Below are 56,389 nucleotides of genomic sequence, written 5' to 3'. Positions count from 1 at the left end.
GTGTTTGGCACCATGTCGTCGGTCTATTCAGAATGTTTCGACGCCTCGGTGCGCTATACCGGCATTTCGTTTGCCTACCAGATTTCCGGCGTCTTCGCCGGGGGCTTAACCCCGGTGCTGGCGACCCTGTTCTCTGAAGCGCTGGGCGGCGACCCGTGGTTAATCTGCGCCTACGTACTGATTATCGGCCTGATCAGCGCCGCCTGCGCGGTGTATCTGTGGCGACGCACCCACGGCGCGGGCCGTGTGGCGATGGCTCAATCTGTAATGATTAAGTGAGGATGCATGAAAGCACTTGTCTATACCCGCCCGCTGGGCGTTGAGATCCAGGAGCGGCCTTATCCGCAACTGCCGCAAGGCGGCGACCAGGTGGTGATCCGCATTGCCGCCGCCGGGATTTGCGGCTCGGATATGCACGCCTTTCACGGCAAAGATCCGCGTCGCCAGCCAGGGCTGGTGCTGGGGCATGAGCTGTCCGGCGTCATCGTCGAAAGCCAGTCGCCGCGCTTTACAGCGGGCCAGCGGGTCACCGCCAATCCGCTGATCACCTGCGGGCAATGCGATTATTGCCGGGAAGGGCGCGACAACCTGTGCAGTGACCGCCATATGATCGGCATGGACTGGCCGGGCGCGTTCGCCGAGTACATGGCGATCCCGGCGGCCTCAGTGGTGGCGCTGCCCGATGGGTTGTCATTGCAGGACGCGGCGATCACCGAGCCCGCCGCCACCGTGGTGCACGCCCTGCGCCTGACGCAGCGGGCAATGCCTACGCCGCTGGCGGATGCCAGGGTGCTGGTGATCGGCGGCGGGGCCATCGGCCTGCTGACAGTACTGGTGCTGCGGGCCTGGGGATGCCAGCAAATCACGCTGGCGGAAACCAATCCGCTACGCGCCAACACGGCGCAGCAGTATACCGGGTGCGAGTGCGTGAATCCCATCGAGCAGGCGATTGATGAATCCAGCCGTCAGGTGGTGATCGATGCGGTGGGCTCCGCCATCACCCGCAAGCTGGCGATCAAAACCGTGAAGCCGGGCGGCGCAGTGATGCATATCGGTTTGCAGGACTGGGACAGCGAAATTGATATGCGCAAAATCACCCTTGGGGAAATCACGCTGCTGGGAACCTACACCTACACCATGGAGGATTTCCACTTAACGCTATCGATGCTGGAGCAGGGCGCGTTTGGCACGCTGGGTTGGATAGAGCAGCGGGAACTGCTGGACGGGCAACGGGCGTTTGATGACCTGGAATTCCAGCGGGTGTCGTCCGCGAAAATCTTACTGATACCCTGAACAGATCCTGAACAGATAAAGAGAGCGGCAAAAATGCCGCTCTCTTTATACAGGGTTAACCTAACGCCGGATAATCGGTATATCCCGTTGCGCCTGGCGCATAGATAGTGGCGTTATTCAGCTCGTTAAACGGCCCGCGCTGGCTAAAACGCGCTACCAGGTCGGGATTCGCGATATACAGCTTGCCGAACGCGGCGGCATCCGCTTCGCCACGTTCAATCAGGGCTTCCGCTGACTGCTGGGTCAGCCCTTCATTGGCAATCCACGCGCCGTTGAATTTCTGCTTCACCTGCGGCCCCACGCGCCCGGGGAAATCCTGCGATTCGCGGGCGAAAATATACGCCACATTGCGCTGGCTAAGCTGTTCCGCCACGTAGCTGAACAGCGCCAGCGGGTTGCTGTCTGCCATGGAATAGGAGTTGGACATTAAATTCAGATGCACGCCCAGCCGGTCGGCGGGCCAGACGTTGAGCACCGCGTCCACGGCTTCCAGTAAAAAGCGGGCGCGATTTTCAATGCTGCCGCCGTAGCGGTCAGTACGCTTGTTGGAGCCGTCATGGAGAAATTGATCGAACAGGTAGCCGTTGGCGGCATGGATTTCCACGCCGTCGAACCCGGCGCGCTTGGCGTTTTCCGCCGCACGCACAAAATCCGCCACGATGGCCGGGATCTCGTCGGTTTCCAGCGCGCGCGGGGTTTCATAGGGGCGCTGCGGGCGCACCGTGGTGACATGGCCTTCCGGCGCGATGGCGCTGGGGGCGACCGGCAGTTCGCCGTCGAGGAAAATCGGATCGGAGACGCGGCCCACGTGCCAGAGCTGGCTGACGATTTTACCGCCCGCCGCATGTACCGCGTCGACGATCGCTTTCCACGCCTGCACCTGTTTTTCTGACCAGATACCCGGCGTATTGGGGTAGCCCACGCCTTGCGGCGTGACCGAGGTGGCTTCGGTAAAGATCAGCCCGGCGCTGGCGCGCTGGACGTAATACTCTTTGGTCAGCGGGCCGGGCGCACGTTCATCTACCGCGCGCATGCGGGTCAACGGGGCCATGACAATACGGTTTTTCAGCTCAAGCGCGCCGATTTTTACGGGGTCATACAGGGTTGGCATAGGTTTCTCCGGGTCTGAATGCGTGACCTCATTATGTACGCCCGGAGAAACGGCGGTTATCACTTTATGCGCTTAATTATTCCCGTCAGTGCTGAAAACCGGCGGCGTTACAGCGGCATGGATTTGCGGATTGACGCCAGCAGCAATTGCGCGCCCGCAGAGAGCGGTTTATCGACGCGGGTCAGGATGCCGATGGGTTCCCCCACGCCGGGGTTGGCGATGGGCAGGGCGGTCAGCGTGTTCTGGCGCAGATCCTCTTTCACCGCGCCGGACGGCACGAACCACACATAGTCGTAATCCACGGTAAGCTGGCGCGACAGCGATGCAGAGAGCGTTTCGATACAGGAATTGGGCAGCTTACAGTTCTGGCTTGCCAGCAGCGCATCGGCGTGTTGACGCGGCGCGGTGCCTTTCGGGGAGATCACCACCGGCCACTCCAGTACCCGGCTCAGGGTAATGGTATCGGATAACAGCGGGTGGTGAGGGCGCACCACCAGCTTCATCGACTCCAGAAACAGCAGTTCGTAATTAAGCCCGGTCATCATTTCCGGGTCTGACATCCGCCCGATGCCCAGGTCCAGTTCGCCCGATTTCAACCCCGACAGCAGCATCGGGTTATTCATGGTGGCGACCTGGAGAGTCAGGTTGGTTTGCTGTTTGTGAAACGGGCCAATCACCGCAGGCAGAATGCCCAGCGCGGCGGTAGGCAGCGCGCCGATGCGCACCACGTCTTTGGAGTGTTCTTCTTTGCGCGACAGCGCCTGTCCGGCGTGATTTAGCGCATCCAGCACTTTGATGGCATGAGTGAGAAACTGTTCGCCGACCAGCGTTAACTGCGCACCCAGGCGGCCACGGTCGAACAGGCGCTCGCCCGTTAGCTGCTCAAGTTCATTGAGAGTTTTTGATAATGCCGGCTGGCTTAAGTTAAGGGTTTCTGCCGCACGCCCCAGCGTTCCCTGTTGAGCGACGGCAACGAATGTATGTAAATGGCGCAAACGAATGCGCTGACTGAACAAACCGTTTTTTTCCATAGTCGATGTTAAAAACGAAACGTGATCCGTGACAAGAAAAGTTGTGTGATTTTGATAACTTGATAGCAAATAATAATTAACATTACGGCATTTAAGTTAACAAAACAACGCGGATATATTTTAAAAACTGGGGAATTGCCCAGGAGTTGTCTGAAGATCAAATCCAGCGATCGGCTTATAAAATCATCACCCTGGCCTGAGATCACAGATTCCACATTCTTCCCGTCAACGTATTCCGTCGTTTCCTACAATCTCAGCAATATTCACTGGAGAAATGACATCATGGCGAACAGCATCACGGCAGATGAGATTCGGGAACAATTTTCGCAGGCTATGTCAGCGATGTACCAGAAAGAGGTGCCTCAGTACGGCACGCTGCTTGAGCTGGTGGCGGATGTGAACCTGGCGGTGCTGGAAAATAATCCGCAACTGCATGAACAACTGGTCAACGCCGACGAACTGGCGCGCCTGAATGTGGAGCGCCACGGGGCGATCCGGGTCGGAACCGCGCAGGAGTTATCCACGCTGCGCCGGCTGTTCGCGGTGCTGGGCATGTATCCGGTGGGCTATTACGATCTTTCTCAGGCGGGGGTGCCGGTACACTCCACGGCGTTTCGCCCCGTCGACGATACTGCGCTACAACGCAACCCGTTTCGCGTGTTCACCTCGCTGCTGCGTCTCGAACTGATCGAGGATGAAAAGCTGCGCCAAAAGGCCGCCCGTATCCTCGCGGCGCGGGATATTTTCACGCCGCGCTGTCGTGAACTGCTGGATATCCATGATGAACAGGGCGGGCTGGATGACAGGCAGGCGAAAGAGTTTGTTCGCGAAGCGCTGGAAACCTTCCGCTGGCACAGCCATGCCACCGTCGATAGCGAAACCTATCAGGCGCTGAATAAGGCCCATCGCTTGATTGCCGATGTGGTGTCGTTTCGCGGCTGCCACATCAACCACCTGACGCCGCGCACCCTGGATATCGACCGCGTCCAGTCGCTGATGCCGGAATACGGCATCGAACCGAAGATGATTATCGAAGGGCCGCCGCGTCGGGAGATCCCGATCCTGTTGCGCCAGACCAGCTTTAAAGCGCTGGAAGAGCCGATTATGTTTAACGGCGAGCATCATGGCACGCATACCGCGCGCTTTGGCGAAATCGAACAGCGCGGCATTGCCCTCACGCCGAAAGGCCGGGCGCTGTATGACAAACTGCTGGGCGAAGCCGGCAGCGGCAGCGATAACCTGACCCATCAGCTCCATTTGCAGGAGGTATTCCAGGCATTTCCTGACAGCGCTATGCTGCTGCGCCATCAGGGGCTGGCCTATTTCCGCTATCGCCTGACGCCGGTAGGCGAAACCCACCGCAAGCAGATCACGCCCGGCGATGATCCGCAGGCGCTGATTGAGCGCGGTTGGATCACCGCTCAGCCGATTATTTATGAGGACTTTTTGCCGGTCAGCGCAGCGGGGATTTTCCAGTCTAATCTGGGGGATGAAGCGCGCGGACGCAGCCACGGCAACGCCAGCCGTGAGAATTTTGAACAGGCGCTGGGCTGCCCGGTGCAGGATGAGTTTGCGCTGTATCAGGAAGCGTCGGACCGCAGTAAACGCCGTTGCGGGCTGTTGTAAAACGCGCCATCAACTCAGTGCTGAGTCAGCAACTGCGCGACAAACGCCGCCATCAGCTCGCTCTCCTGCGGCGCGTCGCGCAGCACCAGACGGTAGCTGGCTCCGGTTTTCACGCTCTGGGGGAACGGACGGATCAGCCGGCCGGCGCGTAAATCCTCCGCCACTAACCGCTCATCGGCAATCGCCACGCCGAAGCCCTGGATCGCCGCGCTGATGGCTAAATCCATCGTATCGAAGTGTTGATTTTTACGCATAGCCGGGCGCGGCGACGCCTGCTGGGCCAGCCACAGCGACCAGTCGGTTTTATCCCGGGTGGGGTGCAAAAACGTCAACGGCGCCAGCGCGTCTAACGTGGCGGGAACCTCTGGCATCAGCGAAGGGCTCAGTACCGGGGTTAACGCCTCGTCAAACAGCAAAAAACCCTGGGTTTTATGTGCGCCGAAAATTATCGCCGCGTCGTAGGGCTCGGTTTTGAAATTCACGTCATGATCGGTGGTGGTGGTGAGCGTCACCTGGACATCGCTAAGCGTTTTTTCCAGTTGCATCAGCTTCGGCACCAGCCAGCGGATGGCGCAGGTCGGCGCTTTCAGGCGGATGACGTTATGCTGCTGGCGCGCCTGTTCGGCGGTAGTCATTAACTGATCCCAGGCGCTTTGCAGCTCCGGCAGCAGGGCGCTGCCTTGCGGCGTTAACCGCAACCCGCGCGCATGGCGCTCAAACAGCGCAAAGCCAAACCAGCTTTCCAGCGCGGCGATTTTGCGGCTCACCGCGCCCTGGGTCAGATACAGCGTGCGCGCCGCGTGGGTGAGATTGAGGTGGCGGGCGGTGACCAGAAACGCCTCAAGGGCATTTAAAGGAAGAGTGCGACGCGTCATAACGACTCCCTGAATTCATAAGCCATGCATTTTTTGCATGGCTATTATGACAACAAATCGGTTGTCGAGCCATCGCGCTGCGGTTTGAATAGTTATGCACTCAAAACGAGAAAGGAACCATTATGTCCCAACAGACACCGGTACAATTACGCTCCAAACTGCCCGATGTCGGCACCACAATTTTTACCGTGATTGGCCAGCTTTCCGCCCAGCACCAGGCGATTAATCTTTCTCAGGGTGCGCCTAATTTTCCGTGCGATCCGCAGTTGATTGCCGGGGTGACCCGGGCGATGGAAGCCAACCGCAATCAGTACGCGCCGATGACCGGACTGGTTACCCTCAAAATGCTGATTGCCGAAAAAGTCGCGGCGCTGTATGGCGCGAAATACGACGCCGACAGCGAAGTGCTGATCACCGCCAGCGCCAGCGAAGGGATTTATTGCGCCATCAGCGGGTTGGTGCATCCGGGGGATGAAGTTATCTATTTTGAACCGTCGTTCGACAGCTATGCGCCGATTGTCCGGTTGCAGGGCGCGACGCCGGTTGCCATCAAGCTAACGGTGCCGGATTTCGCCGTGGACTGGGATGAAGTGCAGGCCGCGATTACGCCGCGCACCCGGATGATTATCGTCAATACACCGCACAATCCGAGCGGCCAGGTGTTCAGCCGCGACGATCTGGAAAAGCTCGCCGCGATGACCCGCAACACCAATATCGTGATTTTATCGGATGAGGTGTATGAACATATCGTGTTCGACGGGCTGAAGCACCACGGTATGGCGACCCATCCGCAGCTTGCGGAGCGTAGCGTGATTATCTCTTCGTTCGGCAAAACTTTTCATGTGACCGGCTGGCGCGTGGGCTATTGCCTGGCGCCGGCGGCGTTGATGGATGAAGTGATTAAAGTGCATCAGTTCCTGATGTTTTCCGCCGATACGCCGATGCAATACGCTTTCGCCGACTATATGAGCGACCCGGCGCGCTACCTGTCGCTGGGCGAGTTCTACCAGCGCAAACGCGATTTGATGCAAACGCTGTTGGCGGAGTCGCCGTTCAAATTGCTGCCCAGCGCCGGATCGTTCTTCCTGCTGGCGAGTTATCAACATTTCAGCGATGAAAGCGACAGCGAGATGGTGAAACGGCTGATCGTGGATTATGGTGTAGCGACGATTCCGCTGTCGGCGTTCTATACCGACGGAACCGATAATAAATTGATTCGCCTCTCTTTTGCCAAAGATGAAGCGACGTTACGGGCCGGCGCAAACGCGTTGTGCCAGGTTAAGCCACGCTAAGAAGGGGATCACAATGAATAAAATGAAAATGCTGTGTCTGGCTCTGGGGATGGTTTCATCATTCTCTTCTCTGGCGGCAAGCGAGCTACGTTATGGAGTTGAGGCGGAATACCCGCCGTTTGAAAGCCGTAACGCGCAGGGCGAACTGGAAGGGTTTGATATCGAACTGGGCAATGCCATTTGCCAGGCCGCCAACCTGAAATGCAGTTGGGTTGAATCCTCGTTCGATACGTTGATCCCGGGCCTGACCGCGAAAAAATTCGACGCCATCAACTCGGCGATGAACATTACCGAACAACGCCGTAAGAGCATCGATTTCACCCAGCCGATCTACCGTATTCCGTCTCAACTGGTGGGTAAAGAAGGCAGTGGGCTGGACGCTACCGCAGAGGCCCTTAAGGGCAAAACCATCGGCGTGCTGGCGGGCTCTATCCAGGAGACGTATGCCAAAGAGCATTGGGAAAAGCACGGCGTGGAAGTGGTTTCCTATAAAGATCAGAACCTGGCGTGGGGCGATCTGGTGAATGGCCGTATCGACGCGACGCTGGTGATGTCGGCTGCCGGTCAGGGCGGTTTCCTGAGCAAACCGCAGGGTAAAGGCTTTGGCTTTATCGGCAAGCCGGTGGTTGACGATAAGATCCTCGGTAGCGGCATCGGATTTGGCCTGCGTAAAGGCGATGCGGAAACCAAAAAACAGCTGGATGCGGCGATTGATAAAGTGCGCGCCGACGGCACCATCACTAAACTGGCTGCGCAATACTTCCCGGGGATCGACGTTAGCGTTAAATAACTCTCCCCCTGAAAAGTAAAAACCCCGATTTCTTGCGAAACGGGGTTTTTTTATGCCGCTGGACGTTTGAAGAGAACCCGGCAACGCCGGGCCACCACAAGCTATCATCATTAATATAATTTGGTGTCCGCCCGGTATTTTTTATTGTGGTACCGGGCCCTCTCATTGAGAGGAATAAAGGCATATACGCACGGGAGAGGGTAAACCACCCCAGGCGTGACGCTGAAACTAACCTGTCTTTCATCACTTGGCAAGCCCGCCCGAAGATATTGTCGACACCCGTCTCTGATGGCAGATAACCGCACTGCCTGCGCTTTTTTGATTGCTCTTCTCCGGGCTCGGTTTTTGATGCTGATCAACTCAAGGGCACTTTTTTTTCATCGATTTTCACCCCCTCGCCAATAAACAGGCCACGCGTCACGCTGAATGTAGACGCGTTTTTCAACATTAACGTTGATCATTCAACAAATATTCAACGTTGTATGTCGGGTTTCTGCTGCTTACTCTCTCCGCGTTTCCAGAAGAATGTGATGTTCATCAGGAAACTCATAAAAATCTTCAAAGCCAATTGCACGCAGTTACGTTGAATAGATGAGAGTCAATGATGAAACAAACACTGATCGCCATTTTTATCGCTTCTTCATTCAGTGCAGGAGCCGTAACCCTGCCTGTCACGTTATCGTCATCGGCTAATCAGAACATCACGAATAACCTTTGGGGGGCGGCTTACCTGGACGCTAAAAATGGCGTCACTAACCCCATCGCTTACAACGTACCAACGCCAGTTGCGCCGACGCCTGTCACGCAGCAGACGCCGATGAAAATTCCGCCGCAGATCATCCCGACGGTACAACAGAAAACACCGGTACTTCAGGCCACCCCGACGGCGGTTCCACCGGTTCCGGCGGCACTGGCAAACCCGCAGACGCCACCCGCGCCGGCGGTACCGACGCCTGTCGCGCAACAGACGCCGATGAAAATTCCGCCGCAGATCATCCCGGCGGTACAACAGAAAACACCGGTGCTTCAGGCCACCCCGACCGCGGTTCCACCGGTTCCGGCGGCACTGGCAAACCCGCAGACTCCACCCGCGCCGGCAGTGCCGACGCCTGTCGCGCAACAGACGCCGATGAAAGTTCCGCCGCAGATCATCCCGACGGTACAACAGAAAACGCCGGTGCTTCAGGCAACCCCGACGGCGGTTCCGCCGGTTCCGGCAGCCCTGGCAAACCCGCAGACACCACCCGCGCCGGCGGTACCGACGCCCGTCGCGCAACAGACGCCGATGAAAATTCCGCCGCAGATCATCCCGGCGGTACAACAGAAAACGCCGGTGCTTCAGGCCACCCCGATGGCGGTTCCACCGGTTCCGGCGGCACTGGCAAACCCGCAGACACCACCCGCGCCGGCTGTTCCAACGCCCGTCGCGCAGCAGACGCCGATGAAAGTTCCGCCGAAACTACCGCAGGCAGTTCCAACTCCGCTGCCGCTGACCGCTGTCGTTAACGCGAAAGCGACACCCGCGCCGCAGCCCTCTGTGGTGGGTCAGTTCGTAGGCAGTACGCAGACCATTCAGGCTTACCCGACCACGACGGTTTTGCCTGAGCCAGCGACCAGTTATGCACAAACTCAGTATCAGGCGGCCCAGGCCGTCATCATGGCAAACCGTCAGGCGATTCAGGACACCAACCAGAAAGTCGCGGATAACACCGCGCGTCTGGCAGCTCAGGACCAGCGGATGAACAGCCTGGAGCAATCAACTAACCGCCGCTTTGGCGATCTGAAAAGCCAGGTTGATGACAACAAACGTGATGCCGATGGTGGTATTGCCGGCGTGGCGGCTATCGCCAGCATTCCGCAAGTGACCGACCATCAGCAGTTTAGCGTGGGCGCGGGGGTAGGGGCGCATGGCAACGAACAAGCCCTTGCGGTAGGTTTTTCTGCCCGGGTCTCAGACCACTGGGTCACGAAAGCGGCAGTATCGACGGATACCTATAGTGGGCTCACTGCCGGCGCTGGCGCGTCATATGGCTGGTAAGGGATAAGGTGGTATTTTTTTGCAAGGCTGCCGGGTTGGCGTTGCTTGTCGTAAAATGGTCAGATTTAGTCAATATCCATTTTACCCGCGCCCCAGGGAGCCATTGTGAAAGAAATAGACCGATTGATCTCTATACTGTCAGCATCCATGGATGCGTTGATAGCCACCCTTCCCGGGAATACCGAAATTGTATTGCATGATCTGACTCAACCAAAAACGTCGGTGGTTCGTATCATTAATGGGCATGTCAGCGGGCGAAAACAGGGTGATGGTCTGATGTCAGGCCCTGATGATGATCAGGCAATCCTGGGATTACTCGATACCTCACAGCGCGTACCGTTCCGCGTTTTTAAAAATTACACCACGGTCACCGTAACGGGAAAACCGCTTAACAGCGCCTCAACCATTTATTACAGCAAAGCAGGGACGCCGCTGGTGGGGTTTTGCATAAATGTGGATCTTGACGCCGTGAGCCGATTCAAACGCGATCTGGATTATTTAACGCAACCCTTTGCCCGTTATGAAAATAATGAGCAGCAGGCAGGCAAAATTCCTGAACAAACGCTTAACGATATTCTGATGCAATTCAGGCAAAACGGTTCCGAAAGCAAACTGGATTTCAGGAAACGGGTGGTAGCGGAAATACACGCAATGGGATTTTTTAAAATCAAGGGCAGTGTAAATCAGGTTGCTAAAGTGCTAAACGTGACGCGGTATACCGTATACAACTATCTGGAAAAAATTGATGGCAAATCAGACCAAAACAAAAATTCCCTTCTATCAGATTGATGCTTTTACAACCGAGGCTTTTGGCGGCAACCCCGCAGGGGTTTGTCGGCTTACTGAATGGCTGGATGATGATATTTTGCAGGCCATCGCCATCGAAAATAATCTTTCTGAGACCGCTTTTTATCTGCCCTGGAAAGAGGGCTATCATCTTCGTTGGTTTACACCGGGCTGCGAAGTTGACCTTTGCGGCCATGCGACGCTGGCTACCGCACACGTACTTTTCCAGAACGAATGCGTGGCGGATGATTCTATTAAGTTTTATACCCGTAGCGGTATTTTGACCGTCACGCGCGCTGGTGACGAATTGTGTATGGACTTCCCGGCAATCTGCGATCTGGCGCCTTGTCACATCGACGCAGGCATTCTGGAAGCGTTGGGCATTGATGCCTCGGCGGTGGTGCAAACGTGGCAGTCATTCGACTATGTCATTATGGTGAATGATCCCGATGTAATTGAGAACTTAACACCTGATTTTGCCAGGCTGTCTCACTACGCCACGCGGGGGTTCGTGGTGACCTCTCAACATCCTGATTATGATTTTGTCTCGCGCTGGTTTGGCCCGAATGTCGGCGTTAATGAAGACCCGGTTACCGGTTCCGCGCACACAATTCTTGCTCCGCTATGGACTAACTATCTGGGCAAAAAACCGTTAACTGCCCGGCAGGGGGGCGCGCGCAAAGGTGAACTGCGCTGCGTCATGCGTGAGGATGGCCGGGTTGAATTATATGGCTCCGCGCGCACCGTTATTACCGGCGTTTTTTGTCTCTGAACACATACCCGCCCTACAAGGCCCGTTTTCTCCAGACGGGCCATCACCCCGATTCAGATGATTCCGTTTATCCCCCTTCTCGAAACAGCAACCGATTTGTCAAAACGTGCAAACACCGAAAAGGTGAGGCGGCGAAACGACCAAATAACAACAGTTTATTTTTTCTGATTATTGACCTTTCTTTACATGACACAAAACAACGCGTTTTTCGTTGCGACAAGCGTGATGGCGGACGTGGAAAGCTGTTGGCTTCAAAATGAATTTTGACTAGAGTGAGCGGTCGTAACAAATACAATAAATTGCCGCTGTTGACGCCGCGCGTCACAGTACACTTTGACTCCAAAAGGACGCGTTCTCAGGCATGAATCGCAGACGTTTTATTAAAGCCTCAATGGCACTTGCCGCCGCTTGCGGTACTCCGGGTCTGATGACCCTGTTTTCCAACACAGCATGGGCGCAAGAGTCGGATATCGCCGACGGTCTGTCGCGCGCATTTGATTTTAACGTTCTGCAATCCATGGCGGGCGATTTAGCCAAAAAGCCCTGGGGTGGCGCGCCGCGTCCGCTGCCGGACACCCTGGCGACCCTGACCCCGCAGGCCTACAACAGCATTCAGTACGATGCGGAACATTCGTTGTGGAACAATATCCCTGGCCGCGAGCTGGACGTGCAGTTCTTCCACGTCGGCATGGGGTTCCGCCGCCGCGTGCGCATGTTCTCCCTCGATCCGTCTTCGCATCAGGCGCGTGAAATTCACTTCCGTCCTGAGCTGTTTAAATACCACGATGCGGGTGTCGATACCCAACAGCTGGTGGGCCAGTCGGACCTCGGCTTTGCCGGTTTCCGCGCCTTTAAAGCCCCGGAACTGGCGCGCCGCGATATCGTGTCGTTCCTTGGCGCGAGCTATTTCCGCGCCGTAGACAGTACCTATCAGTATGGACTGTCGGCGCGCGGTCTGGCGGTAGACACGTTCACCGACAGCCTGGAAGAATTCCCGGATTTCACCGCGTTCTGGTTTGAAACCCCGAAAGCTGACGACACCACCTTTGTGGTGTATGCGCTGCTGGACAGCCCCAGTGTCACCGGCGCGTACAAATTCATTATTCACTGCGAAGAGAAGCGGGTGGTGATGGAAGTCGAAAACCGCCTGTATGCCCGTAAAGACATCAAACAGCTCGGCATCGCGCCGATGACCAGCATGTTCGCCTGCGGCACCAACGAGCGCCGGATGTGCGACACCATCCATCCGCAAATCCACGACTCCGACCGCCTGGCGATGTGGCGCGGTAACGGCGAATGGGTGTGCCGCCCGCTGAATAACCCGCAGCGCTTGCAGTTTAATGCCTTTACCGACGATAACCCGAAAGGTTTCGGGCTGGTGCAGACCGACCGTAACTTTGAGAGCTATCAGGATATCATGGGCTGGTATAACAAACGCCCGAGCCTGTGGGTTGAACCGACCAACAAATGGGGCAAAGGCACCGTAGGCCTGATGGAGATCCCCACCACCGGGGAAACGCTGGATAACATCGTCTGCTTCTGGCAGCCGGAGAAGCCAGTGAAAGCAGGCGATCAGCTCAATTTCAAATACAAGCTGTACTGGAGCGGCGAACCGCCGGTCCGCTCGCCGCTGGCGAATATTCTCGCCACCCGCACCGGGATGGGCAGCTTCCCGGAAGGCTGGGCGCCGGGCGAGCATTTCCCGACCACCTGGTCGCGCCGTTTCGCCATTGATTTTATTGGAGGCAATCTCAAAGAGGCTGCGCCAAAGGGCATTGAACCGGTGATTACGCTGTCCAGCGGCGAAGCGAAGCAGATTGAAATTCTGTATGTCGAACCGTTTGACGGCTACCGTATTCTGTTCGACTGGCATCCGACGTCAGACTCAACGGATCCGGTGGAAATGCGCATGTTCCTGCGCTGCCAGGGCGAAACCATCAGCGAAACCTGGTTGTATCAGTACTTCCCGCCCGCGCCGGATAAACGTAACTATGTAGACGACCGTCAGATGCGCTAACGGGCTGGCAAATGTTGAGGGGAGCGATGGCTTAATACTGGTCACTTAAGAAAATGAGGCTCGATAATTCGGGCCTCTGATAAAGTGTAACAGGCTGAAACCCTGATTCCTTAATTGTCCTTCTAAACATAATTATGAATTTATATTCATTAAATGTTTAACTCACTGGCGTTAGACTCCCCTGTAATTTTATTAACCCTGTCAGGCAGGGTGCTTAATTGCTTTCCAGTGACTGTTATATCCAGGCCGGGCATCATTCTCCAACCTTTTTATTTCATTTGTGAATATTTTTATTTTATTTATTATTTTAATTAATAAAATGTATTTTGTAAGAACCAACTATGGGTCATGAAATGGTACTTTCATTAATTATCTATAGGCGTATTATTTTTTTTGAGGGATCGTAATTGTCTATCAAAAGGATATTTGGCGATGGCAGGGCAATCAGATATTGTTCAACAACAGAATACGTTAAACCGTTATTTACTTTATTTTCCCCTAAGCTTATCTGTTTTACCGGATGTTCACTCTTTTACCGTGGAAGAAGAACTCAGTAAGCCCTACCGCTACCCCATCCGCTTAACCAGCCCAACACTGAACTTTGATATCTACAAAATGGAGTGACTGTAATGACTGAAGCCAGGAAAAGCCCGTATGCGCCACGGGTAATATCAGAAGGGGATATTCCTGTACACAGGGATTTGGGGGAAGTTGCTCAGACTCGCCGTGTGGGCGTACCTCGCCCGATGCCGGGGATTGTGATTCTGATCCACGGCGTGAATGACGTGGGCGAAGCGTATCAGAACCAGGAAAAGGGCATTATCGTGGGCCTGAGTAAACGTCTTGGCCGCACAGATTTTTACGCCCATGAATGGGGAGACTACAGAATCACCCATCCCGGCCGTTCACCGGTTATCCCGTTTTACTGGGGGTATAAGCCGGTCACCCATGCGGATTATGTTGCAGATCAGAAACGGTACCGGGATGAAGTCGGAAAACTTTCTTCCGGCGCCCATCTGCCGTATGACGCTTATCAGGAAGATAACGAGACGAACAAGGCCGCGCTGGGTAATGACGGCAAAGGCGCGTTTAAGTACCAGAACGATAACTTTGGTAATGCGCTGGACGCGAACTTTGCCAAAAATGGCGGGACGTTCGCCAATGCGACTACCAACATTCCCGATATGCTGGGGCCAGGAGCTGGAGGTTTTGGCGTGGCAGCGGTGGGATTTGCATCACTGCATATGAATGACGGGGATTACACTCACCCCATCTATGAAAACCCGCACCGAATCTATCAATTTTTTGCCGCCCAGCGTCTTGCAGACTTGATTATTCAGATCCGAAGCGAACCTGCTGTTGAGAATGATGTGATTAATATTGTTGCACACAGTCAGGGAACGATTATCACCATGCTGGCGAATATGCTGGTGAAACAGGCCGGATTTGATCCGGTGAACTGCGTCATTCTGAACCATTCGCCGTATTCACTGGAGTCCCGCGTGGCTGAAAATATTCAGCCCGGATACCAACAGACGGATGCCGCCAGGCAGAAGACATTCAAAAATTTCTGTAGCCTGATGCATACACAGTGGAAAGGCGGAGGAAAATTAGACGAGGATGAATTACTGGCCCTTGAAGCCTCCTGTACGTTGCGTAAACCCTCAGATAATCCGCTACGGAGTGATGATCGATATTGTCGTAACAATAACGGTAAAGTGTATAACTACTTCTGTCCAAATGATGGCGTTGTATCGCTGGAAAATATACAGGGGTTTGGCTGGCGTGGTATCCCTCAGAAAATTGCAGATGGCATTCCTAACCTGTTCCAGCGAGTTTTTTATCAGCACGGCGAAGTAGGAAAAGCACCTGACACTAAACCCTTTGCGTTGCCACAACGAAAAGAGGGGGATGCAAAATATTCGGTTCTCCCGAATGCCAGTTACCGCGCCCATGACGTAGTGGTAAACGGTGAAGAATTGCCAGAGCCCTTTATTTTCAAACTACAGGGTCAGGATAACCATCCGGATAATGACCCTAAAACGAGTGACAAGCCGTATACGTATTATATCGACCCGGACAGCCCAGATGCCTACATATCCTATTCGGCTAAAGCCAGTGCCATCAAGCGTACGGATTCTGCGATGTATATGCTTAACAGTTATCAGCGTATTAGCTGGAAGCCGGGGCATGTTTTAACACCAAATGAGCTGAAGGTGGAAAGCCTTGACCGGGGGCATACCGTTATTCATGGGGAAGTTACTGGTTCAAAAGATTACCCTGTGTTGTCCATTACCTGGCTGAAAACCCGTGAAGAACTTGAAAAAGAATGGAAAAAGGTTGACCCGGTAAGCTACAGCCAGCATTCGTCAATTGTTATGAGCGAGTTCGCGCCATCGCACGCGATGGCGTTCGACCTTGCAATTGGTCAGTGTAAGTCGTTTGACTACAAAGCCGGTAAATTCTGGGAAAGTCTATTACATCGTGCTGACTGGCGCGATCCGCAAAATGGTAATGCTGATGCGAGAGAATATTATCGTTCTGGGAGATTGCCAGTTGCCGGGACTAAAAATTTTATGAATAAACCTGATGATGTACTGCCGAAAGGTGATTTCGGGGTGGAAAACGTTTATGCCGGTATCCGGCCTCATTCGCGTAATATTATGGATATTGAGACGGGAACTGTCAGGCCGAGAGATTTCCAGGAAATAAAGCGGCTGCAATGGGAAATGCCAGAGCCTAAAAGTGACAGTCAGTTGGCTAAAGGATAAGACATGAAAGGACTATGTGCAGGTCTGGCCGCTACCGTTTTTTTACTGGCTGCAAGCTGCCATGCAGAAGAGCCACCGACACAGGTAGTTTATCGTTTTGATGATCACCGCTATCTGGAACTGAAAGGCTGGGACTGCGAAGGAGAGCTCTGGTACACCGATACGCAGAGGGCTATCCATTCTCAAGTTTATTTACAGTTTTATAGGATATTCACCCGTAAATTTATCCATCCTTCAGAAAAATATATGTCTATCCCTGTTTGGGGGGCTGATGGCTTCAGGGTATCGAAGGATTATGGTCGAACATGGAAACTTGCACAATTTGCACCAGGGGAAAATGAACCTAACGGCGATGATTACGCGCTTTATGAGGATGTTCTTTCGTTCACTGTCGTCAACGATCAGGGATTTTTACAAACCAAACACCGGCTGTATATGTCGTCAAAGCCGTTTGATGACCCGCGCATTTTGCCTGGTGGGTCGGGGATTAAATATCGTTTAGATAGCGGTGAAATGGATGAAATTACGCCAGATGCCCCAGGATGGTCTTGGGGGATGGTTTATTTTACGCAGGAAGGTTTACAGGGAAAGGTTATGCGCCGTGAGGCCAATTATCAGGACCTGCCCGACAAAGTGCCGGAAGTAAAAGGTTATACCGGCTGGGACCATATGCGGTGCGATATGGATGCGGGGCGATAAAGCATGAAAGGATTTTGCTCAGGTCTGACAGCCGCAGCTTTATTTATGGCAGCGGGTTGTCAGGCTTCAGAACCGCCAACACAGGTTGTTTACCGTTTTGATGATCATCGCTATCTGGAGTTAAAGGGCTGGGACTGTGAAGGGGAACTCTGGTATACAGATACAAAACGGGGCATTCATTCTCAGCCATTTTTTCAATTTTACCGGATATTCACTAAAAAGTTTGAACATCCATCCCAGCGCTATATTGCTATCCCAAATTGGGAGGTGGATGGATTTATGGTTTCCAAAGATTATGGGCAAACCTGGAAGGCTGTAGGTTTTTCTCCTTCGGGGAATGAACCGAATGGTGATAACCGAGCGACAGCGCAAGATGCAGTGTCCTTCACCGTCGTCAACGATCAGGGTTTTTTACAGACAAAGCACCGGCTGTATATGTCGTCAAAGCCGTTTGAAGATTCTCGTTTATTGCCGGGGGAGGCGGGGATTACCTATACCGCGTTAGATGGGGCTAAGCATCACCTAAAACCTGGCTCTGCTGGCTGGGCTTGGGGATTGGTCTATATGACTAAAGAAGGGCTTGCGGACAGCACGCAGCAATTCAAGACAAACTGGCAGGGCCTTCCCGACAAAGTACCTGAAGTGAAGGGCTATACCGGCTGGGACCATATGCGCTGCGATATGGATGCGGGGCGATAAAGCATGAAAGGGGCTTGTTGATGACGCTACGTTCCTGACGGACATTCACTACAATACTGTCAATTAAGCAATGGGATACAACGAGTCGAACGGTCAATTCGGCCACACGGCAACCTGCTCCCGAATGGCATCAGTGACTTTCGATATCAGTACTGGTGACACGTCAGCATCGTACATCTCTTTGAAGGTGGCGACGATTTCACGCGTGGTCATACCGTTAGTGTCGGTTCATCTGAGTGATGCGCGTCTGATTTTTGCGGATAAACTGCGGTTCGAAGGCGCTTTCACGATCGCGTGGTGGCTTGATCTCAACTTCGCCATCATCGCTGTGCCGCGTTTTAGTGGAGTAGCCGTTACGGGCGTTACTGCCTTTTTTCGGCTGATTATTGTCATGCCCGAGATGTTCGGTGAACTCTGCCCCGAGTGCGGCTTCAAAGGTAAGCTTCATGAGCATGCGTAAAAATTGATTGAGATCAGCCTCAGTTTTGAGGCCCCTGGCCATTTCGACACCAGGGCATTAAGCGATGGCTCCCCTTTTTACGTTATGCTAATAAAAAACCTTAACCGGAGAGCTCGCGTGCAAAATCCCGCTGACTGGCATGACGACATCATTATCATTAACGACACCCTGAAACTGCACTCGGTGAACGATCCGTTTATAGAGCCGCTGTATGAACTGGTTGAACGTAATAAAGACTTTCTCCAGCAGGCGATGGAGTGGCCAAAATCGGTGACCAGCAGTCACGATATCCGCCGCACTGTGCAGGGTAACTATCAGTTGCACCATCGCGGCTACGCCAAAATGTTTATGATCTTGCGTCATGACGCGGTATGCGGCGTGATCTCCTTTAATCAGATCGAGCCGACCAACAAAGCCGCGTATATCGGCTACTGGCTGGATGAAGGTTTACAGGGGCAGGGCATTATTTCTCAGGCGTTGCAGGCGATGATGCAGCATTACGCCCGAGAGGGTAGCGTGCGCCGCTTCGTGATCAAATGTATCGTCACCAATCATGCCAGCAACCAGGTGGCGCTGCGCAATGGCTTCACCCTCGAAGGCTGCCTGAAACAGGCGGAGTACCTGAACGGCGCATTTCACGATCAGAATATCTACGCGCGCATTATTGATAAGCCGTAAGTGAAAGGGGGGGTTAAATTGCCCCAATAACCGGCGTGCGGGTAATGTACTCATTGCCGCTGATTATTCTCGCGCCGCGCAGATGCAGCGGATCGCCATTAAAGGCTTCTATCACGGCGTCATCTGTTACCGTCACCTGGTTTTCAATAAATACGTTGCCGGTGACCCGCGCCTGACCGCATATCTTTATCCGATCGTCGAGTTGCACCGGACCGCCGGTAATCACCGCGTCGTCAAACACGTGGACGTGATGCTTCAGCACACAGTCGCCTTCGATCAGCGCATGGCCAAATACCTGTGAGCTGTAGCGGATGGTCGGGCACTGGTCGATTTCGTTGCCAGCAACAATCCGCGCCTGCCCGTAGATTTGCGCGCAGTCACAGACCCAGACGTTGTTCTCGTCATTACCTTCCAGGATCGCGTCCTCATACACCGCAGCGCGGTGCTCGATAAACGCGTGGTTCACCAGCGCCCGGCCATAAATTTGCGCCTGATGAACAATGCGCGACCCGTTAACCGTGGCGTTATCGTAGATTTGCAGCCGCTGGTCGCGATCTTCGGTTAGCCCCACGGCGGCAATCACCTGGCTTTGATGCATCACCCGCGCATCGCCAAAAATCCGGCATTCGCCGCGTACCTGAGACATCTGGATCATGGCGCGGTCATAAATCGCCGCGCCGTGGCTGATATCCGCGCGATCTGCCCAGCATTCACTGGTAAGCGATGCCCCGTGGCTGATGGTGCAGGGCTGCGTGACGCGCGCATTGCCGCTGATCACCGCCCCGGCGAACACCGCGCTGTTGTGATCGTAAATCCAGCAGTCGCCGTCGTGGCTGAGGTTACTCTCTTCCTCAATCCAGCCGCCCAGGGTTCCTGCTTTGATATCGCTGAAGTCGCGCAGCGCTTCTATCTGGCGCAGGGTAAATTTGTGAGTGACGCCATTTTCCTGATAGTCAACCGTTCTGGCGGCGTCCGTTAACCGGTATTTTTCCATGTTGCTGGCTCCGTTGTGCGCATGGACTAACCGTAGCAAATTTTTTCAGACCCTGCGGGTTATGGTAATTCAGCCCCGGCTCCCATAAAATGCATCTTAAATATATTTTTAAACTTTAAACAAAATGAGCAAAACCATTGCCTGGCAATCGGCCAGCGAATCATTCTCCATTCTCAACCTGCCTGCCGGCTATTTCGGCATGGTACTCGGTACCATCGGGATCGGTTTCTCCTGGCGTTACGCGGCAACGATCTGGCCGGTTTCGCCGTGGATTGGCGAGGGGCTGATCACGCTGGCAACACTGATATGGTTTTTGCTGGCGGTGGCATTTATCTGGCGTCTTATTGCCCATCCGCAGACGGTGAAAGCAGAAATCCTGCATCCGCTGATGAGCAGTTACGTCAGCCTGTTTCCCGCTACTACCATGCTGGTGTCGATTGGTCTGGCCCCGTGGGTGCGGCCGCTGGCGGTGGTGCTGTTCAGCATCGGCGCGGTGAGCCAGTTGCTGTACGCCGCCTGGCAAAACGCCGGGCTGTGGCGCGGCAAACATCCTTATGAAGCCACCACGCCGGGGCTCTATTTGCCCACCGTCGCCAATAACTTTATCAGCACCATGGCCTGCGGCGCGCTGGGCTTTCACGATTTAGGCATTCTGTTTCTGGGGGCTGGGGTACTTTCATGGCTCAGCCTGGAACCGGCCATTTTGCACCGCATGCGCAGCGCGGGTGAGATGCCCCCGGCGGTGCGCACATCGCTGGGTATCCAGATGGCCCCGGCACTGGTGGCCTGTAGCGCGCTGTTAAGCGTCAACGGTGGCGAGGCGGATATGTTCGCAAAAATGCTGTTTGGCTACGGACTGTTGCAGGCGCTGTTTATGATCCGCCTGGCGCCGTGGTATATGGCCCAGCCGTTTAATCCCACCTTCTGGAGCTTCTCGTTCGGCCTGTCGGCGCTCGCCACCACCGCGCTGCACCTCGGGCTCGCCGTGCCAGGCGGCGTTCTTGATTTTTTGGCGTTGCCGCTGTTTATCTGCAGTAACGTGCTTATCGGCCTGCTGCTTATCCGCACGCTGATTTTGTTGTGCCAGGGCAAATTATTGATTCGTACTGCTGTTTCTCATACTTCTAAGGAATCACTATGACCGTTCGTGATGAAAATTATTTTACCGACAAATATGGTTTAACCCGCACCCACTCTGAAGTCATCGCCGCCATGCCTTATCTGACCCCTGGCCGGGTGCTGGATCTGGGCTGCGGCAATGGCCGCAACAGCCTGTATTTGGCGGCCAATGGGTTTGACGTCACCGCCTGGGACAAGAACCCGATGAGCATCGCCAATCTGCAACGCGTCGCAGAAGCGGAAGGGCTGAATACGCTGCAAAGCGATGTGCGCGATCTGAACACCCTGAAATTTGACGGTGAATATGATTTTATTCTCTCCACCGTGGTGATGATGTTCCTCGAGCCGACCACCATTGCAGGCCTGATTGACAATATGCAGCGCTGCACTAAACGCGGTGGCTACAACCTGATTGTCGCCGCGATGGATACCGAAGATTTCCCGTGCACGGTCGGCTTCCCGTTTGCCTTCCGCGAGGGCGAACTGAGCGGCTATTACGCCGGTTGGGACATCGTAAAATACAACGAAGAGCCTGGCGAACTGCATCGGACCGACGAAGCAGGCAACCGCATTAAATTACGTTTCGCCACGCTGCTGGCGCGTAAAATCTAATCAAAGACGGGCGCGAACTGTCGCGCCCGTTATTATCTTTACCCTGCTGATTGCTTACTCTGCTAATTAATAATTTATATGCATATATAGTTTTTATTTACCATCAAAATGGCAATGCGTTAAATTTGCTCAGCCAATATGTTTTTTTCTCAGAAAGCTATTTATGCCTCAAATCATTTTGCCAGGTTTGCTATAACTTGTCTGCTTATGTGCAATTACAGGTGCAAAAAATGAGAACCTCTTTATTTGTTAAGGCTTCGGTGCTTTGTGCAGCGCTCGCGCTTGCAGGCTGTGCGTCAAAAGTAACCTCACCGGATAAATACTCCGGTTTTTTGAAAGACTACTCAGGCTTACAGGAAACGACTTCATCCACCGGCAAAACCGTGATGCGTTGGGTTGCACCTGACTTTAATCCCAATAACTACGACAGTATTGTTTACAACCCGATCGTCTATTACCCGGTTCCTAAGCCAACGACTCAGATTGGTGAGAGGGTGCTGACGCAATTACTGAATTATACCAATCAGCAGATGAAGGCTGCGGCAGCAGAACGTAAGCCGCTGGTCGCCACCCCAGGGCCGCGCAGCCTGATTTTCCGTGGCGCGATCACCGGTGTTGACAGCAGTAAAGAAGGGTTGCAGTTCTATGAAGTGGTGCCGGTGGCGCTGTTAGTTGCCGGGACGCAAATGGCCACTGGCCATCGCACCATGGATACCAATCTCTATTTCGAAGGCGAGTTGATTGACGCCGCAACCAACAAGCCAGTATTTAAAGTGGTGCGTAAAGGGGAAGGCAAAGACCTGAACAATGAAAGCACCCCAATGGCGTTAGAAAACTTAAAACAGGTTGTTGACGATATGGCAACCGACGCCAAAATGTTTGATGTGACTAAAAAACAATAATAAGCGTGGGGGAGTTCGCTCCCCCATTAAATGAGACTGTTTAGCGCATCAGATTGTTATTTTCCCCGGCCTCGCGCAATCCCCAGTACCGCATAGCTTATTCCACCGCCAATCAATCCCCAGAATGCCGAGCCAATTCCACCCAGCGTAATACCCGATGCGGTAATTAAAAACGTGATAATCGCGGCGTCGCGATCGGTTTCACGGCTGAGCGCCTGATGCAGGCTACCGCCGATGGTGCCGAGTAGCGCCAGTCCAGCCAGCATCTGGATCCACGCCAGCGGCAACGCCGTCATCAACGCGGTGATTGCGCCGCCGAAGACCCCAGCCAGCAGATAGAACCCGCCAGCCGCCGTCGAGGCCATCCAGCGTTTATGCCTGTCGGGATGCGCATCCGGGCTCTGGCAAATCGCCGCGGTGATCGCGGCGATACACACCGAGAACACGCCAAACGGCGCCATCACCAGCGCAATCAACCCGGTAACCGTCATTAGCGGCGATACCGGCACCTGATAGCCTGAGGCATTGAGCGTTGCCACACCGGGAGCGTTCTGCGACGCCATGGTCACCAGGAAAAACGGCAGCCCGATACCCAGTAAACTTTGTAGCGTGAAATGCGGCACAGTGAATCCCGGCAATGACGGAGTGATATTCGCCTGGCTTTGGTGAAACTGCCCGGTAACCAGGCAAATCGCCAGCCCGGCGATCAGCGTCGCCACAATGGCGTAGCGCGGCGCCATGGCTTTGGCGATAAGCCAGGCAATCAGCATCACGCCGCACAGCAAACCGTTAGCGGGCAGGGTGGCGAAGGCGTCGAGGCCAAAACGCAGCAGAATTCCGGCCAGCATTGCGGCAGCCAGGCTGTGAGGGATCAGTTTCATCAGCCGGGCAAACAGGCCGGTAACGCCGCACAGCACAATCAGCGCGGAGGCAAAGATAAACACGCCGATCGCTTCATTGATCGTCACGCCATGCAGGCTGGTGGCGAGCAGCGCCGCGCCTGGGGTCGACCAGGCGGTCAGCACCGGGGCGCGATACCACAGCGACAATCCCAGGGTACTGACGCCCATGGCGATACCCAGCGCGGTCATCCATCCGGCTATTTGCTGCGCACTGGCGCCTGCCGCTGCGGCGGCCTGCCAGATGATCGCCGCAGAACTGGCATAGCCCACCAGCACGGCGACCAGCCCGGCCAGTAACGTGGGGAAAGTGAATTGACGCATGGTCTGGCTCCGTTGTGCGTTATAGCGTCCACGGAAAATAACACTGTGCGCTATAACGCACAAGCAGGTAAACTGAGGTTTTTGAACCAATGGGATACGTTATGGATATTGCCGCCCATCTTAGCGATACGCTGAAAACTCTGCGCCAGGCGCGCGGCTGGAGTTTAACCCAGGCCGCCGAACAGACCGGCGTATCCAAAGCGATGTTGGGGCAGATCGAGCGTCAGGAATCCAGCCCGACAATCGCGACGCTGTGGAAAATCGCCACCGGTTTTAACGTACCCTTTTCGGCGTTTATAGCCCCGTCTCAGGCCAGCGAGCGGCCAGTTTACGACGCCCATCAGGGCATGACCGCCGAGCCGCTGTTCCCGTTTGATGAACAGCTGGGTTTTGATCTGCTGGTGGTCACGCTGGCTCCCGGCGCGATGAGCGAATCCTCCGCCCATGAGGCGGGCGCGATTGAGCATGTGGTGGTCATCAGCGGTGAAGTCGCATTACAGATCCAGGGCGTGTGGCAGACGCTGCAAGCAGGAGAAGGGCGGCGCTTTGCCGCCGACCAGCCCCATGCTTATCGAAATCCCACCTCGTCGCCAACCTGTTTTCACTCCTTAATTCACTACCCGCGATCCGCAATACAAACGTGAGAAGTTAGCTTGCGGCAGTAAGGCTTCATATCCGCCGGGCTTCTGTCTACAATAGCCGCCATTTTCAAAACTGGATAACGACAAAACATGCGCCTGCACCCCCATCATCTTGAACTTCTGAGCCCGGCACGCGACACCGCCATCGCCCGTGAAGCGATCCTTCATGGCGCCGACGCGGTGTATATCGGCGGCCCGGGCTTTGGCGCGCGCCACAACGCCAGCAACAGCCTGCGCGATATCGCCGAGCTGGTGCCGTTCGCCCACCGCTACGGCGCGAAGATTTTCGTGACGCTCAACACCATTCTTCACGATGATGAACTGGAACCGGCGCAAACGCTGATCCACCAGCTGTGGCAGGCGGGCGTGGATGCGCTGATTGTCCAGGACATGGGCGTGCTGGAACTGGATATCCCGCCGATTGAGCTGCATGCCAGCACCCAATGCGATATCCGCAGCGTGGAAAAGGCGAAGTTTCTTTCTGACGTGGGGTTCTCGCAAATCGTGCTGGCGCGTGAGCTGAACCTTAACCAGATCAAAGCGATTCACGATAGCGTCGACGCCACCATTGAATTCTTTATTCACGGCGCGCTGTGCGTGGCGTATTCCGGGCAATGCAACATTTCCCATGCCCAGACGGGGCGCAGCGCCAACCGCGGCGACTGCTCCCAGGCCTGCCGTTTGCCGTACACCCTGAAAGACGATCAGGGCCGCGTGGTCGCCTATGAAAAGCACCTGCTGTCGATGAAAGACAACGATCAGAGCGCCAACCTGACGGCGCTGGTGGACGCGGGCGTGCGCTCCTTCAAAATCGAAGGGCGCTACAAAGATATGAGCTACGTGAAAAACATCACGGCTTATTACCGTCAATTGCTGGATGAAGTGATGGAGCAGCGCGGCGATCTGGCGCGCGCGTCGGCAGGGGTGACCCAGCACTTTTTTGTGCCATCCCCGGATAAAACCTTCCATCGCGGCAGTACCGACTATTTTGTCAACGAGCGAAAGATTGATATCGGCGCGTTTGATTCACCGAAATTTATCGGCCTGCCGGTGGGCGAAGTGATGAAAGTGGCGAAAGACCACCTTGACGTTGATGTCAGCGAGCCGCTGTCAAACGGCGACGGGTTGAACGTGCTGATAAAGCGTGAAGTGGTAGGGTTCCGGGCCAATACCGTAGAAAAACTTGCCGAACGCCGTTACCGCGTCTGGCCGAACGAGATGCCGGATGCCCTGAAAACGTTGCGTGCGCATCATCCGCTGAACCGCAACCTGGATCACAACTGGCAGCAGGCGCTGTTGAAAACCTCCAGCGAGCGTCGGGTCGCGGTGGATATCGAGCTGGGCGGCTGGCAGGAACAACTGATCCTGACCATGACGTCCGAAGAGGGCGTCAGCGTGACGCGCACGCTGGACGGCGAGTTCAGCGAAGCCAATAACCCAGAAAAAGCCTACAATAGCTTGCGTGACGGTGTCACAAAACTCGGTCAGACGATGTATTACGCCCGGGCCGTGACCATCAATCTGCCCGGCGCATTGTTTGTGCCGAGCAGCCAGCTTAACCAGTTGCGCCGCGAAACCAGCGAGGCGCTGGATGAGGCCCGGCTGGCAGCCTATCAACGTGCGACCCGTAAAGCGGTGAGTGACCCTGCGCCGGTCTACCCGGACAGCCATTTAAGCTTCCTGGCGAACGTTTATAACCATAAAGCGCGCGAGTTTTACCATCGCTACGGCGTACAACTGATCGACGCGGCGTTTGAAGCGCATCAGGAAAAGGGCGATGTGCCGGTGATGATCACCAAACACTGCCTGCGTTTCGCTTTTAATTTGTGCCCGAAACAGGCGAAGGGATCGATTAAAAGCTGGAAGGCCACGCCGATGCAGTTGATCCACGGCGATGAGGTGTTGACGCTGAAGTTTGATTGTCGTCCCTGCGAAATGCACGTTATCGGCAAAATCAAAAATCACATTCTCAAGATGCCGCTGCCAGGCAGCGGCGTGGTGGCGTCCATTAGCCCGGAAGAGCTGTTAAAAACCGTTCCGGGCCGCAAAGCCTGAAACAACAGCGCCGCCTGAAAGGCGACGCTGCGGATTAGGGTTCCCCGTACAGGCTGATTAACCGGCGGGTAACCCCGTTGGTCCAGCCAAAGCCATCCTGCAACGGATACTCACCCCCGCCACCCGGTTGCGGTGCGTAATCGGCGATGTGATATTTCTCAACCAGTTTGTTTTGCTCCATATACACGCGCTTGACGGTGCGCATCCAGTTATGGGCAATAATGTCTGCCAGCGAGTCTTCGCTGTAGTTTTTGAAACCCTGGATCGCCATCCACTGGAGCGGCGCCCAGCCGTTGGGTTTGTCCCACTGCTGGTCGCTTTCCACATCGGTCGCCAGAATACCGCCCGGCGTCAACAGCCGTTCGCGCACGTTGAGCGCGATTTTCTGCGCCTGTTCGTGGGTCGCCATGCCGACATACAGCGGCACCACGCAGGCGGCGGAGAACGAGGCCAGGCATTCGCGCCGCCAGTCGTAATCACGGTAGGTGCCGGTGGTCTCATCCCACAGGTAGCGGTTCATGGCGCTGCGGCGCGCCAGCGCTTTTTCCCGGAAGCGGGCCGCCATCAGGGCATCCTGCTTCAGGCCAGCGATATTGGAAATCGCGGTTTCCAGCTTGTAGAGAAAGGCGTTCAAATCCACCGGAATAAACTGGGTGGTACGAATGCTCGCCAGACGGTCGGCATCGCGTAACCAGCGGGTGGAGTAGTCCCAGCCCGACTCCGCGCCGGCACGCAGATCTCGGTACACTTCGCTGGCCGGTCGGCCCGATAATTTGGCGGTTTCCACATCCTCATACCAGGATTCATCACGCGGTGTGTCGCGGTCGTCCCAGTAACGGTTGAGCAGCGCGCCGTCGGGCATTTTTACCGCGCGGCGATAGGCCTGGTTGTAATCCAGGCTGTCTGCGCCATCCATCCAGAAGGCGTACTCCATCAACAGATGGTCAAGATAGCGCCGGGCGCCGCGCACCCCGTCCTCTTCGAACAGCTCGACCATCAGCGCAAACACCGGCGGCTGCGAGCGGCTGAGATAATAGGTGCGATTGCCGTTCGGGATATGACCGTAGTTTTCGATCATCCAGGCGAAGTTATCCGCCATGCAGCGCAGCAGATCGTTGCGGCCGCTTTCGGCAAGCCCCAGCATGGTGTAATAGGAGTCCCAGTAATAGGTCTCGCGAAATCGTCCCCCCGGAACGATGTAAGACTGGGGCAACGGCAGCAGCGAGGAGAACTCAATATGCTCCTGCGGCTCACGGGTCAGGACCGGCCACAGGCTGTCGATATGGTCTTTCAGGCTGCGATCCGGGTCGGAAATATAGGCTTTGCTGTAGTCTGCGGGCAGATGAAAATGGTCGTGGACGAATTTCTCCAGGTTAAAACCCGGATAGCGTTTCGCACGACGATAATTGAGTAAAATTGCCAGCGGCGTCATCTTGGGCGCGCAGTCGGCAAAAGTTTTGCTGTCCGGGAAAATGCGCGAAGACTGCACGTTCTCATACAGCTCCAGATAACGATCCGCTGGGGTCAGCGCATCCGGAGCGGGCATGCCTTCGATTGTTTCGGGCAGCGGTTCCGCTTCGACCATCTCATCCAGCTTGAGCTCACAGGGATCGAACTCATACCGAACGTCTTCGTCGTAGGCTTCTGATTCCGTTAATGTGAGTCGAGATGTCTGATTAAGCATACTAATAACAACCTCCAGAGTCGCTTTTTGTGAAAGCATTACTCTTAAGTTTAGCAAATGGATTTGTCGGGCCGGTAAGCGGCAAGAACTCAGGGCGCGAAGGCCGATACAACTGACGCATCATGGATGCAAATGGGCAGTAAATTCATTCATTTCGCAACATGTTAACTGCCTGGGGAAATAATCTGATAATTCACCCTGTCGCACTCCGGCCGGTCTGGCAAAGAGCGCGAAAGCATAATTGTAACGCGTTTGCCTGGTGGAAAATCAAGCAACTTTTTCTACAAACATCTCTATATTCGTAAATATTATGCGTTTTCAGGAAACATCCGGTAACCGGATATTAAGCGCGGCAGGCTTTACCCGCAAAAATCGCCAACAGAGTCAGACAGTTCCTTTCTATACTGGACGGCAGCGTTAAGTTTAGTGGAATTACCATCCCTGGAGGTTTGTGATGAGTCATCTGTTTTCCGCGGGGCAGCTTGGCGAGCTTGCCCTGAGTAACCGCATAATTATCGCGCCGATGTGCCAGTATTCCGCCGATAACGGCGCGCCGACCAGCTGGCACAGCGTACATCTCGGTACCCTGGCGCAGTCGGGAGCTGGGCTGCTGATCATCGAAGCCACCTCGGTAACGCCGGAAGGGCGCATTTCACCCTGGGATTTAGGGATCTGGAGCGATGAGCTGGGTGACGCCTTGCAGCAGGAAGTCGAGAAAATCCGCCGTTGGTCGCCAATAAAACTCGGTATTCAGTTAGGCCATGCGGGCCGTAAGGCCTCGGTGGACGCGCCCTGGAAGGGCGGGAAATCGCTGTCGGATAGCGAAGGCGGCTGGGAAACCCTCGCGCCGTCGGCGCTGGCGTTTGGCGAATACCGCGCGCCGAAGGCCATGAGCGCAGAAGAGATCGCCGATATTAAGCAGGCGTTCGTGGACGGGGCGCGCCGTGCGCAACAAGCGGGCTTCGACCTGATTGAACTGCATGCCGCCCACGGCTACCTGCTGCACCAGTTCCTGTCGCCGCTGTCGAACCAGCGTACGGACAATTATGGCGGCAGCCTGGAAAACCGCATCCGGCTGGTGCTGGAAATATTTGATGAAGTTCAGGCCGCTGTGTCGCTGCCGGTGGGCGTGCGTATCTCCGCCACCGACTGGGCGGAAGGCGGCTGGGATATCGACAGTTCGATTCACCTGGCGAAAGCGCTGGAACAACGCGGCAGCGCCTATATTCACGTCTCTTCCGGCGGCCTGTCGCCCGCGCAGCAAATCGCCATTAGCCCGAACTATCAGGTGCCTTTCGCCCAGCAGATCCAGCAGCAGGTGAAGACGCCGGTGATCGCTGTGGGGCTGATCACTGAGCCGGAGCAGGCGGAGGCGATTATCGCCACCGGGCAGGCGGAGTTTATCGCTCTGGCGCGCGGGATCCTGTTTAACCCGCGCTGGCCGTGGCATGCGGCGGCGAAGCTCGGCAGTAAAATCGCCGTCGCTCCGCAATATCAGCGCAGCGAGCCGCATCACCTGCGTGGGCTGTTCTCAGTCTGAGCCGTTAATTCTGGTGCATGCCCGGCTTGCGGGATTTGGACCAGTAATGGTGCTCCCGCACATCCAGCGCTGCCTCTTCGGCGGCGCTTCTTATTTCATCGCTGTCTGCGCAATGGCGCAGCGTGGTGTCAGCGTTGTGCACTTTATAAAAAATATGTCCGTCGCGTTGCGCCGCGCTCTGGCCCGAAAAAAGCGACGCGCATAACAGCAGGGCGCCGATCAGCTTCTTTATCATAAGGTTGCTCCGTTCACTGGTGGTGCTAATTTCGCAATAATAACGTAGGGTTATTATTGCGAATATTAAAAGCCTGCAAACCCTGTGTCAGTTTTGCAAAGTCTCACGAAGAAGCGTGTTGGTTGCTATTGGGTTGAGGTTGACCCTGATTTACTGACTGATCCTAATGGGATTTAAACCCGGCGGCGGCCATGATCACCCGGAAAAACAGGCCCACCGCCGCCAGCGTCAACACGCTGCCGCCCCAAATCACCGCCAGCCAGAACAGGCGTTTCGACCAGAGTGTCGTTTTCATCAGTGATACCCCTCTCCGTGTTGCACCTTGCCGCGAAATACGTAGTAGCTCCAGAAGGTGTAAATCAAAATAATCGGGATAATCAGCAGCGCGCCGACCAGCATAAAGCTGAGGCTGGAGGCGGGCGCGGCGGCCTGCCAGATGCTGATGTGCGGTGGGATAATCTGCGGCCAGATGCTGATCCCTAATCCGCTGAAACCCAGGAAAATCAGCCCCAGCGTCAGGACAAACGGCAACGTATGGCTGCGGCTATCCGCCACGCAGCGCCACAGCCAGAAGCTGAAGGCGATGACCAACAGCGGCACTGGCAGCAGCCAGAACAGATTGGGCAGGGTAAACCAGCGCGCGGCGATATCCGCATGGGCCAGCGGTGTCCAGAGACTGATCCCGGCGATAACCGCTAACAACGCCAGCAGCAGCGGGCGGGTCAGGATGCGCATCCGCTTCTCAAGCGGGTTTTCGCTTTTCATTACCAGCCAGGTCGCGCCGAGCAGGGCATAGGCCACCACTAAGCCCAGGCCGCAGAACAGGTTGAACGCCGTTAGCCAGCCAAGCGGCGAGCCGCTGAAGGCGCGTCCGGTGACCTCAAATCCGCTGACCACCGCGCCGACCACCACGCCCTGGCAAAAGGTCGCCAGAATCGAACCGGCCATAAAGGCGTTATCCCAGAACGGGCGGTGGCCCGGCGTGGCTTTGAAGCGGAATTCAAATGCCACGCCGCGAAAAATCAGCCCAATCAGCATTAATGACAGCGGAATGGTCAGGGCATCGACGATCACCGCGTAAGCCAGCGGAAAGGCGCCGAACAGCCCGGCTCCGCCCAGCACCAGCCAGGTCTCATTGCCGTCCCACACCGGGGCGACGCTGTTGACCATCACGTCGCGGTCGTCGTTATCGCGGATAAACGGGAACAGAATGCCAATCCCCAGATCGAAACCGTCCATCACGATGTACATCAGGGTGGCGAATACGATAATCACAAACCAGATAATGGCGAAATCAAACATTATACGGTCTCCCCGGAAGTGGTTTGACTGACGGCGGAGAGCGGGCGAGCAGGCGTGCCGTTTAGCGGCGGCAGCGCGTCTTCGGGCTGCGGACCTTTCTTAATCAGCCGCACCATGTAGCTGTACCCGACGCCGAACACCGACATATACACCACGAAAAACGCCAGCAGGCTGATGCTCATATGCAGTGTGCCGTGGGCAGACACCGCGTCCGCAGTGCGTTGCAGGCCATACACCACCCAGGGCTGGCGGCCCACTTCGGTGGTGACCCATCCGGCGAGAATGGCGATAAGACCCGAGGGGCCCATCCACAGCGCAAAACGCAGGAACGGACGCGAGGTGTACAGCCGTTGTTTGTAGCGCAGCCACACTGCCAGCGCCCCGAGCAGCAGCATCAACATGCCCAGCCCGGCCATAATGCGGAACGACCAGAACACAATCGGCGAATTGGGGCGGTCGGCTTTGGGGAACTCCTTCAGGGCCGGAACCTGCTTATCCAGACTGTGAGTCAAAATCAGGCTGCCGAGCGCCGGGATCGCCAGCCCGTAGCGGGTGCGCTCTTGTTCCATATCCGGCCAGCCGAACAGCAGCAGCGGCGTCGGTTCGCCGGGCGGGTTTTCCCAGTGGCCTTCAATGGCGGCGATTTTCGCAGGCTGATGCTTAAGCGTATTCAGCCCGTGCATATCGCCCACCAGCGCCTGGATAGGCGCGACGATAAGCGTCATCCACAGCGCCATTGAAAACATGGTGCGGATGGCGGGCGTGTTGTTACCACGCAGCAGATGCCAGGCCGCCGATGCGCCGACAAACAGGGCGCTGCTCAAAAACGCGGCGATAGTCATATGGAACAGGCGGTACGGGAAAGAGGGGTTGAAGATCACCGCGAACCAGTCCACCGGCACCACCTGGCCGTTAATGATTTCGTGCCCCTGGGGCGTCTGCATCCAGCTGTTAGAGGCCAGGATCCAGAAGGTGGACATCAGCGTGCCCAGCGCCACCATACAGGTCGAGAAAAAGTGCAACCCCGGCCCGACCTTGTTCCAGCCGAACAGCATCACGCCGAGGAAACCGGCTTCGAGGAAGAACGCGGTCAACACTTCATAGGTGAGTAGCGGGCCGGTAATACTGCCCGCGAACTGGGAAAATCCGCTCCAGTTGGTGCCGAACTGATAGGCCATCACCAGCCCCGATACCACGCCCATCCCGAAGTTAACGGCGAAGATTTTCGACCAGAAATGGTACAGCGAACGCCATAGCGGATTTTTAGTTTTCAGCCACATACCTTCCAGCACCGCCAGATAGCTGGCGAGCCCGATGGTAATGGCCGGGAAGATGATGTGAAAAGAAACGGTAAACGCGAACTGTATTCGCGCTAAGTGAAACGCATCCAAATCAAACATGCCTGGCTCCTGACAAGAGTTCTGACGGGAGGATAGGCTCAGGCGAGGCGGATTATTAGAAACAGTGGCGGAGTATTTGGGTATAACAGTTTTAATAAACAGGTCTGTGACGAGATTTTGTTATGGTTTTGCGGGCAGGGTATGAGGGGTTATCCTGATTACTCATACCTGTTTCTCGCGGTAAAGCGGCTGGTTTCCCAGCCGCAAATAAACTACTTCACACTCACCGTCAGCGTATGCGGCACTTTAGCGCCTTTACGGGCAGTGGCGCGGGTCTGGAAGACCTGAACGGTATATTTACCGCTGGCTGGCAGTTTCGCCGTCCAGTCGCCGCCGACATAGCCGGAACCCAGCGCCTCTGCAGCGCCCGGCGTTGCGCCAGGGCCAAAGACGTTAAAATTAGCGTTGTTGCTGCCAGCGATTTTCACCGTCATCTGCTGGCCCTGTTTTGCCGTCACGGTGTAATTGATGCTGTCGTACCCGGCAAAGGTGCCTTTCATCTGGGCGCTGGAGGTGCCTTTGGCGAATTGTACCGGAACCGTGGTGACGTTATCCGCAGCCAGAGCCGGCGCGGCGAGGAAACAACATAACATTGAGCTGGCAATCAAGTTTTTCATAAATCGCGTTCCGTTGGAGTGTGTGACTAATCTGAAACGCAGTGTATTCCTGAAACATGATATATCAACGCGAATCATTGACCGTAAAAATGTTCAGGATTGTTCTCAGTAAAAAACGCGTTTTCTGTTATTGGCAGCCGAATAAGTTGTTAATCGCTTTTGCTGCCGCTCGCAGAGGGTTGCAATATTGTTATAATCCCGCCACAAACGGGAGGGACCATGAAAAAATACCAGCGGCTGGCGCAGCAGATTATCGATCAGATTGAATTAGGCGTCTGGCAACCGGGTGACCGGCTTCCCTCCCTGCGCGAACAGTGCGCCAGCGGCGATATCAGTTTTATGACCGTCAGCCACGCTTACCAGACGCTGGAAAGCCAGGGCGTGATCGTGGCGCGCCCGCAGTCGGGCTATTACGTCGCGCCGCGCCCGACCACGCCGTCACGCGCGCCCGCCGCCCAGGTGATGCGCAATGAAGCGGTGGATATCAATACCTATATTTTCGACGTCTTACAGGCCAGTTGCGACGCCAGCGTAGTGCCGTTTGGCTCGGCGTTTCCCGATCCGCGTTTGTTCCCGCTGGCCCAGCTCAACCGCTCGCTGGCGAACGTCAGTAAAACCGCCACCGCCATGAGCGTGATCGACAACCTGCCGCCGGGCAATGAAGCGCTGCGCCACGCCATCGCCCGACGCTATGCCCAGCAGGGGATTAACGTCTCGCCGGATGAAATCGTGATCACCGCCGGGGCGCTGGAAGCGCTCAACCTCAGCCTCCAGGCGGTCACCGAGCCTGGCGACTGGGTGATCGTTGAAAATCCCTGTTTTTACGGCGCGCTTCAGGCGCTGGAGCGGCTGCGTTTAAAAGCGCTATCGGTGGCAACCACGCCGGAAAGCGGTATCGATCTGGCCGCCCTCGAACAGGCGCTGAATGACTATCCGGTCAAAGCCTGCTGGCTAATGACCAACAGCCAGAATCCGCTGGGCTTTACCCTGAGCCCGGAAAAGAAAGCGCAACTGGTCGCGCTGCTGACGCGCCATAATGTGGCGCTGATTGAAGACGATGTGTATAGCGAGCTCTATTACGGACGGGAAAAGCCGCTGCCCGCGCTGGCCTGGGATACCCAAAGCCAGGTGCTGCACTGTTCGTCATTTTCCAAATGCCTGGTGGCGGGTTTTCGCATCGGCTGGGTGGCGGCGGGCCGTCACGCCCGGCGGATCCAACAGCTACAGTTAATGAGTACGCTTTCGACCAGCTCGCCGATGCAACTGGCGCTGGTGGATTATCTCTCCTCCCGGCGTTACGACAATTACCTGCGCCGGCTGCGCCGCGAGCTGGCCCAGCGCAAACAGCAGGCATGGCAGTCGCTGTGCCGCCATTTACCGCAGGAAGTCAAAATCCACCGCAGCGAAAGCGGCTATTTCTTATGGATAGAATTACCCGAAGGCCTGGATGCCGGGCAGCTTAGCGAGCAGGCGTTGGCCCATAAAATCAGCATCGCGCCGGGCAAAATGTTCACCACCGAGCGTATTTACGACAGCTATTTCCGCTTCAATGCCTCCTGGGCGTGGGGCGACCGGGAAGAGCAGGCGGTAAAAACGCTGGGGTCGTTAATCCGTGCGTTATCAAAATAAAGCGCTAAATAATTAACCTGGCGTATTGCATGATTATTTTCTCGTTCGTTGAATAACTTATTTTCTGCGATTAACAATATTGATATTTTTTAATGATGGTTATTTCTGCAAGCCGCGAAAATAACTGTCATAGGAAATATTGATATCGTCAAAAAAAGCTAACCCCCTGTCTATACTGTAAAAAAGTTGTCGCGCCGTTTGCATGGAATAATGCGCGGTTTGTCACATCCTTAATAAATTTCTGGCAAACAACAGGAATGGTTTTAAGGCGACGGCTATTTTTTTATTGGGACATAATTTTACGGCAAGGCTGCCTGATACGACTTCAGACAGGAGTATGGGTTTATGAATAAGAAATTTGCGCTGAGCACCATGAGTGCGCTGTGCCTGACTGTGCTTACCGCACAGGCAGCCGACAGCGATGCCAAAGGGGAAGGGCGTCTGGATATTATCGCCTGGCCGGGGTACATCGAACGCGGGCAGACCGATAAACAATACGACTGGGTGACCCAGTTCGAGAAAGAAACCGGCTGCGAAGTGAACGTGAAAACCGCCGCCACCTCGGATGAGATGGTGAGCCTGATGGCGAAAGGCGGCTACGACCTGGTGACCGCCTCCGGGGATGCCTCGCTGCGCCTGATCATGGGTAAACGCGTTCAGCCTATTGATACCAGCAAAATTGCCAACTGGAAAAACGTCGATCCGCGGCTGGTGAAAGGCGAATGGTTTAACGTTGATGGCAAAGTTTACGGCACGCCGTATCAGTGGGGGCCGAACCTGCTGATGTACAACACCAAAACCTTTACTACCCCGCCGGATAGCTGGGCGGTGCTGTTTGTGAAGCAGGATCTGCCGGACGGCAAATCCAACCAGGGACGCGTGCAGGCGTATGACGGGCCGATCTATATCGCCGATGCCGCGCTGTATCTGAAAACCGCGCAGCCGGATTTAAAAATCAACGATCCGTACCAGCTCACCGAAGAGCAGTACCAGGCGGTACTGAAAGTGCTGCGCGATCAGCATCAACTGGTGCACCGCTACTGGCATGACACCACCGTTCAGATGAGCGATTTCAAAAACGAAGGCGTGGTCGCCTCCAGCGCCTGGCCGTATCAGGCCAACGCCTTGAAAGCCGAAGACCAGCCTGTTGCCACTGTGTTCCCGAAAGAGGGCGTCACCGGCTGGGCCGATACCACCATGCTGCACGCTCAGGCAAAACACCCGGTCTGCGCCTATAAGTGGATGAACTGGTCGCTGACCCCGAAAGTGCAGGGTGATGTGGCCGCCTGGTTCGGCTCGCTGCCAGCGGTAGTGGAAGGATGTAAAGCCAGCCAACTGCTGGGTGAGAAAGGCTGCGCAACCAACGGCTTCGATTATTTCGATAAGATTGTGTTCTGGAAAACCCCGGTTGCCAACGGCGGGAAGTTTGTTCCGTACAGCCGCTGGACGCAGGACTATATCGCCATTATGGGCGGACGCTAATCGACCGATCCAGTTGGCTTTTGTAAAGCGGGGTTACCATGTCTTACGCAGTTGAATTTATCAATGTTAGCCGCCTGTACGGAGACGTGCGGGCGGTGGATGACGTCACCATCAGGATCAACGATGGCGAGTTCTTCTCCATGCTGGGGCCGTCCGGCTCCGGCAAAACCACCTGTCTGCGGCTTATCGCCGGTTTTGAACAGCTGTCGTCAGGGTCGATCCGCATCTTCGGCCAGGAAGCGCGCGATCTGCCGCCCTGGCAGCGGGATGTGAATACCGTGTTCCAGGACTACGCGCTGTTTCCGCACATGTCGGTGCTGGAAAACGTGGCCTACGGGCTGATGGTCAAAGGCGTCGATAAAAAGACGCGGCTGGCGAAAGCGGCCCAGGCGCTGGACCAGGTGGCGCTTGGCTTTACTCACGCCCGTAAGCCGTCGCAGCTTTCCGGCGGCCAGCGTCAGCGCGTCGCCATCGCCCGGGCGCTGGTCAATCAGCCACGTGTGCTGCTGCTGGATGAACCGCTCGGCGCGTTGGATCTTAAACTGCGCGAACAGATGCAGAGCGAACTGAAAAAACTCCAGCGCGAGCTGGGTATCACCTTTATTTTCGTCACCCACGATCAGGGGGAAGCGCTGTCGATGTCTGACCGGGTGGCGGTGTTTAACAATGGCCGTATCGAGCAGGTGGATTCGCCGCGCGAACTGTATATGCGCCCGCGCACCCCGTTTGTCGCCGGGTTCGTCGGCACCTCCAACGTGCTGACCGCCGAGCAGGTGCAGCGGCTGTGGGGCGGCAGCGGGGCGTATTCCCTGCGCCCGGAACATATCCAGCTTAATCAGCCGGGTGACATTCAGGTGCAGGGCACGGTGCAGGAGATCCAGTACCAGGGCGCGGCGACGCGTCTCGAATTGCGGCTCGATGACGGCGGGCGGTTGCTGGTCAGCCAGGCTAACCTTTATGACATACAGCCTGACGGCGCTTTTCGCATCGGACAGCCGGTTCTGGCCTCCTGGTCCCGTGACGCGATGATCCCATTGCACGCGGAGGGATGACATGGATATGACGCTCCCGCAACCCACTCAACAGCCCGGTCTGATGCGTCGCGTTACCGCCTTTTTCTGGGCGCGCCCGACGCTGTGGCTGCTGCTATTGCTGCTGCCGCCGCTGATGTGGTTCGGCGTGGTCTATTTAGGATCGCTGCTGACCCTGCTGTGGCAAGGCTTCTACACCTTTGACGACTTCACCATGTCGGTGACGTCGGATTTGACCCTGGCTAACCTGCAAGCGCTATTCCAGCCGGCTAACTACGACATCATCGTGCGCACCGTGACGATGGCGATTGTCGTCACCCTCGCCAGCGCGGTGGTGGCGTTCCCGATTGCCTACTACATGGCGCGCTATGTGCACGGCAAAATGAAAGCGTTTTTTTATATCGCCGTGATGTTGCCGATGTGGGCCAGCTATATCGTCAAAGCCTACGCCTGGACGTTACTGTTGGCGAAGGACGGTGTGGCGCAGTGGTTCCTGCAACACATGGGATTAGACGGCGCGCTGGCGGCGTTTCTCTCACTGCCGCTGGTGGGCGGCAATACGCTGTCAACCTCCGGATTCGGGCGCTTCCTGGTGTTCGTCTATATCTGGCTGCCGTTTATGATCCTGCCGATTCAGGCGGCGCTGGAGCGTCTGCCGCCGTCGTTGCTGCAAGCTTCGGCGGATTTAGGGGCCACGCCGGCCCAAACGTTCCGCTTCGTGATCCTACCCCTCGCCATTCCCGGTGTGGCGGCGGGCTCTATCTTCACCTTCTCCCTGACGCTGGGCGACTTTATCGTGCCGCAACTGGTGGGCCCGCCGGGGTATTTCATCGGTAATATGGTCTATTCCCAGCAGGGGGCGATCGGCAACATGCCGATGGCGGCTGCCTTTACGCTGGTGCCGATCGTGTTAATTGCCATTTATCTGGCGATCGTCAAACGCCTGGGAGCTTTCGATGCACTCTGAACGCGCACCAATTTGGCTCAAAATCGCCGCCTGGGGCGCGATTGTGTTCCTTCACTGGCCGCTTTTCGTCATTGGCACCTATGCTTTTAATACCGAGGACGCGGCCTTTAGCTTTCCACCCCAGGGCTTCACTCTGAAATGGTTTAGCGTGGCGGCGCAGCGCGGCGATATCCTGGACGCGGTGATGCTATCGGTGAAGATCGCCTCTCTTGCTACCGCGCTGGCGCTGGTACTTGGCACGCTTGCTGCAGCAGCCCTCTGGCGACGTGATTTCTTTGGCAAGAATTCCATCTCGCTGCTGTTGCTGCTGCCGATTGCGCTGCCGGGGATCATCACCGGTATCGCGCTGTTGACCGCCTTTAAAACGGTGGATCTGGAACCCGGTTTTCTGACCATCGTGGTGGGCCACGCCACGTTCTGCGTGGTGGTGGTGTTCAACAATGTGATCGCCCGGTTTCGGCGCACCTCGTACAGCCTGATTGAAGCATCCATGGATTTAGGCGCTGACGGCTGGCAGACCTTCCGCTACGTGATCATGCCGAATCTCGGTTCGGCGCTGCTGGCGGGCGGTATGCTGGCATTTGCGTTGTCGTTTGACGAAATCATCGTCACCACTTTCACCGCGGGGCATGAACGTACGCTGCCGCTGTGGTTGCTCAACCAGCTAGGAAGACCGCGCGATGTGCCCGTCACCAACGTGGTGGCGCTTTGCGTGATGCTGGTCACCACCATCCCGATCCTCGGGGCCTGGTGGCTCACGCGCGATGGCGAAATGGTCGCCGGTAGCGGTAAATAAAATTCGATATCGATGAGGCAGGCTATGCAGAGTCAATTATTGATTAACGGACAACTGGTAGACGGCAAAGGCGAGCGCCTGCCGGTTTACAACCCGGCGACCGGCGAGGTGCTGCTGGAGATCCCCGAGGCCACGGCGCAGCAGGTGAACGACGCCGTGGAAGCCGCCGATGCCGCCTTCGACCAGTGGGGGCAAACGTCGCCAAAAGAGCGCGCCGAAGCGCTGTTGAAGCTGGCAGACGTGATTGAGCAAAACGGTGAAACTTTCGCGAAACTGGAATCTTTGAACTGCGGCAAGCCGTATCACTGCGTGCTGAATGACGAAATTCCGGCGGTGGTGGACGTGTTCCGCTTCTTCGCCGGAGCGGCGCGCTGCCTGAACGGCCTGGCGGCGGGGGAGTACTTGCCGGGGCATACCTCGATGATCCGCCGCGACCCGGTAGGGGTGGTGGCGTCTATCGCGCCGTGGAACTATCCGCTGATGATGGCGGCCTGGAAACTTGGCCCGGCGCTGGCGGCGGGCAACTGCGTGGTGATCAAACCTTCAGAAATCACGCCGCTCACCGCCTTTAAGCTGGCGGAACTGGCGAAAGATATCTTCCCGGCAGGGGTATTGAATGTGCTGTTCGGCACCGGGAAAAACGTCGGCGACCCGTTAACCGGCCATGAAAAAGTGCGCATGGTATCGCTGACCGGCTCCATCGCCACCGGCGCGCATATCGTAAGCCGCACCGCCAGCACCCTGAAACGCACCCATATGGAGTTGGGCGGTAAAGCGCCGGTAATGGTATTTGACGACGCGGATCTCGATGCGGTGGTTGAGGGCATCCGCACCTTCGGTTTTTACAACGCGGGGCAGGACTGCACCGCCGCCTGTCGGATTTACGCCCAGTCGGGCATTTACGCCAGGCTGGTGGAAAAACTGGGTGACGCGGTGGGCAGCCTGAAGTACGGCGCGCCCGATGATGAATCCACCGAACTCGGCCCGCTCAGCTCGCAGGCCCATCTGGAGCGCGTCAGCCAGGCGGTGAACGATGCCAAAGCGCTGGGCCATATCAAGGTGGTAACCGGCGGTGAGAAAGTCGATGGCCCCGGCTATTTCTTTAAGCCGACCGTGCTGGCCGGGGCGAAGCAGGATGACGCCATTGTGCAACAGGAGGTGTTCGGCCCGGTCGTCAGCGTGACGGAATTTAGCGATGAAGCCCAGGCACTGGCGTGGGCCAACGATTCCCGGTACGGGCTGGCGTCATCGGTATGGACCCAGGATGTTGGACGCGCCCATCGCTTAAGCGCCCGTTTACAGTACGGCTGCACCTGGGTGAATACCCACTTTATGCTGGTCAGCGAAATGCCGCATGGCGGGCAGAAACTCTCGGGTTACGGCAAGGATATGTCGGTGTATGGGCTGGAGGATTACACGATTGTTCGGCATGTGATGATAAAACATTGAAAGTAATGTAAGTGGCTGAAATACAAATCTATTGTATTCCGGCCACTTTCTTTTGGGGCACCTGTGGGGCAGTGAAGTCATAATTATCGTTAAGCAGGGCGATCTGATCGCCATTTTTCTCAGACATCCACTTCCCGTATACATTGAAAACCATCTGCGCATTTGTATGCCCCATCTGGGCAGTAGATGAAGAGGGCAACTTTATGCAGGGGTTACTCACTGGCATTCAGCGAACTCAATCCGGAATGTTCTCCCCCAGAAAACATTCTAATGAATTAACAGAACGGTTGAATTTCATCTCTAATGAAAATGCCTTTAAAAAGCACACTTACCAATCAATGTATTGCCATAAGCGGCGATAGGGGTATTTTAATTTAAAATCATGGGGTTAATTGTTGTCTTAGTACTGTTAATGTTTGTGTCATCTCATTTTTGGGGAATATGAACAGGTATTTTATTTTGACTTTTTTTGGGTTTTCCTGTGATGTATTGTTAGATTTTTCATTATTAAAGTAGTGTTTTATGTTTTCTGTTAAAAGTAAATACGCAAATGGGAAGGCATTTCTTTCATATGACTTGCCGGGATACTTTATTGATTACATTCCGTTAGCGGGGGCGACGAAACTTGTTTTTACTTTTGAAAACGCAGATCAACCAAGCCAGCCGCGGCCTGACGGGTTTCGCGAACCTTGGGGTGGGATGTGGCTACATAATCGGGGTTATGCTGTTATTGGAGTTAAACCTAAATTAGTCGAATGGTATCGAGGACGAGATCTGCATGAATTCTTCCGTTCTGAAGAGTTGCAGAGTTTGGTGAGCCAGTTTGAGCAGGTTTTTTTATATGGCTCTTCAATGGGAGGGTTTGCAGCCATGACCTTTGCTGATGCAATACCTGGCGCCACTGTCATAGCTTTCAATCCTCAATCAACATTGGACCCCAGCCTGGTGCCGTGGGACACCCGCTACGAAGAGGGGCGCAAGCAAGACTGGACGGGTGATTTTGCAGATGCGCGCATTGGTACTTCTAGGGCGAAGTCTGTTTTCGTTGCATATGATCCGTTGTTCAAGCTTGACCGTAAACATATCGAGCGCCTAGATCAATCAAATCTTATTGCTTTCAAGATGCCGCTGATGGGGCATATCATTGCTCACTACATGAACGAGGTCGGTATTCTTTCTGCGTTTGTTGAAGGGGCATTGGCAGGAACATTGTCCTCTCATGAATGCAATCGACTAGCCCGAGAACGCCGAAAAACCCCTCGTTATTATTATTGCTTAGGTACTAGATCTGGCTCGGTTATGGTTAAGGAAACATGCCTGCTTAACCTTGCAAAATTCCAGAAATTATCACCGATATACCAGAAAAACCTCATGAGCTTAATCTCTTCTACTGGCTCGTGGCATTTGCTTCAGGAACCTGAGCTTCAAAAAGCTTTGATTGAATTTGATGACGAGAATTTGTTTGAATTGCTCAAACAAGCCTCCGATCATGGCCATCCACGTCAAGCTCTTGAAGTTTCACAACTTGCAATATCCCGTCGAAAAGTTAGTCCCGCTATGCTAATCCTGATCGCAGAATGTCTGTGGAAGTTGGGCCGGTTACAAGAAGCAGAAGCCTACGCAAGATTAGCCGTTCATTGTGCTCCAGCTGGGTATGGCAATGCGTACCGGATTCTTGCAAGAATACTTTTTTCTGACAAGCGTGCCACCGAAGCTCGGGACGTAGCTCAATCAGGAGTTGAAGTTGAGAGGGCAAGTTTTTTGGGATGGTGTGATCTTGCCCGCTACAGCGAAGCAATCGGTGATTTTACTGATGCCCTGATGGCATTCGAGCAGGCAGCTAAACTGCAGCCCGGCAATCCTCATCTAAAGGCGGGTATTGAGAGGCTGAATTTAAAGTTAAGCCCGGATCTGGTCGCTAATACTTAGTTCGCCAGAGGCAAGCATTGAACTCTTAGCTTAAAAACTCAACCACTATACGCAGTAACAACAACTTGATCTGCTACTCCTTTAAAACTACTGCATATAAACACAGTAAAATAATAAGGAGGGGTTATGCCACGCAGAATTGATATTGAGGGTGCTTTTCACACAGCCATTAAACACGAGTCCAATGGGCGCCGTACGGTGACTACTGTGGACTTCGTGAATCACCTGGCCCGCATTAACTGGAACTGGTCGTTTAAAGAGGCGAACGACTGGATCGAGAGCCAGGCGCGCACCTTTATGCTCTATAACCCGAACGGAGGTCTGTAATGGGCTTTCCATCTCCAGCGGCTGATTACACCTCCCAGCGGATGACGCCGGAGCTCATCTGCGGCGTCGGTATCGATACACGCATTCTTGAGACGTCATCAGGTTTCGCATTAATCGAGCCAGTCACCCGGTTAGTGCAGGGGCAGACCCTGCCGATCCTCATTGGCGGGCGAACGCAGTTTGCTCGGGTTATGGGCAGGTCACTTATTTTTGAAGACGGCGAGACGATGGAAGGTGAGGCGCTGGATGATGTGACGGTGATAGGTGTTGTGACATGGCTGGTCAACCGGACCCGGGATGATGAAGCGCCGGTGATGTGATGGGGCATGGATGGGGCAAAAAATTAGCGCAAAGCAACTCAAAACCGCCGAAGGTCGTGATTCGTCTTGCGCTAATGCTTTGATTTATGCCTGCTTTTAACTTACTTCAACTTAAAACATAAAAAATGCCCCGCACATGATGATTAAGCATTAATTTATGAAAACCCGCCGGGATAACACTGTATTGTCCCTGCGGGTTAATTGATTACACAGGCATTATGCGGCGACGTTTTTAGCGGGCTGGAAAAGTTGATTGCAGTGTGGGCAGATAAGAGTGGAGCCTTTTTGTACGCGTGTGAAGCTGTGTTCAGAGTTTTTTTCGCACTTAGGGCACTGGCTGGTAACAAGATAATTGCGGGCTTTTTTAACGTTTTTCCGTTCGGTCATCGATTCTTTCCTGTTTGGATGGCCGATAACCTTACACGGTTCTGTGTGGAATAACACGCTTTTGATTGTATACGCGGCTGGTCAGGCAACCTGAACGGCTGTGAATAAACTCATCCCTGAGCATGAGTTCCCTGCGTATCAGTGAGCTAATTGGGGAAAGCGGGACCGGGCAAAAGCCAGAACATGCTCAGCGTCCAGCGATGCGTAAGGCAGACTGTCAATGATCGCAATCGACTGCGAACCGCCAGTCGCTGCCTTCAATTCATCCAGCTTATACTGCACGTGCGGTGCAACAAGAAAACAGTCAAAAGCAGGCGCCACGCTTGCGAAGTTATCCAGCCCCACAGCGCTGATCACTATCGCATCACCCTGGGCTTCTGTTAATTTCTGCATTTTTTTGGCCAGCGAATTAGCCGTATTTCCAAACAAACAGCATATCAGTAATTTTTTCATGAGAGTGTCCTCCTGGAAACAGCCCTCACAATATGCCTGCACGAGCCAGGAAAATGCGTGCTGAAGCATGGTGATGCAATTAATCTGCCCGTTAAAACTCATCGTTGGCGAGAGAATAGGTAGATGAGTCAATCACATGTCATCAGGCATTGAACCGGGCGAACCGCGTAATGGATAATTTAGCCGATTGTTATGATTTATCGGTTGCTTAATAGCTTCAAACATGCGTTAATGAAATATCGGTTTATAGATAAAGTTATTTTTAGCGGTTTTTAAGTCATTCTCATCACTCGTATCTTTCAGATATTTCCTTTTGAGTTTTTTCTTTTCTTACCTCATAAAGCTTGTGTAGAGCACGTCAGCCAAAAACAGCTGGCGATCAACGTAAATAAAATATTCTGGCACCGATCAAACAAAGCGTTACCGGATGGACTATCCTGATTTATCAGGCTTAAAACTGAAAAACAGCCTTTTCGGTAACTGTTAATTTTTACCTGGCATTGCTTCTTCTGCCGTCATACTCAAAAAAACACGTAGACGAAGAGCAAGGAGCGCAGTGCCAGGTCACTGTCAGCGCTGCGGCGCTGTGAGGAATTTCTTATTATGTTACATATTCATTTCCGTTGCCCATGCTGTCATGGCTCTCAGTATCGCACTTCGCATTTTGACGTTTCTGCGCAAAACCCGTTCGGAGCAAAATGTATTTTTTGCAAATCTCCGATGGTGACGCTGGATAACATCAGTACTCAAAATCGGGCGATGCAAATTTCCGGGCAGATAAGCAGATAAATAACCAGACATTGGGTTATAAAAAAAGCCTCCGGATGTGAGGCTTTTTTATTTACGCGACAGCTTTTACTCCCTGTTCGGCAATTCACTGTTTGTTGCTCAAATAGCCAGAGATTTTTTTGTTAAAAACTATCCGGTATCAAACTCATCAGGTCATGATTGTCCATTCCCGTAAGTAACACTTTGCCTATCCTGTGTGGTAAGCGCAGGAAAACGTCCGTTGTTTTTCACGATAAGATTTTTGCAACTGAAATGTAGTTGCTAAATTGGGCGAAAGAGGTAGACTTTGAATGAGTAAAGCAAAGAAGTTAAGGGAACGGCTTTCATCGCTACCCAGGGATTTCACGTGGGATGAACTGGTGACATTAATGAGCATTTATGGTTTCGTCCTGATCAATGGCGCAGGTTCGAGACGAAAATTTGTAAATTCAGCAGGCAGAGTGCTTGCGTTTCACTGTCCGCACCCAGGAAATATTGTCAAAGGGTACGTACTTAAAGAAGTCAAAAACCTGTTAGATGAGTTAAACCACTATGAGTAACTTATTAAAATATCAGGGGTATTTCGGTAGCATTGAATTTTCATTAGAAGATCGCACGCTTCATGGGAAAATTCAGTGCGTTAATGATGTGGTAACGTATGAAGGCCAAACCCTTGATGAACTGGAGGCCGCTTTCATTGAGGCGGTAACGGATTATCTTGAAACATGTAAAGCCATCGGTAAAACCCCGGAAAAGCCGATGAGCGGCACGTTTAATGTTCGCGTTGGGCCTGAACTTCATCGCAAAGCGTTTCTGGCTGCCAGTTGTGACGGAACAACGCTCAATGACTTTGTTAAATCAGCGATTGAAGAAAAAATATCAGGTTCTAAAGATTATCACTTCCAATTTGACCGGACGAAGAGTGAAGGGGATATGACTCGCCCGTTTACATCCACTGGTAACAAGAAGGCTCCATTAAATGGCAAGACCCAAACTCGCCAGTGATTGCCTTCAGTAACAGTGAAAGGGGGGGGGGCGCTGAGCGCAGGCAACCGCTCCTCCGCGCCCGTAAAGCCAATTCCCATCCAGCCGATATCTTCTCTCGCTTCGGGAGCCATACCTGTTGGGTCCCAGGGGTACATACTCTGAGCGAACAGAACCCATCCCCCTAACTAAGACTCTAACCCATCCAACAACCCTGTCGTTTCCATCCACTCCGGGATCCTCTCCGGCTCCAGCGGCCTGGAAAAATAAAACCCCTGCACCTCATCGCAGCCGAACGCCTTCAATATCCGCGCTGTCGCGATATCTTCCACTCCCTCCGCCAGCACCTGATAATCCAGCTCCTTCAGCATCACAATCACGTTGCGTACAATCACCAGGCTGGCCTCGTCGGTGGTGATCTGGCTGATGAGCGAGCGGTCCAGCTTGATAATATCGATAGGGATCCGCCGCAAATAATTAATATTGCTGTACCCCGCGCCGAAGTCGTCGAGCAAAATTAAAAATCCCTTCGCCTTGAGTAAATCCAGCTCCATCAGCGCCACGTCGCTTTCCAGCACTTTATCGGTTTCCAGGCATTCGATGCGGAAATCCTCGCAGGCCAACCCGGCTTTTAACACCTGTCTCTCAAGATCGCTGGCGAAGCCGGGAACAGAGAAGTCGCTGACCGTGACGTTAATCGAGATCGGCAGATAAATGCCGCTTTCGCGCCAGATTAACGTCTGGCGAATGGTTTCCCGAATGACCCACTGGGTGATATCCCGCATCAGCGTGGTTCGTTCCACCAGCGCGACGATAGTGGAAGGCGGAATATTGCCGCGCGTCGGGTGGTCCCAGCGCAATAACGCCTCCGCGCCAATGGTTTCTCCGGTGTGCAACGAGATTTTCGGCTGATAGACCAGATACAGCTGATTGGGCGCTTTGATCGCTTCGCCGATGTCGTACAGCAACTTAAAGTCGTCGTTGCGTTTGCGATCCAGCACCGGGTCGAAGGCTTTCACCGGCACGCCCTGGCGAATAGCCTCATGCAACGCGCTGATAACGTGGCGGAACACCTCCTGACCGTTGGTCTGGGAGGGGCAAAACAGCGTGTAGCCGGTATGGGTTTGCAGTTGCAGCTCAATATCGCCGGTAATACTCGCCAGCGTCGGCGGCATTCGCTCGGCTTTTTCCACTATCGCGCTGGCCTGATTAGCCTTGACCAGCACCGCGAAGCGCCCGGTAGCAAAGGAGTACAGCGGGATGGTCCTGCTCAGATCGAGCCGCACCCGCAACAGTGCGCCAAAGTTGCGCAGCATGGTTTCCACGGCGGCAACCCCCAAATAGCGCGACAGCTCATACAGCCTGGGGATCTCGATGCAATCGAAAATGAACAGCGTATAGAGCTCGGTGGTTTTCGACTGCACAATCCGCTCCAGTTCGTTGAGCAGATTCTGCCGGTTGGGCAGGCCGGTTAACGTATCGATCTGCCCGACGGAATACCAGGCCTCCAGATACGCGCTCGCCAGGGAAGCAATATGCAGGAACTGGTCAATCTTTTCTTGTGAGGGTTTTACCGGAAACTGTTCAGTGACGCAGAGCGTGCCCAGCACAAACTCATCGCGCGTTTTCAGCGGCGAGGCGGCGTAGAACACGGCCGCGCCGCTCTGCACCAGCGGATGGTGATGAAAGCGCGGATCCTGACGGGTGTCGGGGCAAATAATCGATTCGCAGGCGTAAACCGAGTGCTGGCACATCGTCTGTTCCACCGGTATTTTCTCGGGCAGAGGGATGTTGCGGGCATATTTAATGTACTGGAATTTAGGATCGAAAATCGTTACAAAACAGCCGGAAACGCCCATTACCGTGCTCGCCAGGCGGGCGAACTCGCCTAAGGTCCGATCGCGTGGTTTATCATCACGGCGCAGCAGGTCCAGCGCCGCAAGCTTTTTGGTTTCGTCTTGATTGAGTCCTGAAAACATAATGCGCTCCTGCACCCAGAGTCTTTAAGAATAAGAAATTCTGGGCCATTCGCCGGGTTTGATATGCGAAATTGTGGCCTCAGTACACCGGGGTGAGGCGCAGCTATTTGCGCAATCTGGCAATCGACATGCGGATAAATTAGTTTGGTCCGCCCGTCGCGCTCTTTAAGGTGATGTTTCCGCTCACTATTGAGGAACATCCCATGAGTACGTCGGTAAACGCTTTCGGTCACGAGTTTTCATTATTAGACATTTACCCGGTAGCGGGAAACATTGGCGCTGAAGTCCGGGGCGTGCGTTTATCCCCCGATCTGGATGATGCGTTGTTCGCCCAAATTGAAGCGGCGTTAATCACCTATAAAGTGCTGTTTTTTCGCCAGCAGCAGCATCTGACGGATGAAACCCATCAGGCGTTCGGCGCGCGGTTCGGCAAGATCGTGCCTCATCCTACGGTACCCGCGCCCGGCAGCAGCAAACTGTTTGAGCTGGATGCCTCAAAAGGCGGCGGGCGAGCCGACTCGTGGCATACCGATGTCACCTTTGTTGACGCCTTTCCGAAAATTTCCATCTTACGTGGCGTGACCATTCCGGCGTACGGCGGCGATACGGTATGGGCCAATACCGCAGCGGCCTATGAACAGTTGCCGGAAGCGCTCAAACGCTTTGCCGAGTCGCTGCGGGCGGTGCACAGCAACGACTATGATTATGGCGCGGATCGCACCGTAACCGAGGCCCACCGGCTGGAGCATCACCAAAAGGTGTTTGTCTCCTCGGTCTGGGAAGCGGAGCATCCGTTGGTGCATGTGCATCCGGTTTCTGGCGAAAGGGCGCTGCTGCTGGGGCATTTCTTTAAGCGGCTGGTGGGCTTTAGCAGTAAGGAATCGGCGAAGATTTTCGAGCTGCTGCAAAACCGCATCACCCGGCTGGAAAACACCGTGCGCTGGCAGTGGCAGCAGGACGATGTGGCGATTTGGGATAACCGCACCACCCAGCATTACGCGGTAAATGACTATGGCAATCAGCCGCGGCTGGTGCGGCGCGTTACGGTGGAAGGAGAGCGTGCGGTGGCGGTGGATGGCTCGCGCAGCCGCACATTGGTCAGCCCGGTCGAGCAGGCGCAGAAAGTTGCCTGAGAGTACGCACCGGGAACCTGTCCCGGTGTTTCCACTTAGTTTGCGCTATGGGTGACATACTCTTTCAGCATGGAGAGGGCGTAAACCACCGCCTGCTGTAGCACCTCAACGCTGTCGCCCTCAAAACGTTTTACCGCCGTTTTAATGTTATCGGCATGGCCCCATGCGAACCACACCGTCCCGGCGGGCGTGCCGTCGGGACCGCCATCCGGCCCGGCGTAGCCGCTGATCGCAACACCGATATCTTCCCCCGATCGCGCAAGGGCGCCGGCCACCATCTCTTCCACCGTCTGCTGGCTCACGGCGGTGTAGCGGGCGAGAGTTTCCGGCCTGACGTTCACCAGGGTACTTTTGGCCTCGTCGTTGAAAGTAATAAAACCGCAGCTATAAAAATCCGGGGTATTTTCCGCTGCGCACAGCGCCACCGCCAACTGCCCGCCGGTACAGGACTCTGCCGTGGTCAGGCGCAGTTTTTTGGCAATAAATAATTTTCCCAGTTCGTCAGCTTGTTGAATTAATTGTTCCTGATCCATAGTAGACACTCTGTTTTATTGATAAGGGATAATCGATATCTGGCCATTCTTTTCAAGAATAGCAAACTTAATATCTTTGATATCGATTATTCCCTGATTGCAACGCGCTGCCACCATCACGTCATCCACGCTGATATCGGTCATTTTCAGTTTTTTCTGATTGGGGATGCCGTCGGCCACTAATATAACCGGAACGCCATCAATCATATTATCAACACCCGGTACGTATTTTTTCAGAATGCCAAAAATAATATCCGCACAAATAAGGGTAATGATGGTCAGCGACGCGCCAACCACCGAAAAATCGTTGCCCAATAACGCCTGCTGAGTGGCTTCGCTGATAATCAAAATTAAAATCAGATCGAAATTGGTCATTTGCAGCAGGGTGCGGCGACCGGCGATTTTAAACACGATCACCAGCACAATATAAACGCTGACCGCTCTCAGTACCGTTTCCATAGCGGGTGCCTCGTCAGGGGAGGATAAACTGATTAACGTTCAGCGATTTGTCGCCGGACCGCAGGGTATATTGATGGTCGCCGATCTGACGTGGCGTCACGCCCAGCCACACGACAAAAGGCCCGGACAACGCGCCGACGCGATAATGTAAAACCAACTCGCCGTTGTGGCTGGTCATCCGTTCCGCTGTGGGGTAAAGCGATTTGATTTCGTTGGCTTCCATCAGGTCGCCGCTGAGCACCAGCGTGACATTTTCTTCCGTCGCCGCCGTTTCGATTTTAATATTCATGTCGCTATCAATACGACCTATTTTTTCATATTCGACGCTTAATGCGTGGGTCGGATCGCTGACGCGTTTAGAACTTAACACGCCATCAGAAAATAACCCCAGCAGCCCCAGGCAAACGATGATAATCAGCGCCACGCCGCCATACTTTTGCATGATATATTCAAAAGCCAGCCATTTAGGGCTCTCTTTGACCGGGATCTTATTTTGCACCGAAGCGGGTTTTGCCATAATTCAACCTGTTTATTTTTAACAGAATCATTCATCCCCGATGGAATTTAACGCAACGCTTAATAAGTGTAGGAGAGTTTGGCGGGTATTCCATCGCGCCTGAACCGCGGCAAAACGCAGCGGTAAATAACGCAAAGAATAATCCTGAAATTGATCCTGTGATGGCTTTGGCGCGGTGGGGTTAACAAGAGTATGCCAGGCTTAGGTATCACATAAAAATGACGGGAGAACATGATGAAAGCGATTCACGGTATTCTGTTCCTGACGTTAGTGGGCTTTGGCGCACAGGCCCAGCAGGGCGATGTGCTCAAACAGGACAAAGCGCCGCCGCCGGCCCATGAGCAAACCGACGGCTATCGCGGTATCGAGGATGCCCGCTCGATGACGGTAAAACAGGCGATGGCGATGCACGACGGGGCTTCGGTATCGCTGCGCGGTAATCTGGTGGAACAGTCGGATAATCACCGCTATGTGTTACGCGATCGCACCGGAGAAGTGGAAGTGGTGATCCCGCCGGAGGTGGCGAAAGAGCGCCAGGCCAGCCCGGACGAGCTGATAGGTATCAGCGGTACGCTGGAGAAAAAAGGCAATACAGCGCACATCGTGGCGCACCGCTTTCAAAAAGAATAATGTTTTACGGCCCGTCAGTAGCGGGCCGCTTACGCTGAACCACGTTGCACCAACGACCAGGGAAGCATTTCGTACACCGGCGTCATCGCCGGGTTATCGATGCGCTCCAGCAGTAACTGAACGCTACGCACGCCCAGCTGATGTATCGGCTGGGCGATTGTCGTCAGCGGTGGGGTAGTGATCTCGCCAAAGGGAATGCCGTCAAAACCGATAATGGCTAACTCTTCCGGCACCTTCAGGCCGCGCTGGTGGGCACAAGCCAGCGCGCCCCCCGCCAGTGAATCGGAAATCGCGAACACCGCATCGGGTTTATCTGGCAACGCCAGCAGTTGCTCCAGCGCCTGAAACCCGGCCTGATACTCCAGACTTTCGGTATACACCACCTGTTGCCAGCGGCCTGCGCAGGCTTCACGGTAGCCCGCTTCGCGCTGGGAGGCGTACAAATAGCGTACATCCCCGTTGATCATGGCGATGCGCTGATAGCCTTGCTCAACCAGATAATCCACCGCCGCTTTGGCGGCCATGCCATTATCAATGGTCACCGATGAGGCGTTATACCCCGGATCGCCTTCACCGCACTGCACCCACGGCGAATCACCAATCAGCGTGGTCAGGCCCGGCAAACAGCTGATGGCGTCCATGGTGATCACGCCATCTACCACTTTGCCGCTCAGCAAACGCAGGTAAGCCGATTCCCGGTTAAGCCGCGACTCCGAATTACACAGCAGGATGTTATAGCCGTTTTTCTCGGCTTCTTCTTCGATACCGCGCACCACGCCTGCACAGAAGGGGTTCAGGATGCTTGATACCAGCACCAGCAGCATATTGCTGCGCGAGGTGCGTAGCTGGCGCGCCAGCAGGTTGGGTTGATAGTCGCAGGTAGCGATGGCGGCCAGCACCTTTTCGCGGGTAAGGGGCTTCACGCCGGGATTGCCGTTCAGCACCCGGGAAACGGTGGCAGTAGAAACGCCGGCGACTCGCGCCACTTTATCGATCGACATGCTTATCCTTGAACTGTGAAGCGCCTTGCAGAATTGCGTCAATCATACCAAAAAGCCGTTCCCGAGATTGGAGAAGCTTTCTGAAATCGATTACATTTTACTTCAGTATAACATGTAATCGATTACAAGGACGTTCCACTGACCTCAACCTACCTCTGGAGGATGCTATGTCTTCTCAATCCGCAGTCGGCGCACAGGTCGCCACCCATAAGTGGGTGATACCGCGTCTGTCACTTATGATGTTCCTGGAGTTTTTCGTCTGGGGGGCCTGGTACGTTACCTTAGGGATCGTCATGTCGAAGTACGGCCTGGGCGCGCTGATTGGTGATGCGTTCTCCACCGGTCCAATCGCCTCGATTCTGTCGCCGTTCCTGCTGGGGATGCTGGTGGACCGCTTCTTCGCCTCGCAAAAGGTGCTGGGGATCCTGCATCTGGTGGGCGCGGCGCTGCTGTGGTGGCTGCCGACGCTGTTTGAAAGCGGCCAGAGCGGGCTATTGTGGATCATCTTCGCCTATATGCTGTGCTACATGCCGACCATCGCGCTCAGCAACAACGTGGCGTTCCACAGTCTGAGCAACAGTGAGAAGGGCTTCCCGATTGTTCGCGCGTTCGGCACCATCGGCTGGATTGTCGCGGGCCTGATCGTTGGCGCAACCGGGCTGTCCGACAGCACCGGCATCTTCACGCTGGCGGCGGTCGCCTCGGTGATCCTGGGGATTTATAGCTTTACGCTGCCGCACACCCCGGCGCCGGATCGCGGCAAGCCGCTGTCGATGCGCGACCTGATGTGCGCCGACGCGTTCGCGCTGCTGAAACAGCGCCACTTTCTGGTATTTATTATCTGCGCCACGCTGATCTCCATTCCGCTGGCCGCCTATTACGCCTATGCCGCGCCTTTTATCTCCGCTCTTGGCTTTGAAAACGTCAGCGGGGTGATGGCGTTTGGTCAGATGTCCGAACTGCTGTTTATGCTGCTGATCCCGTTCTTCTTCCGGGCGCTCGGCATCAAAATGATGCTGCTGATCGGGATGCTGGCGTGGTTCCTGCGCTACGCCATGTTCGCCTTGAGCATCAATGAGGAAACGCGCTGGATGATCTATATCGGCATCATTCTGCACGGCGTCTGTTACGACTTCTTCTTCGTCATCGGCTTTATCTACACCGATAAAGTGGCGGGTAACAAAGTTAAAGGCCAGGCTCAAAGTTTGCTGGTGCTGTTCACTTACGGCCTGGGGATGCTGATCGGTTCGCAAATCAGCGGCGCGGTATTCAACCGTTCCGTCACCGCCCAGGGCGCAGAAGCGCTGGCCCAGTGGCAGGACTTCTGGTGGCTGCCGGCTATTGCGGCGGTGATCATCTCCGCCATCTTCTTCTTCACCTTCAACTACCGGGAGGAGAAACAGCATGGCTAAACCGCTGCGCATTGTGGTGGTCGGATGCGGCAACATGGGTAGCGCGCACGCGCTGGCCCTGGATGCCATGCCGGAATTCACCCTGTGCGGACTGGTGGCGCGCGGCGAGTCCAAAGCGCGCCTGCGGGAAAAACTCACCGGCGACCCGGCGCTGTATGACACGCTCGCGCAGGCGCTGAGCGACGCCCGGCCCGACGCGGTGTGTATCGCCACCTGGCCGGACAGCCATGAGCAACTGGCTATTGAAGCGCTGAACGCCGGGTGCCATCTGTTTATCGAAAAACCGCTCGCCACCACGGTGAGCGGCGCTGAAAGGGTGGTGGGTGCCGCCGCCCGCGCCGGTAAAAAAGTGGTGGTGGGCTACATTCTGCGCCAGCATCCGGTGTGGCAGCGTTTTATCGAACTCAGCCACACACTGGGCAAACCGCTGGTGATGCGCATGAACCTCAACCAGCAGAGCGCAGGCGAGGCCTGGCAGACCCACAAGGCGCTGATGCAGTCACTGTCGCCGATTGTCGATTGCGGGGTGCACTATCTGGACGTGATGTGCCAGATGACCCAGAGCACGCCGCAATCGGTGAGCGCCATCGGCGTGCGGCTTTCTGAGGAGATCCCCGAACAGCAGTACAACTACGGCCAGCTCCAGGTGCGTTTCAGCGACGGTTCGGTGGGCTGGTATGAGGCGGGTTGGGGGCCGATGATGAGCCAGACCGCGTTCTTTGTAAAAGACGTGATTGGCCCCAACGGCTCGGCGTCTATTGTGGCGCGCGAGGCGGGCGGCGAAGGGCAGTCGGCGAACGTCGAGGCCCATACCCGTACCGAATCCCTGCGTTTGCATCATGCGCAACTTGATGCTGACGGGACGTTCGTCAACGCCGATGAGTGGATTGATACCGATGACGAACCCGATCACTACGAATTGTGCCGCCGGGAACAACAATTTTTTGCCCATGCGATTGCCAGCGATGCGCCGCTGGACACCCATCTGCGCCAGGCGATAGACAGCCTGGCGGTAGTGCTGGCGGCAGATCGCGCGGTACGCGAACAGCGAACGGTTTTTATTAAGGAGGTTTATAAGTGAAAACGCTCAAAGGACCATCCCTGTTTCTCTCCCAGTTTATCGGCGACGCGCCGCCGTTCAATAAGCTGGAAACCTTAGCCGCCTGGGCGGCGGGGCTGGGTTATAAAGCGGTGCAGATCCCCACCCATTTACCCCATATTTTCGATCTCGACCAGGCCGCCGCCAGCAAGACATACTGCGATGAAGTGCGCGGCAAACTGGCGGATGTCGGTCTGGCGATCAGCGAATTGTCGACTCACTTACAGGGCCAACTGGTGGCGGTGCATCCGGCTTATGAACTGGCGTTCGCTGGATTTGCCCCTGAAGCGCTGCGCAACGATCGCGCCGGACGCCAGCAGTGGGCGGTGCAGCAGCTGAAAAACGCCGCAAAAGCCTCGCAGCAGTTGGGTTTGAAAGCGCACGCCACCTTCTCTGGCGCGCTGGCCTGGCCCTATTTTTACCCGTGGCCGCCGCGCAACGTCGCGCTAATCGACGAAGCCTTTACCACCCTGGCCCAGCGCTGGACCCCGATCCTCGACAGCTTTGACGAGGCGGGCGTGGATCTGTGTTATGAACTGCATCCTGGCGAAGATCTCCACGACGGTACTACGTTCGGGCGCTTTCTCGAGCTGACCGGCAATCATCCGCGCTGCAATATCCTGTTTGACCCCAGCCATATGGTGCTCCAGCAGATGGATTATCTGGGCTTTATCGATTACTGGCATGAACGCATCCGCGCCTTTCACGTCAAGGATGCCGAATTTACCCCCAGCGCGCAGAGCGGCGTCTACGGCGGCTACCAGGCGTGGGTCGATCGTCCCGGTCGCTTCCGTTCGCTCGGCGACGGTCAGGTGGACTTCAAGGGCATCTTCAGCAAGCTGGCGCAGTACGATTATCCCGGCTGGGCGACGCTGGAGTGGGAGTGCTGCCTGAAAAACGGAGAAACCGGCGCGCGGGAAGGGGCGAAATTTATCTCCGATCATATTATCCATGTAGCCGAGCACGCCTTTGATGACTTCGCGCTGCGCAACAGTGACCGCACGGCTATCCGCCAGATGCTCGGTTTAGCGGAGGGGTCATGACGCGTCGTTTACGGTTAGGCATGGTGGGCGGCGGCGAAGGGGCGTTTATCGGCGCGGTACACCGCATCGCAGCGCGGCTGGATGACCAGTTCGAACTGGTCGCCGGGGCGTTTTCATCCCGGGCTGATGTGGCGGCGCGCTCCGGCGCGGCGCTGTTTGTCGCTGCGGATCGCAGCTATGCCAGCTGGCAGGAGATGGCGGAGCGCGAGGCGGCGCGGGAGGACGGCATTGACGTGGTGTCGATCGTGACGCCTAACCATCTGCATGTGCCAGTAGCGCGGGCGTTTCTTGAGCGCGGCATCCACGTGATCTGTGATAAGCCGCTTGGCATCAGCCTGGACGAAGGCCGGGCGCTGGCTAAAACAATCCGCGACAGCGGCTGCCGGTTTATCCTTACCCATAACTACAGCGCCTTGCCGATGGTGCGTGAAGCCAGGGCGCGGGTGGCAGCGGGCGAACTGGGCGAAATCCGCCGTATCGAAGTGGAGTACCTGCAAGGGTGGCTCAGCGAACGACTGGAAGAGACCGACAATAAACAGGCGCGCTGGCGCGGTGATCCGACGCTCGCCGGGGCGGGAGCAATTGGCGATATCGGCACTCACGCCTGGCAGTTAGCGGCTTTCGTCAGCGGCATGGAGCCGGTTTCCCTGCGCGGCGAACTGCTGACGCGTGTGGAAGGCCGGCGGCTGGATGACGAGGTGGTCGCGGATATGCGCTACGCCAACGGCGCACATGGGCGGCTGCTGGCAAGCCAGGTGGCAGGCGGTTATCTCAACGATTTGCGGCTGCGGATCATCGG

The 56,389-nt window shown here is 55.1% G+C and carries 56 protein-coding genes and 1 pseudogene (2 of these 57 cut by a window edge); 38 read left to right on the top strand and 19 right to left on the bottom strand.

What is annotated here, in order from left to right; translation table 11 throughout:
• A protein-coding gene (locus FHW74_RS15130) for an MFS transporter (protein ID WP_183171223.1) crosses the window boundary here: on the top strand, positions 1 to 279 show its 3' portion. Its footprint begins 1,050 nt before the window's first position; only the last 279 of its 1,329 coding nucleotides appear in the window; its start codon lies beyond the left edge, outside the window; its stop codon occupies positions 277 to 279.
• A gap of 6 nt (positions 280 to 285) precedes the next feature.
• Positions 286 to 1,293: an alcohol dehydrogenase catalytic domain-containing protein gene (locus tag FHW74_RS15125; protein WP_183171222.1), complete on the top strand. Its 1,008-nt coding sequence runs from the start codon at positions 286 to 288 to the stop codon at positions 1,291 to 1,293.
• Positions 1,294 to 1,348: 55 nt separating this feature from the next.
• On the opposite strand, the gene FHW74_RS15120 is transcribed toward FHW74_RS15125, so the two are convergent.
• Positions 1,349 to 2,404, bottom strand: coding sequence for an alkene reductase (locus FHW74_RS15120; RefSeq protein WP_183171221.1), 1,056 nt, complete (start codon positions 2,402 to 2,404; stop codon positions 1,349 to 1,351).
• Positions 2,405 to 2,511: 107 nt separating this feature from the next.
• Complete coding sequence (locus FHW74_RS15115; RefSeq protein ID WP_203124652.1) at positions 2,512 to 3,435, bottom strand: LysR substrate-binding domain-containing protein; 924 nt, start codon at positions 3,433 to 3,435, stop codon at positions 2,512 to 2,514.
• A gap of 282 nt (positions 3,436 to 3,717) precedes the next feature.
• Between FHW74_RS15115 and FHW74_RS15110 the strand changes: the two genes are divergently transcribed.
• Positions 3,718 to 5,061 (top strand): VOC family protein, encoded by a 1,344-nt coding sequence (locus FHW74_RS15110; RefSeq protein WP_183171219.1) that lies wholly within the window; start codon positions 3,718 to 3,720, stop codon positions 5,059 to 5,061.
• Between the two features lie 14 nt (positions 5,062 to 5,075).
• Here FHW74_RS15110 and FHW74_RS15105 read toward each other — a convergent pair whose 3' ends face one another.
• A complete protein-coding gene (locus FHW74_RS15105) occupies positions 5,076 to 5,936 on the bottom strand; it encodes a LysR substrate-binding domain-containing protein (protein ID WP_183171218.1) in 861 nt (286 codons plus the stop codon).
• A 122-nt stretch (positions 5,937 to 6,058) separates the two neighbouring features.
• Here FHW74_RS15105 and FHW74_RS15100 point away from each other — a divergent pair, with 122 nt between their 5' ends.
• From FHW74_RS15100 to FHW74_RS15055, 10 genes are all read left to right on the top strand, one after another.
• Positions 6,059 to 7,228: a pyridoxal phosphate-dependent aminotransferase gene (locus FHW74_RS15100; RefSeq protein WP_183171217.1), complete on the top strand. Its 1,170-nt coding sequence runs from the start codon at positions 6,059 to 6,061 to the stop codon at positions 7,226 to 7,228.
• A 13-nt stretch (positions 7,229 to 7,241) separates the two neighbouring features.
• The gene (locus tag FHW74_RS15095; protein WP_183171216.1) at positions 7,242 to 8,018 is read left to right on the top strand and encodes an ABC transporter substrate-binding protein; all 777 of its coding nucleotides are present in this window, start codon (positions 7,242 to 7,244) and stop codon (positions 8,016 to 8,018) included.
• A gap of 601 nt (positions 8,019 to 8,619) precedes the next feature.
• Complete coding sequence (locus FHW74_RS15090; RefSeq protein WP_183171215.1) at positions 8,620 to 10,056, top strand: YadA C-terminal domain-containing protein; 1,437 nt, start codon at positions 8,620 to 8,622, stop codon at positions 10,054 to 10,056.
• Between the two features lie 105 nt (positions 10,057 to 10,161).
• Positions 10,162 to 10,845, top strand: coding sequence for a transcriptional regulator (locus tag FHW74_RS15085; protein WP_370528031.1), 684 nt, complete (start codon positions 10,162 to 10,164; stop codon positions 10,843 to 10,845).
• Positions 10,802 to 11,614, top strand: coding sequence for a PhzF family phenazine biosynthesis protein (locus FHW74_RS15080; RefSeq protein WP_183171214.1), 813 nt, complete (start codon positions 10,802 to 10,804; stop codon positions 11,612 to 11,614). The genes FHW74_RS15085 and FHW74_RS15080 overlap by 44 nt, the downstream gene beginning before the upstream one ends.
• 361 nt (positions 11,615 to 11,975) lie before the next feature.
• Entirely contained in the window at positions 11,976 to 13,631 is a 1,656-nt protein-coding gene (locus FHW74_RS15075) for a glucan biosynthesis protein D (protein ID WP_183171213.1), read from the top strand.
• A gap of 432 nt (positions 13,632 to 14,063) precedes the next feature.
• Positions 14,064 to 14,255, top strand: coding sequence for a hypothetical protein (locus FHW74_RS15070; RefSeq protein WP_183171212.1), 192 nt, complete (start codon positions 14,064 to 14,066; stop codon positions 14,253 to 14,255).
• Between the two features lie 5 nt (positions 14,256 to 14,260).
• The gene (locus FHW74_RS15065) at positions 14,261 to 16,402 is read left to right on the top strand and encodes a DUF3274 domain-containing protein (protein WP_183171211.1); all 2,142 of its coding nucleotides are present in this window, start codon (positions 14,261 to 14,263) and stop codon (positions 16,400 to 16,402) included.
• A gap of 3 nt (positions 16,403 to 16,405) precedes the next feature.
• Entirely contained in the window at positions 16,406 to 17,101 is a 696-nt protein-coding gene (locus FHW74_RS15060) for a hypothetical protein (RefSeq protein WP_183171210.1), read from the top strand.
• A gap of 3 nt (positions 17,102 to 17,104) precedes the next feature.
• Complete coding sequence (locus FHW74_RS15055; RefSeq protein ID WP_255459923.1) at positions 17,105 to 17,800, top strand: hypothetical protein; 696 nt, start codon at positions 17,105 to 17,107, stop codon at positions 17,798 to 17,800.
• Positions 17,801 to 17,813: 13 nt separating this feature from the next.
• On the opposite strand, the pseudogene FHW74_RS15050 reads toward FHW74_RS15055, so the two are convergent.
• Positions 17,814 to 18,302 (bottom strand): annotated as a pseudogene (locus FHW74_RS15050) (transposase); the annotation flags it as partial.
• 75 nt (positions 18,303 to 18,377) lie between these two features.
• On the opposite strand from FHW74_RS15050, the gene rimL reads away from it, so the two are divergent.
• A complete protein-coding gene (rimL, locus tag FHW74_RS15045; RefSeq protein WP_312972973.1) occupies positions 18,378 to 18,938 on the top strand; it encodes a 50S ribosomal protein L7/L12-serine acetyltransferase in 561 nt (186 codons plus the stop codon).
• A 13-nt stretch (positions 18,939 to 18,951) separates the two neighbouring features.
• Here rimL and ydcK read toward each other — a convergent pair whose 3' ends face one another.
• Positions 18,952 to 19,932, bottom strand: coding sequence for a YdcK family protein (gene ydcK / locus FHW74_RS15040; protein ID WP_183171208.1), 981 nt, complete (start codon positions 19,930 to 19,932; stop codon positions 18,952 to 18,954).
• 124 nt (positions 19,933 to 20,056) lie between these two features.
• Here ydcK and tehA point away from each other — a divergent pair, with 124 nt between their 5' ends.
• The 3 genes from tehA to FHW74_RS15025 all read left to right on the top strand — a co-directional run bounded on the left by tehA (position 20,057) and on the right by FHW74_RS15025 (position 22,565).
• Positions 20,057 to 21,073 (top strand): dicarboxylate transporter/tellurite-resistance protein TehA, encoded by a 1,017-nt coding sequence (gene tehA / locus FHW74_RS15035; protein WP_183171207.1) that lies wholly within the window; start codon positions 20,057 to 20,059, stop codon positions 21,071 to 21,073.
• Positions 21,070 to 21,663 (top strand): tellurite resistance methyltransferase TehB, encoded by a 594-nt coding sequence (gene tehB, locus FHW74_RS15030; RefSeq protein WP_183171206.1) that lies wholly within the window; start codon positions 21,070 to 21,072, stop codon positions 21,661 to 21,663. Before tehA ends, tehB begins: the two co-directional genes overlap by 4 nt.
• Before the next feature lie 230 nt (positions 21,664 to 21,893).
• The gene (locus FHW74_RS15025) at positions 21,894 to 22,565 is read left to right on the top strand and encodes a DUF3313 domain-containing protein (RefSeq protein ID WP_183171205.1); all 672 of its coding nucleotides are present in this window, start codon (positions 21,894 to 21,896) and stop codon (positions 22,563 to 22,565) included.
• Between the two features lie 56 nt (positions 22,566 to 22,621).
• On the opposite strand, the gene FHW74_RS15020 is transcribed toward FHW74_RS15025, so the two are convergent.
• On the bottom strand, positions 22,622 to 23,788 hold the full coding sequence (locus tag FHW74_RS15020; RefSeq protein ID WP_183171204.1) for a benzoate/H(+) symporter BenE family transporter: 1,167 nt from the start codon (positions 23,786 to 23,788) through the stop codon (positions 22,622 to 22,624).
• Positions 23,789 to 23,889: 101 nt separating this feature from the next.
• Here FHW74_RS15020 and FHW74_RS15015 point away from each other — a divergent pair, with 101 nt between their 5' ends.
• A complete protein-coding gene (locus tag FHW74_RS15015) occupies positions 23,890 to 24,432 on the top strand; it encodes a helix-turn-helix domain-containing protein (protein WP_183171203.1) in 543 nt (180 codons plus the stop codon).
• 87 nt (positions 24,433 to 24,519) lie between these two features.
• Positions 24,520 to 26,484 carry a U32 family peptidase gene (locus tag FHW74_RS15010; RefSeq protein ID WP_183171202.1) on the top strand — a complete coding sequence of 655 codons (1,965 nt, stop codon included), beginning with the start codon at positions 24,520 to 24,522 and terminating at the stop codon, positions 26,482 to 26,484.
• A 34-nt stretch (positions 26,485 to 26,518) separates the two neighbouring features.
• Here FHW74_RS15010 and treF read toward each other — a convergent pair whose 3' ends face one another.
• Positions 26,519 to 28,168 carry an alpha,alpha-trehalase TreF gene (treF, locus tag FHW74_RS15005; protein WP_183171201.1) on the bottom strand — a complete coding sequence of 550 codons (1,650 nt, stop codon included), beginning with the start codon at positions 28,166 to 28,168 and terminating at the stop codon, positions 26,519 to 26,521.
• Between the two features lie 454 nt (positions 28,169 to 28,622).
• On the opposite strand from treF, the gene FHW74_RS15000 reads away from it, so the two are divergent.
• Entirely contained in the window at positions 28,623 to 29,708 is a 1,086-nt protein-coding gene (locus FHW74_RS15000) for an NADH:flavin oxidoreductase/NADH oxidase (RefSeq protein WP_183171200.1), read from the top strand.
• A gap of 4 nt (positions 29,709 to 29,712) precedes the next feature.
• On the opposite strand, the gene FHW74_RS14995 is transcribed toward FHW74_RS15000, so the two are convergent.
• From FHW74_RS14995 to FHW74_RS14975, 5 genes are all read right to left on the bottom strand, one after another.
• Entirely contained in the window at positions 29,713 to 29,943 is a 231-nt protein-coding gene (locus tag FHW74_RS14995; RefSeq protein WP_183171199.1) for a DUF2554 family protein, read from the bottom strand.
• A 163-nt stretch (positions 29,944 to 30,106) separates the two neighbouring features.
• Positions 30,107 to 30,238: a DUF2474 domain-containing protein gene (locus FHW74_RS14990; protein WP_183171198.1), complete on the bottom strand. Its 132-nt coding sequence runs from the start codon at positions 30,236 to 30,238 to the stop codon at positions 30,107 to 30,109.
• The gene (gene cydB / locus FHW74_RS14985; RefSeq protein ID WP_183171197.1) at positions 30,238 to 31,245 is read right to left on the bottom strand and encodes a cytochrome d ubiquinol oxidase subunit II; all 1,008 of its coding nucleotides are present in this window, start codon (positions 31,243 to 31,245) and stop codon (positions 30,238 to 30,240) included. The genes FHW74_RS14990 and cydB overlap by 1 nt, the downstream gene beginning before the upstream one ends.
• Complete coding sequence (locus tag FHW74_RS14980; protein ID WP_183171196.1) at positions 31,245 to 32,645, bottom strand: cytochrome ubiquinol oxidase subunit I; 1,401 nt, start codon at positions 32,643 to 32,645, stop codon at positions 31,245 to 31,247. Before FHW74_RS14980 ends, cydB begins: the two co-directional genes overlap by 1 nt.
• Before the next feature lie 212 nt (positions 32,646 to 32,857).
• Positions 32,858 to 33,262: a g-type lysozyme inhibitor gene (locus FHW74_RS14975; protein ID WP_183171195.1), complete on the bottom strand. Its 405-nt coding sequence runs from the start codon at positions 33,260 to 33,262 to the stop codon at positions 32,858 to 32,860.
• Positions 33,263 to 33,481: 219 nt separating this feature from the next.
• Here FHW74_RS14975 and FHW74_RS14970 point away from each other — a divergent pair, with 219 nt between their 5' ends.
• From FHW74_RS14970 to FHW74_RS14930, 9 genes are all read left to right on the top strand, one after another.
• Positions 33,482 to 34,891, top strand: coding sequence for a PLP-dependent aminotransferase family protein (locus FHW74_RS14970; protein WP_183171194.1), 1,410 nt, complete (start codon positions 33,482 to 33,484; stop codon positions 34,889 to 34,891).
• A 345-nt stretch (positions 34,892 to 35,236) separates the two neighbouring features.
• Positions 35,237 to 36,373, top strand: a complete 1,137-nt coding sequence (ydcS, locus tag FHW74_RS14965) for a putative ABC transporter substrate-binding protein YdcS (protein WP_183171193.1) — start codon at positions 35,237 to 35,239, stop codon at positions 36,371 to 36,373.
• 38 nt (positions 36,374 to 36,411) lie between these two features.
• Positions 36,412 to 37,425, top strand: coding sequence for an ABC transporter ATP-binding protein (locus tag FHW74_RS14960; RefSeq protein ID WP_183171192.1), 1,014 nt, complete (start codon positions 36,412 to 36,414; stop codon positions 37,423 to 37,425).
• 1 nt (position 37,426) lies between these two features.
• Positions 37,427 to 38,371 carry an ABC transporter permease gene (locus tag FHW74_RS14955; protein WP_183171191.1) on the top strand — a complete coding sequence of 315 codons (945 nt, stop codon included), beginning with the start codon at positions 37,427 to 37,429 and terminating at the stop codon, positions 38,369 to 38,371.
• The gene (locus FHW74_RS14950) at positions 38,361 to 39,167 is read left to right on the top strand and encodes an ABC transporter permease (RefSeq protein WP_151605109.1); all 807 of its coding nucleotides are present in this window, start codon (positions 38,361 to 38,363) and stop codon (positions 39,165 to 39,167) included. Before FHW74_RS14955 ends, FHW74_RS14950 begins: the two co-directional genes overlap by 11 nt.
• A gap of 24 nt (positions 39,168 to 39,191) precedes the next feature.
• Positions 39,192 to 40,616: an aminobutyraldehyde dehydrogenase gene (gene patD, locus FHW74_RS14945; protein WP_183171190.1), complete on the top strand. Its 1,425-nt coding sequence runs from the start codon at positions 39,192 to 39,194 to the stop codon at positions 40,614 to 40,616.
• 522 nt (positions 40,617 to 41,138) lie between these two features.
• Positions 41,139 to 42,545, top strand: a complete 1,407-nt coding sequence (locus tag FHW74_RS14940) for a tetratricopeptide repeat protein (RefSeq protein WP_183171189.1) — start codon at positions 41,139 to 41,141, stop codon at positions 42,543 to 42,545.
• A gap of 126 nt (positions 42,546 to 42,671) precedes the next feature.
• On the top strand, positions 42,672 to 42,872 hold the full coding sequence (locus FHW74_RS14935; protein WP_183171188.1) for a DNA polymerase V: 201 nt from the start codon (positions 42,672 to 42,674) through the stop codon (positions 42,870 to 42,872).
• Positions 42,872 to 43,192 (top strand): hypothetical protein, encoded by a 321-nt coding sequence (locus FHW74_RS14930; protein WP_183171187.1) that lies wholly within the window; start codon positions 42,872 to 42,874, stop codon positions 43,190 to 43,192. The genes FHW74_RS14935 and FHW74_RS14930 overlap by 1 nt, the downstream gene beginning before the upstream one ends.
• Positions 43,193 to 43,408: 216 nt before the next feature.
• On the opposite strand, the gene FHW74_RS22770 is transcribed toward FHW74_RS14930, so the two are convergent.
• Positions 43,409 to 43,579, bottom strand: coding sequence for a YnfU family zinc-binding protein (locus tag FHW74_RS22770; RefSeq protein WP_221192357.1), 171 nt, complete (start codon positions 43,577 to 43,579; stop codon positions 43,409 to 43,411).
• Positions 43,580 to 43,717: 138 nt separating this feature from the next.
• On the bottom strand, positions 43,718 to 44,032 hold the full coding sequence (locus tag FHW74_RS14925; protein WP_183171186.1) for a PTS sugar transporter subunit IIB: 315 nt from the start codon (positions 44,030 to 44,032) through the stop codon (positions 43,718 to 43,720).
• Positions 44,033 to 44,632: 600 nt separating this feature from the next.
• Here FHW74_RS14925 and FHW74_RS14920 point away from each other — a divergent pair.
• The 3 genes from FHW74_RS14920 to FHW74_RS14910 all read left to right on the top strand — a co-directional run bounded on the left by FHW74_RS14920 (position 44,633) and on the right by FHW74_RS14910 (position 45,805).
• Entirely contained in the window at positions 44,633 to 44,821 is a 189-nt protein-coding gene (locus FHW74_RS14920; protein ID WP_183171296.1) for a cold-shock protein, read from the top strand.
• Positions 44,822 to 45,111: 290 nt separating this feature from the next.
• Positions 45,112 to 45,360, top strand: a complete 249-nt coding sequence (locus FHW74_RS14915) for a type II toxin-antitoxin system HicA family toxin (RefSeq protein ID WP_183171185.1) — start codon at positions 45,112 to 45,114, stop codon at positions 45,358 to 45,360.
• A complete protein-coding gene (locus tag FHW74_RS14910) occupies positions 45,353 to 45,805 on the top strand; it encodes a type II toxin-antitoxin system HicB family antitoxin (RefSeq protein ID WP_183171184.1) in 453 nt (150 codons plus the stop codon). Before FHW74_RS14915 ends, FHW74_RS14910 begins: the two co-directional genes overlap by 8 nt.
• Before the next feature lie 167 nt (positions 45,806 to 45,972).
• Here FHW74_RS14910 and FHW74_RS14905 read toward each other — a convergent pair whose 3' ends face one another.
• Positions 45,973 to 47,763, bottom strand: coding sequence for an EAL domain-containing protein (locus tag FHW74_RS14905; RefSeq protein ID WP_183171183.1), 1,791 nt, complete (start codon positions 47,761 to 47,763; stop codon positions 45,973 to 45,975).
• Between the two features lie 203 nt (positions 47,764 to 47,966).
• Here FHW74_RS14905 and FHW74_RS14900 point away from each other — a divergent pair, with 203 nt between their 5' ends.
• Positions 47,967 to 48,896, top strand: coding sequence for a TauD/TfdA family dioxygenase (locus FHW74_RS14900; RefSeq protein WP_183171182.1), 930 nt, complete (start codon positions 47,967 to 47,969; stop codon positions 48,894 to 48,896).
• Positions 48,897 to 48,931: 35 nt separating this feature from the next.
• On the opposite strand, the gene FHW74_RS14895 is transcribed toward FHW74_RS14900, so the two are convergent.
• From FHW74_RS14895 to FHW74_RS14885, 3 genes are read right to left on the bottom strand one after another with little or no spacing between them, the layout of a single operon-like run.
• Positions 48,932 to 49,429 (bottom strand): 2-oxo-tetronate isomerase, encoded by a 498-nt coding sequence (locus FHW74_RS14895; protein WP_183171181.1) that lies wholly within the window; start codon positions 49,427 to 49,429, stop codon positions 48,932 to 48,934.
• A 15-nt stretch (positions 49,430 to 49,444) separates the two neighbouring features.
• Positions 49,445 to 49,888, bottom strand: coding sequence for a DUF421 domain-containing protein (locus FHW74_RS14890; RefSeq protein WP_183171180.1), 444 nt, complete (start codon positions 49,886 to 49,888; stop codon positions 49,445 to 49,447).
• A 13-nt stretch (positions 49,889 to 49,901) separates the two neighbouring features.
• Entirely contained in the window at positions 49,902 to 50,405 is a 504-nt protein-coding gene (locus FHW74_RS14885) for a hypothetical protein (RefSeq protein ID WP_183171179.1), read from the bottom strand.
• Positions 50,406 to 50,639: 234 nt separating this feature from the next.
• Between FHW74_RS14885 and FHW74_RS14880 the strand changes: the two genes are divergently transcribed.
• Positions 50,640 to 51,035, top strand: coding sequence for a NirD/YgiW/YdeI family stress tolerance protein (locus FHW74_RS14880; RefSeq protein ID WP_183171178.1), 396 nt, complete (start codon positions 50,640 to 50,642; stop codon positions 51,033 to 51,035).
• A 29-nt stretch (positions 51,036 to 51,064) separates the two neighbouring features.
• Here FHW74_RS14880 and FHW74_RS14875 read toward each other — a convergent pair whose 3' ends face one another.
• Positions 51,065 to 52,036: a LacI family DNA-binding transcriptional regulator gene (locus FHW74_RS14875; RefSeq protein ID WP_183171177.1), complete on the bottom strand. Its 972-nt coding sequence runs from the start codon at positions 52,034 to 52,036 to the stop codon at positions 51,065 to 51,067.
• Between the two features lie 167 nt (positions 52,037 to 52,203).
• On the opposite strand from FHW74_RS14875, the gene FHW74_RS14870 reads away from it, so the two are divergent.
• The 4 genes in view from FHW74_RS14870 to FHW74_RS14855 are tightly spaced (each overlapping or abutting the next) and all read left to right on the top strand, a layout consistent with a single transcriptional unit that may run on beyond the window.
• Positions 52,204 to 53,448, top strand: coding sequence for an MFS transporter (locus tag FHW74_RS14870; protein WP_183171176.1), 1,245 nt, complete (start codon positions 52,204 to 52,206; stop codon positions 53,446 to 53,448).
• A complete protein-coding gene (locus FHW74_RS14865; protein ID WP_183171175.1) occupies positions 53,441 to 54,529 on the top strand; it encodes a Gfo/Idh/MocA family protein in 1,089 nt (362 codons plus the stop codon). The genes FHW74_RS14870 and FHW74_RS14865 overlap by 8 nt, the downstream gene beginning before the upstream one ends.
• Positions 54,526 to 55,590 carry a sugar phosphate isomerase/epimerase gene (locus FHW74_RS14860; protein ID WP_183171174.1) on the top strand — a complete coding sequence of 355 codons (1,065 nt, stop codon included), beginning with the start codon at positions 54,526 to 54,528 and terminating at the stop codon, positions 55,588 to 55,590. The genes FHW74_RS14865 and FHW74_RS14860 overlap by 4 nt, the downstream gene beginning before the upstream one ends.
• Positions 55,587 to 56,389: the 5' portion of a Gfo/Idh/MocA family protein gene (locus tag FHW74_RS14855; RefSeq protein ID WP_183171173.1), read on the top strand. Its footprint extends 319 nt past the window's final position; 803 of the gene's 1,122 nt are visible here — the first part of the coding sequence; it begins with the start codon at positions 55,587 to 55,589; its stop codon lies off the right edge, out of view. Before FHW74_RS14860 ends, FHW74_RS14855 begins: the two co-directional genes overlap by 4 nt.

It is taken from the genome of Atlantibacter sp. RC6, from assembly GCF_014193285.1.
Taxonomy (GTDB): Bacteria; Pseudomonadota; Gammaproteobacteria; order Enterobacterales; family Enterobacteriaceae; genus Atlantibacter.
The sequence above is the reverse complement of the archived record's forward strand: the minus strand, read 5'-3'. Positions and strand labels throughout refer to the sequence as shown.

Coding starts and splice junctions, on each gene's coding strand:
- tehB (WP_183171206.1), top strand. CDS start 21,070: ATGACCGTTCGTGATGAAAATTATTTTACCGACAAATATGGTTTAACC.
- FHW74_RS15025 (WP_183171205.1), top strand. CDS start 21,894: ATGAGAACCTCTTTATTTGTTAAGGCTTCGGTGCTTTGTGCAGCGCTC.
- FHW74_RS14895 (WP_183171181.1), bottom strand. CDS start 49,429: ATGGATCAGGAACAATTAATTCAACAAGCTGACGAACTGGGAAAATTA.
- FHW74_RS14995 (WP_183171199.1), bottom strand. CDS start 29,943: ATGATAAAGAAGCTGATCGGCGCCCTGCTGTTATGCGCGTCGCTTTTT.
- FHW74_RS15100 (WP_183171217.1), top strand. CDS start 6,059: ATGTCCCAACAGACACCGGTACAATTACGCTCCAAACTGCCCGATGTC.
- FHW74_RS14900 (WP_183171182.1), top strand. CDS start 47,967: ATGAGTACGTCGGTAAACGCTTTCGGTCACGAGTTTTCATTATTAGAC.
- FHW74_RS14980 (WP_183171196.1), bottom strand. CDS start 32,645: ATGTTTGATTTGGATGCGTTTCACTTAGCGCGAATACAGTTCGCGTTT.
- FHW74_RS15105 (WP_183171218.1), bottom strand. CDS start 5,936: ATGACGCGTCGCACTCTTCCTTTAAATGCCCTTGAGGCGTTTCTGGTC.
- FHW74_RS15055 (WP_255459923.1), top strand. CDS start 17,105: ATGAAAGGATTTTGCTCAGGTCTGACAGCCGCAGCTTTATTTATGGCA.
- FHW74_RS14915 (WP_183171185.1), top strand. CDS start 45,112: ATGAGTAAAGCAAAGAAGTTAAGGGAACGGCTTTCATCGCTACCCAGG.
- cydB (WP_183171197.1), bottom strand. CDS start 31,245: ATGTTTGATTTCGCCATTATCTGGTTTGTGATTATCGTATTCGCCACC.
- ydcK (WP_183171208.1), bottom strand. CDS start 19,932: ATGGAAAAATACCGGTTAACGGACGCCGCCAGAACGGTTGACTATCAG.
- FHW74_RS15115 (WP_203124652.1), bottom strand. CDS start 3,435: ATGGAAAAAAACGGTTTGTTCAGTCAGCGCATTCGTTTGCGCCATTTA.
- FHW74_RS15070 (WP_183171212.1), top strand. CDS start 14,064: ATGGCAGGGCAATCAGATATTGTTCAACAACAGAATACGTTAAACCGT.
- FHW74_RS15000 (WP_183171200.1), top strand. CDS start 28,623: ATGAGTCATCTGTTTTCCGCGGGGCAGCTTGGCGAGCTTGCCCTGAGT.
- FHW74_RS14960 (WP_183171192.1), top strand. CDS start 36,412: ATGTCTTACGCAGTTGAATTTATCAATGTTAGCCGCCTGTACGGAGAC.
- FHW74_RS14930 (WP_183171187.1), top strand. CDS start 42,872: ATGGGCTTTCCATCTCCAGCGGCTGATTACACCTCCCAGCGGATGACG.
- tehA (WP_183171207.1), top strand. CDS start 20,057: ATGAGCAAAACCATTGCCTGGCAATCGGCCAGCGAATCATTCTCCATT.
- FHW74_RS15065 (WP_183171211.1), top strand. CDS start 14,261: ATGACTGAAGCCAGGAAAAGCCCGTATGCGCCACGGGTAATATCAGAA.
- FHW74_RS22770 (WP_221192357.1), bottom strand. CDS start 43,579: ATGACCGAACGGAAAAACGTTAAAAAAGCCCGCAATTATCTTGTTACC.
- FHW74_RS14905 (WP_183171183.1), bottom strand. CDS start 47,763: ATGTTTTCAGGACTCAATCAAGACGAAACCAAAAAGCTTGCGGCGCTG.
- FHW74_RS14875 (WP_183171177.1), bottom strand. CDS start 52,036: ATGTCGATCGATAAAGTGGCGCGAGTCGCCGGCGTTTCTACTGCCACC.
- FHW74_RS15075 (WP_183171213.1), top strand. CDS start 11,976: ATGAATCGCAGACGTTTTATTAAAGCCTCAATGGCACTTGCCGCCGCT.
- FHW74_RS14940 (WP_183171189.1), top strand. CDS start 41,139: ATGTTTTCTGTTAAAAGTAAATACGCAAATGGGAAGGCATTTCTTTCA.
- FHW74_RS14955 (WP_183171191.1), top strand. CDS start 37,427: ATGGATATGACGCTCCCGCAACCCACTCAACAGCCCGGTCTGATGCGT.
- FHW74_RS14910 (WP_183171184.1), top strand. CDS start 45,353: ATGAGTAACTTATTAAAATATCAGGGGTATTTCGGTAGCATTGAATTT.
- FHW74_RS14885 (WP_183171179.1), bottom strand. CDS start 50,405: ATGGCAAAACCCGCTTCGGTGCAAAATAAGATCCCGGTCAAAGAGAGC.
- FHW74_RS15020 (WP_183171204.1), bottom strand. CDS start 23,788: ATGCGTCAATTCACTTTCCCCACGTTACTGGCCGGGCTGGTCGCCGTG.
- FHW74_RS14975 (WP_183171195.1), bottom strand. CDS start 33,262: ATGAAAAACTTGATTGCCAGCTCAATGTTATGTTGTTTCCTCGCCGCG.
- FHW74_RS15060 (WP_183171210.1), top strand. CDS start 16,406: ATGAAAGGACTATGTGCAGGTCTGGCCGCTACCGTTTTTTTACTGGCT.
- FHW74_RS14880 (WP_183171178.1), top strand. CDS start 50,640: ATGAAAGCGATTCACGGTATTCTGTTCCTGACGTTAGTGGGCTTTGGC.
- FHW74_RS14870 (WP_183171176.1), top strand. CDS start 52,204: ATGTCTTCTCAATCCGCAGTCGGCGCACAGGTCGCCACCCATAAGTGG.
- ydcS (WP_183171193.1), top strand. CDS start 35,237: ATGAATAAGAAATTTGCGCTGAGCACCATGAGTGCGCTGTGCCTGACT.
- FHW74_RS15090 (WP_183171215.1), top strand. CDS start 8,620: ATGATGAAACAAACACTGATCGCCATTTTTATCGCTTCTTCATTCAGT.
- FHW74_RS14925 (WP_183171186.1), bottom strand. CDS start 44,032: ATGAAAAAATTACTGATATGCTGTTTGTTTGGAAATACGGCTAATTCG.
- FHW74_RS15015 (WP_183171203.1), top strand. CDS start 23,890: ATGGATATTGCCGCCCATCTTAGCGATACGCTGAAAACTCTGCGCCAG.
- FHW74_RS14990 (WP_183171198.1), bottom strand. CDS start 30,238: ATGAAAACGACACTCTGGTCGAAACGCCTGTTCTGGCTGGCGGTGATT.
- FHW74_RS15125 (WP_183171222.1), top strand. CDS start 286: ATGAAAGCACTTGTCTATACCCGCCCGCTGGGCGTTGAGATCCAGGAG.
- FHW74_RS15110 (WP_183171219.1), top strand. CDS start 3,718: ATGGCGAACAGCATCACGGCAGATGAGATTCGGGAACAATTTTCGCAG.
- treF (WP_183171201.1), bottom strand. CDS start 28,168: ATGCTTAATCAGACATCTCGACTCACATTAACGGAATCAGAAGCCTAC.
- FHW74_RS15095 (WP_183171216.1), top strand. CDS start 7,242: ATGAATAAAATGAAAATGCTGTGTCTGGCTCTGGGGATGGTTTCATCA.
- FHW74_RS14890 (WP_183171180.1), bottom strand. CDS start 49,888: ATGGAAACGGTACTGAGAGCGGTCAGCGTTTATATTGTGCTGGTGATC.
- FHW74_RS14970 (WP_183171194.1), top strand. CDS start 33,482: ATGAAAAAATACCAGCGGCTGGCGCAGCAGATTATCGATCAGATTGAA.
- FHW74_RS14935 (WP_183171188.1), top strand. CDS start 42,672: ATGCCACGCAGAATTGATATTGAGGGTGCTTTTCACACAGCCATTAAA.
- FHW74_RS15120 (WP_183171221.1), bottom strand. CDS start 2,404: ATGCCAACCCTGTATGACCCCGTAAAAATCGGCGCGCTTGAGCTGAAA.
- FHW74_RS14865 (WP_183171175.1), top strand. CDS start 53,441: ATGGCTAAACCGCTGCGCATTGTGGTGGTCGGATGCGGCAACATGGGT.
- FHW74_RS15010 (WP_183171202.1), top strand. CDS start 24,520: ATGCGCCTGCACCCCCATCATCTTGAACTTCTGAGCCCGGCACGCGAC.
- FHW74_RS15080 (WP_183171214.1), top strand. CDS start 10,802: ATGGCAAATCAGACCAAAACAAAAATTCCCTTCTATCAGATTGATGCT.
- patD (WP_183171190.1), top strand. CDS start 39,192: ATGCAGAGTCAATTATTGATTAACGGACAACTGGTAGACGGCAAAGGC.
- FHW74_RS14950 (WP_151605109.1), top strand. CDS start 38,361: ATGCACTCTGAACGCGCACCAATTTGGCTCAAAATCGCCGCCTGGGGC.